At 71.2% G+C, this 56,314-nt stretch carries 50 protein-coding genes, 1 tRNA gene and 1 other RNA gene (1 of these 52 running past the window's edge); 23 read left to right on the plus strand and 29 right to left on the minus strand.

All coding sequences use genetic code 11. From position 1 onward, the window contains the following. Positions 1-592 precede the first annotated feature (592 nt). A complete protein-coding gene (locus A5481_RS13750; RefSeq protein ID WP_048433741.1) occupies positions 593-817 on the plus strand; it encodes a hypothetical protein in 225 nt (74 codons plus the stop codon). 218 nt (positions 818-1,035) lie between these two features. Here A5481_RS13750 and A5481_RS13755 read toward each other — a convergent pair whose 3' ends face one another. The 5 genes from A5481_RS13755 to A5481_RS13775 are packed head-to-tail and all read right to left on the minus strand — an operon-like array spanning position 1,036 to position 6,062. After that, the gene (locus tag A5481_RS13755) at positions 1,036-1,821 is read right to left on the minus strand and encodes a glucose 1-dehydrogenase (protein ID WP_048433742.1); all 786 of its coding nucleotides are present in this window, start codon (positions 1,819-1,821) and stop codon (positions 1,036-1,038) included. Beyond that, positions 1,818-2,663: an SDR family NAD(P)-dependent oxidoreductase gene (locus A5481_RS13760; protein ID WP_048433743.1), complete on the minus strand. Its 846-nt coding sequence runs from the start codon at positions 2,661-2,663 to the stop codon at positions 1,818-1,820. Before A5481_RS13760 ends, A5481_RS13755 begins: the two co-directional genes overlap by 4 nt. Positions 2,664-2,700: 37 nt before the next feature. Next, positions 2,701-3,036: an NIPSNAP family protein gene (locus A5481_RS13765; protein WP_048433744.1), complete on the minus strand. Its 336-nt coding sequence runs from the start codon at positions 3,034-3,036 to the stop codon at positions 2,701-2,703. Between the two features lie 30 nt (positions 3,037-3,066). Continuing rightward, entirely contained in the window at positions 3,067-4,305 is a 1,239-nt protein-coding gene (locus A5481_RS13770) for an ABC transporter substrate-binding protein (protein ID WP_048433745.1), read from the minus strand. Between the two features lie 47 nt (positions 4,306-4,352). Next, positions 4,353-6,062, minus strand: coding sequence for an FAD-dependent oxidoreductase (locus A5481_RS13775; RefSeq protein WP_048433746.1), 1,710 nt, complete (start codon positions 6,060-6,062; stop codon positions 4,353-4,355). 192 nt (positions 6,063-6,254) lie between these two features. Between A5481_RS13775 and A5481_RS13780 the strand changes: the two genes are divergently transcribed. Then, positions 6,255-7,208, plus strand: coding sequence for a helix-turn-helix domain-containing protein (locus A5481_RS13780; protein WP_210179215.1), 954 nt, complete (start codon positions 6,255-6,257; stop codon positions 7,206-7,208). Between the two features lie 150 nt (positions 7,209-7,358). Here A5481_RS13780 and A5481_RS13785 read toward each other — a convergent pair. Both A5481_RS13785 and A5481_RS13790 read right to left on the minus strand, forming a co-directional pair. Next, positions 7,359-7,433: transfer RNA gene (locus A5481_RS13785), tRNA-Gly, on the minus strand. Between the two features lie 75 nt (positions 7,434-7,508). Next, positions 7,509-10,967 carry a YhdP family protein gene (locus A5481_RS13790; protein ID WP_082173095.1) on the minus strand — a complete coding sequence of 1,153 codons (3,459 nt, stop codon included), beginning with the start codon at positions 10,965-10,967 and terminating at the stop codon, positions 7,509-7,511. Positions 10,968-11,230: 263 nt separating this feature from the next. Between A5481_RS13790 and A5481_RS13795 the strand changes: the two genes are divergently transcribed. Together A5481_RS13795 and A5481_RS35710 are read left to right on the plus strand one after the other, a co-directional pair. After that, positions 11,231-11,695, plus strand: coding sequence for a peroxiredoxin (locus A5481_RS13795; protein WP_048433748.1), 465 nt, complete (start codon positions 11,231-11,233; stop codon positions 11,693-11,695). Positions 11,696-12,005: 310 nt separating this feature from the next. Further along, positions 12,006-13,253 carry a M23 family metallopeptidase gene (locus A5481_RS35710; protein ID WP_048433749.1) on the plus strand — a complete coding sequence of 416 codons (1,248 nt, stop codon included), beginning with the start codon at positions 12,006-12,008 and terminating at the stop codon, positions 13,251-13,253. 17 nt (positions 13,254-13,270) lie between these two features. On the opposite strand, the gene A5481_RS13805 is transcribed toward A5481_RS35710, so the two are convergent. From A5481_RS13805 to A5481_RS13820, 4 genes are all read right to left on the minus strand, one after another. Then, the gene (locus tag A5481_RS13805) at positions 13,271-13,513 is read right to left on the minus strand and encodes a DUF2934 domain-containing protein (protein ID WP_048433750.1); all 243 of its coding nucleotides are present in this window, start codon (positions 13,511-13,513) and stop codon (positions 13,271-13,273) included. A gap of 164 nt (positions 13,514-13,677) precedes the next feature. After that, the gene (locus tag A5481_RS13810; RefSeq protein ID WP_048433751.1) at positions 13,678-15,306 is read right to left on the minus strand and encodes a CTP synthase; all 1,629 of its coding nucleotides are present in this window, start codon (positions 15,304-15,306) and stop codon (positions 13,678-13,680) included. Positions 15,307-15,443: 137 nt separating this feature from the next. Continuing rightward, positions 15,444-15,872, minus strand: a complete 429-nt coding sequence (gene secG, locus A5481_RS13815; protein ID WP_048433752.1) for a preprotein translocase subunit SecG — start codon at positions 15,870-15,872, stop codon at positions 15,444-15,446. Between the two features lie 438 nt (positions 15,873-16,310). Then, a complete protein-coding gene (locus tag A5481_RS13820) occupies positions 16,311-17,651 on the minus strand; it encodes a dihydroorotase (RefSeq protein WP_048433753.1) in 1,341 nt (446 codons plus the stop codon). 97 nt (positions 17,652-17,748) lie between these two features. Here A5481_RS13820 and ygfZ point away from each other — a divergent pair, with 97 nt between their 5' ends. Further along, positions 17,749-18,570, plus strand: coding sequence for a CAF17-like 4Fe-4S cluster assembly/insertion protein YgfZ (gene ygfZ / locus A5481_RS13825; protein WP_064503992.1), 822 nt, complete (start codon positions 17,749-17,751; stop codon positions 18,568-18,570). A gap of 203 nt (positions 18,571-18,773) precedes the next feature. On the opposite strand, the gene A5481_RS13830 is transcribed toward ygfZ, so the two are convergent. The 3 genes from A5481_RS13830 to fumC form a co-directional block, all read right to left on the minus strand. Further along, positions 18,774-19,049 (minus strand): ribbon-helix-helix domain-containing protein, encoded by a 276-nt coding sequence (locus A5481_RS13830; protein ID WP_064503993.1) that lies wholly within the window; start codon positions 19,047-19,049, stop codon positions 18,774-18,776. Further along, positions 19,046-19,237: a DUF4169 family protein gene (locus A5481_RS13835; protein ID WP_064503994.1), complete on the minus strand. Its 192-nt coding sequence runs from the start codon at positions 19,235-19,237 to the stop codon at positions 19,046-19,048. Before A5481_RS13835 ends, A5481_RS13830 begins: the two co-directional genes overlap by 4 nt. A gap of 78 nt (positions 19,238-19,315) precedes the next feature. Continuing rightward, positions 19,316-20,725, minus strand: coding sequence for a class II fumarate hydratase (gene fumC / locus A5481_RS13840; RefSeq protein ID WP_048434032.1), 1,410 nt, complete (start codon positions 20,723-20,725; stop codon positions 19,316-19,318). Positions 20,726-20,828: 103 nt separating this feature from the next. Here fumC and A5481_RS13845 point away from each other — a divergent pair, with 103 nt between their 5' ends. Continuing rightward, positions 20,829-22,220 carry a cytochrome P450 gene (locus A5481_RS13845; RefSeq protein WP_048434033.1) on the plus strand — a complete coding sequence of 464 codons (1,392 nt, stop codon included), beginning with the start codon at positions 20,829-20,831 and terminating at the stop codon, positions 22,218-22,220. 149 nt (positions 22,221-22,369) lie between these two features. Here A5481_RS13845 and A5481_RS13850 read toward each other — a convergent pair whose 3' ends face one another. Further along, the gene (locus A5481_RS13850) at positions 22,370-23,029 is read right to left on the minus strand and encodes an SspB family protein (protein WP_048434034.1); all 660 of its coding nucleotides are present in this window, start codon (positions 23,027-23,029) and stop codon (positions 22,370-22,372) included. A gap of 44 nt (positions 23,030-23,073) precedes the next feature. After that, positions 23,074-23,438, minus strand: a transfer-messenger RNA (tmRNA) gene (gene ssrA, locus A5481_RS13855). 42 nt (positions 23,439-23,480) lie between these two features. Between ssrA and A5481_RS13860 the strand changes: the two genes are divergently transcribed. From A5481_RS13860 to A5481_RS13890, 7 genes are all read left to right on the plus strand, one after another. After that, positions 23,481-24,260: a CPBP family intramembrane glutamic endopeptidase gene (locus A5481_RS13860; protein WP_048434035.1), complete on the plus strand. Its 780-nt coding sequence runs from the start codon at positions 23,481-23,483 to the stop codon at positions 24,258-24,260. A gap of 160 nt (positions 24,261-24,420) precedes the next feature. Next, a complete protein-coding gene (locus tag A5481_RS13865; RefSeq protein ID WP_048434036.1) occupies positions 24,421-25,215 on the plus strand; it encodes a thymidylate synthase in 795 nt (264 codons plus the stop codon). Between the two features lie 2 nt (positions 25,216-25,217). Continuing rightward, a complete protein-coding gene (locus tag A5481_RS13870; RefSeq protein ID WP_048434037.1) occupies positions 25,218-25,718 on the plus strand; it encodes a dihydrofolate reductase in 501 nt (166 codons plus the stop codon). Between the two features lie 278 nt (positions 25,719-25,996). Beyond that, positions 25,997-27,211: an FtsH protease activity modulator HflK gene (gene hflK, locus A5481_RS13875; protein ID WP_048434038.1), complete on the plus strand. Its 1,215-nt coding sequence runs from the start codon at positions 25,997-25,999 to the stop codon at positions 27,209-27,211. Next, a complete protein-coding gene (hflC, locus tag A5481_RS13880; RefSeq protein WP_048434039.1) occupies positions 27,208-28,131 on the plus strand; it encodes a protease modulator HflC in 924 nt (307 codons plus the stop codon). The genes hflK and hflC overlap by 4 nt, the downstream gene beginning before the upstream one ends. Before the next feature lie 201 nt (positions 28,132-28,332). Beyond that, positions 28,333-28,527 carry a DUF2065 family protein gene (locus tag A5481_RS13885; RefSeq protein WP_048434040.1) on the plus strand — a complete coding sequence of 65 codons (195 nt, stop codon included), beginning with the start codon at positions 28,333-28,335 and terminating at the stop codon, positions 28,525-28,527. A gap of 150 nt (positions 28,528-28,677) precedes the next feature. Then, entirely contained in the window at positions 28,678-30,192 is a 1,515-nt protein-coding gene (locus tag A5481_RS13890) for a DegQ family serine endoprotease (protein WP_048434041.1), read from the plus strand. Positions 30,193-30,872: 680 nt separating this feature from the next. Here the strand turns inward: A5481_RS13890 and tolB are convergent. The 7 genes from tolB to ruvB form a co-directional block, all read right to left on the minus strand. Beyond that, on the minus strand, positions 30,873-32,201 hold the full coding sequence (gene tolB / locus A5481_RS13895) for a Tol-Pal system beta propeller repeat protein TolB (protein WP_048434042.1): 1,329 nt from the start codon (positions 32,199-32,201) through the stop codon (positions 30,873-30,875). A 52-nt stretch (positions 32,202-32,253) separates the two neighbouring features. Further along, positions 32,254-33,765, minus strand: coding sequence for a cell envelope integrity protein TolA (gene tolA, locus A5481_RS13900; RefSeq protein WP_082984923.1), 1,512 nt, complete (start codon positions 33,763-33,765; stop codon positions 32,254-32,256). A 19-nt stretch (positions 33,766-33,784) separates the two neighbouring features. Beyond that, entirely contained in the window at positions 33,785-34,228 is a 444-nt protein-coding gene (locus tag A5481_RS13905; protein ID WP_064503996.1) for an ExbD/TolR family protein, read from the minus strand. 37 nt (positions 34,229-34,265) lie between these two features. Further along, positions 34,266-34,982 carry a protein TolQ gene (gene tolQ, locus A5481_RS13910; protein WP_048432435.1) on the minus strand — a complete coding sequence of 239 codons (717 nt, stop codon included), beginning with the start codon at positions 34,980-34,982 and terminating at the stop codon, positions 34,266-34,268. 186 nt (positions 34,983-35,168) lie between these two features. After that, positions 35,169-35,573, minus strand: a complete 405-nt coding sequence (ybgC, locus tag A5481_RS13915) for a tol-pal system-associated acyl-CoA thioesterase (protein ID WP_048432434.1) — start codon at positions 35,571-35,573, stop codon at positions 35,169-35,171. Between the two features lie 157 nt (positions 35,574-35,730). Then, positions 35,731-36,672, minus strand: a complete 942-nt coding sequence (locus A5481_RS13920; protein WP_048432433.1) for a metallophosphoesterase — start codon at positions 36,670-36,672, stop codon at positions 35,731-35,733. After that, positions 36,665-37,711, minus strand: coding sequence for a Holliday junction branch migration DNA helicase RuvB (ruvB, locus tag A5481_RS13925; RefSeq protein ID WP_048432432.1), 1,047 nt, complete (start codon positions 37,709-37,711; stop codon positions 36,665-36,667). Before ruvB ends, A5481_RS13920 begins: the two co-directional genes overlap by 8 nt. Before the next feature lie 149 nt (positions 37,712-37,860). Between ruvB and chrA the strand changes: the two genes are divergently transcribed. Then, positions 37,861-39,246 carry a chromate efflux transporter gene (gene chrA / locus A5481_RS13930; RefSeq protein WP_064503997.1) on the plus strand — a complete coding sequence of 462 codons (1,386 nt, stop codon included), beginning with the start codon at positions 37,861-37,863 and terminating at the stop codon, positions 39,244-39,246. Between the two features lie 3 nt (positions 39,247-39,249). Here chrA and A5481_RS13935 read toward each other — a convergent pair whose 3' ends face one another. Continuing rightward, on the minus strand, positions 39,250-39,903 hold the full coding sequence (locus tag A5481_RS13935; protein ID WP_048436328.1) for a glutathione S-transferase family protein: 654 nt from the start codon (positions 39,901-39,903) through the stop codon (positions 39,250-39,252). 305 nt (positions 39,904-40,208) lie between these two features. Between A5481_RS13935 and A5481_RS13940 the strand changes: the two genes are divergently transcribed. Beyond that, the gene (locus A5481_RS13940) at positions 40,209-41,438 is read left to right on the plus strand and encodes a polyhydroxyalkanoate depolymerase (RefSeq protein ID WP_048436329.1); all 1,230 of its coding nucleotides are present in this window, start codon (positions 40,209-40,211) and stop codon (positions 41,436-41,438) included. A 320-nt stretch (positions 41,439-41,758) separates the two neighbouring features. Further along, on the plus strand, positions 41,759-42,061 hold the full coding sequence (gene rpsU, locus A5481_RS13945; protein WP_048436330.1) for a 30S ribosomal protein S21: 303 nt from the start codon (positions 41,759-41,761) through the stop codon (positions 42,059-42,061). 91 nt (positions 42,062-42,152) lie between these two features. Here the strand turns inward: rpsU and A5481_RS13950 are convergent, their stop codons facing one another. Beyond that, positions 42,153-42,533 (minus strand): response regulator, encoded by a 381-nt coding sequence (locus tag A5481_RS13950; RefSeq protein ID WP_048436331.1) that lies wholly within the window; start codon positions 42,531-42,533, stop codon positions 42,153-42,155. Between the two features lie 471 nt (positions 42,534-43,004). Between A5481_RS13950 and A5481_RS13955 the strand changes: the two genes are divergently transcribed. Continuing rightward, on the plus strand, positions 43,005-43,796 hold the full coding sequence (locus A5481_RS13955) for a class II glutamine amidotransferase (RefSeq protein WP_048436332.1): 792 nt from the start codon (positions 43,005-43,007) through the stop codon (positions 43,794-43,796). Positions 43,797-44,262: 466 nt separating this feature from the next. Here the strand turns inward: A5481_RS13955 and A5481_RS13960 are convergent, their stop codons facing one another. Beyond that, on the minus strand, positions 44,263-45,942 hold the full coding sequence (locus tag A5481_RS13960; protein WP_048436333.1) for a methyl-accepting chemotaxis protein: 1,680 nt from the start codon (positions 45,940-45,942) through the stop codon (positions 44,263-44,265). 215 nt (positions 45,943-46,157) lie between these two features. Next, positions 46,158-47,648, minus strand: coding sequence for a carboxypeptidase M32 (locus A5481_RS13965; protein WP_048436334.1), 1,491 nt, complete (start codon positions 47,646-47,648; stop codon positions 46,158-46,160). 219 nt (positions 47,649-47,867) lie between these two features. Here A5481_RS13965 and A5481_RS13970 point away from each other — a divergent pair, with 219 nt between their 5' ends. Then, positions 47,868-48,545: a pyridoxamine 5'-phosphate oxidase family protein gene (locus A5481_RS13970; RefSeq protein ID WP_048436335.1), complete on the plus strand. Its 678-nt coding sequence runs from the start codon at positions 47,868-47,870 to the stop codon at positions 48,543-48,545. Positions 48,546-48,552: 7 nt separating this feature from the next. Here A5481_RS13970 and A5481_RS13975 read toward each other — a convergent pair whose 3' ends face one another. Together A5481_RS13975 and A5481_RS13980 are read right to left on the minus strand one after the other, a co-directional pair. Then, positions 48,553-49,305: an AprI/Inh family metalloprotease inhibitor gene (locus tag A5481_RS13975; protein ID WP_048436336.1), complete on the minus strand. Its 753-nt coding sequence runs from the start codon at positions 49,303-49,305 to the stop codon at positions 48,553-48,555. A gap of 19 nt (positions 49,306-49,324) precedes the next feature. Next, entirely contained in the window at positions 49,325-50,281 is a 957-nt protein-coding gene (locus A5481_RS13980; RefSeq protein ID WP_197514182.1) for a 2-hydroxyacid dehydrogenase, read from the minus strand. A 273-nt stretch (positions 50,282-50,554) separates the two neighbouring features. Here A5481_RS13980 and A5481_RS13985 point away from each other — a divergent pair, with 273 nt between their 5' ends. From A5481_RS13985 to leuC, 5 genes are all read left to right on the plus strand, one after another. Next, a complete protein-coding gene (locus A5481_RS13985; protein ID WP_048436337.1) occupies positions 50,555-51,646 on the plus strand; it encodes an ABC transporter ATP-binding protein in 1,092 nt (363 codons plus the stop codon). 119 nt (positions 51,647-51,765) lie between these two features. After that, positions 51,766-53,076 (plus strand): ABC transporter substrate-binding protein, encoded by a 1,311-nt coding sequence (locus tag A5481_RS13990; RefSeq protein ID WP_048436338.1) that lies wholly within the window; start codon positions 51,766-51,768, stop codon positions 53,074-53,076. 238 nt (positions 53,077-53,314) lie between these two features. Further along, positions 53,315-54,259 (plus strand): carbohydrate ABC transporter permease, encoded by a 945-nt coding sequence (locus tag A5481_RS13995; RefSeq protein ID WP_048436339.1) that lies wholly within the window; start codon positions 53,315-53,317, stop codon positions 54,257-54,259. An 18-nt stretch (positions 54,260-54,277) separates the two neighbouring features. Then, the gene (locus tag A5481_RS14000) at positions 54,278-55,174 is read left to right on the plus strand and encodes a carbohydrate ABC transporter permease (protein WP_048436340.1); all 897 of its coding nucleotides are present in this window, start codon (positions 54,278-54,280) and stop codon (positions 55,172-55,174) included. A gap of 438 nt (positions 55,175-55,612) precedes the next feature. Beyond that, positions 55,613-56,314, plus strand: partial view of a 3-isopropylmalate dehydratase large subunit gene (leuC, locus tag A5481_RS14005; RefSeq protein WP_064503998.1) — the start only. Its footprint extends 714 nt past the window's final position; the window shows 702 of its 1,416 coding nt (coding positions 1-702); its start codon is at positions 55,613-55,615; its stop codon lies beyond the right edge, outside the window.

Genomic DNA, 56,314 nt, shown 5'->3' on the forward strand with positions numbered 1-56,314 from the left:
ACGATGGGCCGCGAGGCCGACCGCAGGGCGACGGAACTCGTGTCGTGTACCGTGTTGCAACGCGATCGCGAAGCTCTCTAGCGAAAGTTCATGGGCGTGCCTCCCGCCGAGGGTTCGCCCCCGCGCCGGGGGCGACGGCATGCCGACGGGCCTGCACATGAATACGGCCGACCTCGTCGGAACCCGGCGGCAGAACCCGCCCGAGGCCGCCGGTCCGGCTCCGCGCCGCACGGCTCCAAGTCATACGGTGCCTTCCCTGCTCGCCTTCATCTGGCGCGAGAGCGCGCTGGCGCAGGTCGGGCTGGCGCTGCTGGCGGTCGCGGTATTCTCTTCCCCAGCTCGTCTTCGTGCCGCTGATGCAGCGGGCGATCAACCGCCGCGTCGCCGCCCGGGTCGGCCTCCTGCGCCGGATCAGCGGCGGACTGGTCGAGCGGCCGGCGGCGCTGCCGGGGCCGACCCCGGCGGAGCTGGACCGCCTGGGCGGCGTCTTCCGCCTGAACATGGGCTTCTTCGGCGTCAAGTCCTCGATGAACTTCCTGATGAACCTGTCCTACCACCTCGGCGTCGCCGGCATCCTGGCGAATGGAGGATCGTGGCGCGTGCCGCCGGCATCCCGAGCCACATCTGGAACATGGATGCCCGCGCCGGTGCGATCACCGAGGCCGAGGACGCCGGGGCCGACCTCGACCACATCCGCTTGGCCGCCGCGCATTCGCAGGCGGCCACGACCCAGCGCTACTCGCGCGGGGCGGTCGGCAAGTCGCGCCGGGTGGCCGAGCTGCGGCTGGCGCACCGGGCGCTAAGGAATGGATCCTGAAACGCGAGGGTGATTCTCGTGGCAGGCGCTGCCATCGGTGCAACCGGATCCGTATGCGTCGCTCATCCTGACGCCGGGCGATGTGACCTTGGCTCTCCGAAGGTCCTGATTTCTTCAAGCTGCCGGCGGCATCAGATCGAGCGTTCGGCGCTCTGCGATTGTTGGCTGGAGATCCGCGAGTGGCGAGAGGCCGTACCCCGTACGATGTCGGCACTTCGTCAGGCTTCCGAGGCGGGCGACGCATCGCCGGCGTCACCGTAGGCGCTCCAGCCGCCATCGACGCTCAGAACCGCGCCCGTCACGTACGAGGCCGACGGGGAGCACAGAAACCATGCCGTCTCGGCAATCTCGGCCGGGTCAGCGAGGCGGCCGAGTGGGATCCGCCGTTCCAGCCGCCCGCGGTCGATGCGGCCCGCCTCGACCAGCTTGGCCACCAGCGCGGTTCCGACATAGCCCGGCGCAATGGCGTTGACACGGATTCCTGCCCCGGCCCATTCGCAGGCCATGCTCTTCGTCATCGCGACGATGCCGGCCTTGGCCGCCCCATAGGCATTGCGCCGGGGCAAGCCGGTCAGCCCGGCGATGGAGCTCACGTTCAGGATCACGCCGCCCTGTCCCACCATGGCACGGGCCGCCTCCCGCGACGCCACGAAGGTACCGTCGAGGTGGACGCGCAGGATCCGGTCGAAGGACGCGAGATCCTGCTCCAGAGTCGGCTTGTGGCTGTCGCCGATCCCTGCGTTGTTGACCAGGATATCGAGCCCGCCCAGACGCGAGACGGTCTCCTCGACCATCGCGACGGCGGAGGTCTCGTCGGCGACGTCGGCCCATACCGCCAGATGTTGGGCTCCGAGTTCCGCTGCCCGCGCAGCGGCGCGGTCGTGGTCGAGATCGGCCAGGACGACGCGGTAGCCAGCCGCAGCGAAGCGCCGAGCCATCGCCCAGCCGATGCCGTCCGCGGCTCCCGTGATCAGGGCGACTTGTGTCCGGACGTTCCGGGTCATGATGCGCTCCTTTGCATGCTCCCGCCGAACGACGCACCGGCCTCGAAACCCGGGCGCGGGATCAGGTTCATGAGCACGCGGCCGAAGCCACCATCGACCGTGATCTCGTCGCCGGTGACGTAGGCGGCACGGTCGCTGGCGAGGTAGAGGACTGCATCTCTGATGTCCTCGGCCGCGCCGATGCGGCCGAGGGGTACCACGGCGCTGCGGCATTCGCGCACGCCGGGGGCGTCGTAGAAGGGCTGGCTCAGCGGCGTCACCACGAAGCCGGGACTGACCACGTTGCTGCGTATGCCGGCCGGTCCCCACTCGGTGGCGAGCTGGCGCGAGAGCATCACGATGCCGGCCTTGCTGACGCTGTAGGCGCCGCTGAAGCCTTGGGGATGACGCCCGGAGATCGACGCGACGTGGACGATCGCGCCGTCGCCCCGCTCCCGCATCTGTCGCCCGAAGATCTGCGCGGCCAGGAAGTAGCCGGTGAGGTTGACCGCGAGGAGCGCGTTCCACTCCGTGATCGGCAGGGTCTCGAGGGGGCCGGGCCGCATCAGCGCGGCGTTGTTGACCAGCACAGCGCAGGGCCCGAGTTCGCGCGCCTGCACGGCTGCAGCCTCGAGGCTGCCCGGGTCGGTCACGTCACAGGCCAGCGCCAGCACCTCGGCGCCGCACTGTTCGACCTCTGCGGCGATCCCCGCCATCGCCTCAGCCTCGCGGTCGAGGAGGACGAGGCGGGCACCGGCTCGGGCGAAGCCGAGCGCGACCGCCTGCCCGAGCCCGCCCCCGGCGCCGGTGACCACGCAGACGCGGCCCCGCAGGTTCAGCCAGTCGAAATCCCTGTCGCTCATGATGCAAATGCTCCGCGGGAGGATGCGTGCAGGGCGGTCAGCGCCCGGCGAGGGACAGCAGGACCGCCCTCCGGATCAGCCGGTTCTCCTGGGCGGTGATCAGGTGCGCGGAGGCCTGGAGATAGGCCGGCCAGTCCGGGTCCCGGTCCCGGGCGGCGTGACGCGCCTCGAACTGGCCCATATCGTCGAAGCCCCAGAGGTGGACAACCTGGTTGAGGGGGCCGACCGCGCTCGTGAATATTCCGAGCGGGGCGCCGAGATACTTCAGCTGGACCGGCATCGCGAGCCGGTCGAAGACGTCGAGGAACTCGGCCATGCCGCGCAGGCGGATGGTGTAGGTGCGCAGGTCGACGATCGCCGCGTCGAGAGTCATCGGGGTGTCCTCGCGGGTCTTGAGCTGAGATCAAGAGCGCACGAGCGGGCAGCCGCCATCCGCTTCGGGTCGGAAAGCCTCCTCGGCCGGCATGGTCGAGACGAGCTTGTAGACGTCGCCCGCGCCCCGGCTCTCCTCCGGCTTCTTCACCTCGAACAGGTAGGCCTGGTGGATCTTGCGCCCGTCCGCCCGGATACGGCCTGCCCCGAAGGCGTCGTCGTCGGTCGGCATCCGCTTCATCAGCTCGATCACCGCCCGCCCGTCGGCCTTGGCTTGCGCGACGCCGAGTTCCTTGACCGCCTTGAGGTAGTGGAGAACCCCCGCATAATCGCCGGCCTGGCTCATGTTGGGCAGGATGTTTCCGGGAAGCCGCGACTTGACGCGCTTCGTGAAGCCGCGGGTGCGCTCGTTCAGATCCCAGTAGAAGGTCTCGGTGAGCGAAAGGCCCTTCGCCACCGGCAGCCCCATGCCGAGCACGTCGGTGACGTAGCCGACCATCGCGGCGAGTCGCACCCCGCTGCCCTCGATACCGAATTCCTGCGCCTGCTTGAGGCAGGCGATCAGCTCGCTGCCGGAATTGGCGAAGGCGATGACGTTGGCGCCGCTGCTCTGGGCCTGGAGCAGGTAGGAGGAGAAGTCCGCGGTGCTGCCGAGAGGGTAGCGCACCGCGCCGAGCACCTTGCCGCCGGCGGCCTTGACGAAGCGGGACGCATCGGCCTCCGCCGCGTGGCCGAAGGCATAATCGGCGGTGATGAAGAACCACTTGTCGCCGCCGACCTGCACCAGGGAGGTGGCCGTCGAGTGGGCGAGGCACCAGGAATCCCACGACCAGTGCACCCAGTTGGGGCTGCAGCTCTTGCCGGTCAGGTCCGAGCTGCCGGCGGTGGTGATCAGTGCCGCCTTCTTCTTCTCCTCGATGATGCCGCGCGAGCCGAGCGCGATCGAACTGTTGCCGACGTTCTCGATCAGGTCGACGCCGCCGCGATCGAACCATTGCCGGATGATGGTCAGCCCGACATCCGGCTTGTTCTGGTGGTCGGCCGTAAGGATCTCGACCTTGATGTCGGGATTCTGCGTCATGAACTCGTCGGCAGCCTGCTGGACGCAGGCGACCGTGGTCGGCCCCGAGACGTCGCGGTAGACCCCCGACATGTCGGTGATGACGCCGATGCGGATGGTGCTGGCGCTTTGCGCCCGGCTCAAGGACGCGGGCATCATGGCGAGCCCGGCGAGGCCGGCGCGCACGAAGGTGCGGCGGTCGAGTGTCATGGCGTCTCCTCCATTCTCCGTCGTCTGGTGATGCGCGGGCGGCTCTGTCAGGCCGCTTCGTCCGCGAGGTGTCGTCCGGTGATGAAGCCGAAGGTCATGATCGGCCCGAGGGTGATGCCGGCCCCCGGATAGGCGCCGCCCATGATGCTGGCCCGGTCGTTGCCGACCGCGTAGAGGCCCGGGATCGGATGAGCGTCGGGGCGCAGCACGCGCCCGACCGTGTCGGTGCGCAGGCCGTCGAAGGTGCCGAGGTCGCCCATGACGAGCTTGAGGGCATAGAACGGCCCCTTGGCGACCGGCGCGACGTTGGGGTTGGGCCGGTGCTCCGCATCGCCGAGGAAGCGGTTGAAGGCGGTCGAGCCGCGCCCGAAGGCGGGATCCTCGCCCCGCACGGCATCGCGGTTGTAGAGGTCCACCGTCGCCACGAGCCCGTCCGGGTCGATGCCGGCCGCCCGGGCGAGGTCGGGCAGCGTCCGGCCGGTGACGAGGTAGCCGTTGCGCAGAGAGAGGCCGATCGGGACCGGAGCCGGCTTGGCGTAGCCCAGACCGTATTTGCGGATCGTCGGATGGTCGCAGATCAGCCAGGCGGCAGTCTCGCCCGCCCCTTCCCCGTCGCGGATCATCGCGGCGCCAGTGTCGTGGTAGGAGTTCGCCTCGTTGGTGAAGCGCCGCCCGTGCCGGTTCACCGCGACGATGCCAGGCTTGTAGCGGTCGACGAGGTGGGGGAAGACTCCCGTGCGCCCCCCGCCGAGGGGCACGCGCGACACCGGCATCCAGGCCGCCGCGTTGGCCATCCGGATCTCGAACGCGCCGCCGGCCGCCTCGCCGAGGCGGATGCCGTCACCCGTGTTGCCTGCCGGCGTCGGCGACAGGTGCTCGGCGCCGCGGGCGACGTGGGGATAGGCCTTGGCGATCCGCTCCTTGTCGTGCGGGAAGCCGCCGCAGGCCAAAACCACCGCGCGCCGGGCGGTGATGCAGCGCTTGCCGTCCGCATCGCGCATGACCGCCCCGGTCACCCGGCCGTCGGCGATGCTCAGGCTCTCGGCCGCGGTGCCGGTCCGGATCGGGATGCCGAGGTCGAAGGCGGTCTTGGCGAGCCGCGCCGCCAGCGCGTTGCCGCTGGTGATCTGGACGCCGCGGCGGTGGATCGCGAGGTCCTTGAGGTGCCGGGCGAGGCGGCGCGCCACGTAGGCTGCGGAGGTCAGCGAGCGGGTCGCCCGGAAAAAATGCTTCAGGTCCTCGTTCGAGGAGTTGAACATCATCCCGATGAAGGTGATCGTCTCGAGCGGCGGGCGCAGCCGGGCGATCTCGCGCCCGAGCTTGCGCGCATCGAACGGCGCCGCCGTGACCGAGCGTCCGGCCTTTGCGCCGCCCGGCGCGTCCGGATGGTAGTCGGGATAGCCCGAGAGCACGAACTTGACCTCGGTCTCGCGCTCGAAGAACTCGATCATGCGCGGGCCTTCGTCGAGGAACGCCTCGACCGCCGCCTCGTCGTAGGCGTTGCCGGCCTCGTGGCGCAGGTAGGTCCGGGCGGCCTCCCGCGTGTCGGGCAGACCGGCGCGCACCGCATGCGGGTTGCCAGGCACCCACAGCACGCCGCCCGAGAAGGCAGTGGTGCCGCCGAAGAACGGTTCCTTCTCGATCACCAGCACGTCGAGACCACGCTTCCTCGCCGTGATCGCGGCTGAGAGACCGCCGGCACCGGAGCCGACGACGAGCACGTCGCATGCGAGATCGCTGGCTGCCTGGGGCGCCATGGCTTCATCCTCTCTCGGGTGCGGCGGAGCCGGGATGTGCGGGACCGGCGGCTCGACCGTCCGGATCCGTCGTCATCGGGCGTTTCGCGCCGTCGTTCCTCCCGCCTCTCGCAAGATCGGACGCCTGCGAGGACCATGGCGCAGAGGCTAGCGGAAGGCCTGCACGGCACAATGGACAGAAGCCGCGTTCGATTGCACTTTTCCCGCGCGGGCCGCAGCATGCCCGGGAGAGGGCGGATGGCGCAGACCAGACGGGAATCCGGACCGGCCGCGCCAGTCGAGCGCTTTCTCCTCTACGGGGAGCCGGTCCAGAGCGTCGAGGCACGCTTCCTTCATGTCGAGCGGATTCACCTACGCAGCGGCCGGCACCACTGGACCATCGCGCCCCACGCCCATTCGGACTTGCACCAAATCCTGCTCGTCACGCAGGGCGGCGGCGTGATGCGCGCCGAGGCCGAGCACTTCCCGATCACTCCGCCAGCCCTGCTGGTCGTTCCTTCGGGCGCGATCCACGCCTTCGACTTCGTGGCCGGGACCGACGGATGGGTCGTCACCGTGGCGGACTCGATGGCAGCGGACGTTGCCCGGGGCGAGGCGACCATCGACCGCCTCCTGCGCCGGGCGGCCTGCATCGGCCGCCTGGAGGCCGAAGCCGTGGTCGGGCTCACCGGAGCCTTTACCGATCTATCGCGGGAATTCCTGTGGTCAGCCCCGGCCCGGATGCTCGCCATCGAGGCCGGGCTGATCCGGATCCTCGTGGCGGCGGCGCGCATGGTGGTTGCGCAGGGCCAGGAGGACGCGCCGAGATCGGCCGAGGCCGCGCTGATCGCCCGCTTCCAGCACCACGTCGAGCAGGAGTTTCGCACGGTCCAGACCGTGTCCGAATACGCCCAGCGGCTCGCCGTGACCGAGGACCGGCTGCTCGCAGCCTGCCAGCGTCGGTTCGGCCAGCCGCCCAAGGCGCTGATCCAGCGCCGTGTCCTGGTCGAAGCACAGCGCTGGCTCATCTACACGACGTTGCCGCTCGCCGAGATCAGCCACGCGCTCGGCTTCCGGGATCCGGCGTACTTCTCGCGGGTGTTCAAGAAGAAGACCGGCGAGACGCCGCAGCAGTTTCGCTCGTCGCGAACGGCGCCCGGATCATGATGAAGCAGGGGCTGCGATGCGGCGCTGACACGACTAGCGTTGAGGAACGGATCCTGAACAGCGATGGGGAACGGTGGGGAACGCCATGGGGGACACGGGAACACGGGGACCGCTCGGCCCGACAAAACGTGCTCAGTTCCAAAGATTTAGTGGAGCGGGCGATCGGGATCGAACCGACGACATTCAGCTTGGGAAGCTGACGTTCTACCACTGAACTACGCCCGCGACGGGGTTCGTCATACGGGCTCGCCCGGGCGCTGTCCACCCCCGAAATGCCGCGCTCGCGGCGCGGGCGGCGGGTCAGCGGTCCATGCGTGCGGACGGGGGGGCGTTGGGGTCGCCGCCGCCGGCGCCGAACAGCTTGCGCAGGAAGCCCGGGGCGATCGCCGAGAGCGGGTTGACGCTGATGTTGGGGGCGCTCATCGCGCCGGCGACCCGGAAGTTGATGCCGAACAGGCCCTCGTTGTGACCGCCGCCCAGCAGCGGGCCGAAGATCGGCACCTGCGAGACCACGTTGTTGAGGCCGTAGAGCGGCACGAAGGTGCCCGAGACGTCGGTGCGGTCCTTGCCGGTGTCGATCCAGCCGCCGAGCGTGAAGCCCATCGCCGGGCCGGAGATCGCGGCCTCCGCGAAGGCGATGCGGGTGCCGTTGCGCTGGAAGGCGGCGCGCAGGCGGTCGAAGCCGACGTCGTTGGCATCGCTGCGCCGGTCCTCGGTCTCGCCCTGGGCCAGGATCCGCCCGAGGGCCGGCTCGTTGCGTAAGGCGAAGGAGCGGACCTGCACCAGGCCCGATTGCGGCCCGTCGTTCATCGTCATCTGCAGCGACAGGAACCCGCCCTGCATGCGCTTGTAGATGTCGAGGAAGCGCAGGGCCGCCCCGGCATCGCTGGTCTCGGCGTTGAGCACGGGCGGGGTCGAGCGGTCGGGCTTGGCCACCTCCAGGCTGACCCCGGCGGAGCGCAGGCGGCCCTGGATCCGGGCCTGGCGCAGGTCGTCGCCGCGCAGGGACAGCTTGAGGGTGGCGTTGGTCAGCGCCTCCTCGTTGAAGCCGGTCAGGATCGCGAAGCTCAGGTCGGCCTCGACGTCGCGCGGGGTGGCGTCCTTGCCGCCCTTGCGCGGCGGCGCGGTGAGCGCGCGCAGGAACGGCCGCGCGTCGGCGACGCCGCCCTTGGCGCTGACCCGGTAGCCGTTGGCGCCCGAGCGCTCGACCCGGGCGCGGATGTCGTCGCCGGGGGAGAGCTTGAGGCTGGTGAGGTCGGCCGATTCGAAGCCGCCCTCGGCGTTGAGCACGGCGCTGCCGCGCAGCTGCACCGGCCCGGAATCGAGCGCGATGTCGCGCAGGTCGCTGCCCTGGCCGGTCTCGGTGAGGGAGAGCGTGAGGCGGCCGGGCTTGCCGGCGGGCTTGGTCCAGCCCGGCAGGAGGCCGTCGACGCTCGCCCGGGCGAGATCGGCCTCGACCCGGATCGGGGCCTTGCCCGGCCGGCCGACCGGCACGACGAAGCGGGCGCTCACCGGCCCGGCGAGGGCCGGCGCCGTCGGCAGGCCCTTCCGGGCGCGCGCCGCGTCGTCGAGGGTCATGGTCACCAGGGCCTCGCCCGGCGCGCCGGCCTTCGCCTGGTGCAGGTCGACGGTGAGCGGCGCCCCGGCGAGCCGCCCGTCGCCCTTCAGGCTGAAGCCGCTGCGGTCGTAGGCGACCGCGAAGCGGCCGTTCTCGAGCTTCTCCTTGCCGACCAGGCGGTCGGCCGCGATGTCGGTGAGGCTGCCGCTCAAGGTCACCGGCAGGTCGGCGATGTCGGGCACCGCCTCGAGGGAGAGGGGGAAGTCGATGCGCAGGTCGGCCTGGCCCCGCAGGGTGGCCGGATCGAGCTCGGTGCCCGAGAGCGAGCGGAACAGCTTGGTCTGGAGCAGGGAGGCGAGCGCGTCGGCGCCGCCGGTGAGCCGCAGCCCGATCTGCGCCGTGACGTCGTGCGGCACCGCGTCCTTGATGACGAAGGAACCGTCCTGGAGGGTGAGCGCCCGCCCGTCCGGCATCCGGATCTCGGCATTCGCCCCGCGGATCGTCGTGTTGCGCCCGGTGACGAGCCCGGAGACCCGGGCGCGGGAGAGCGGCGGCGCGTCGGGGGAGATCTGCAGCGCCCCGTCGCCGATCGCGAAGGCGATCCGGACCGCCTGGTCGGGCACCGGCTCGCCGCGCGCGGCCGCGGCGAACTCGGCCATGCTCATGTCGACCACGATGTCGAGGCTGTCGAGCCGGCCGGCCCGCAGGTTGTCGACGAGGTAGGTGCGGATCGGCGGCGCGACGTTCTCCGGCCACAGCCGCAGGGCGGCGCGGCCGTCGGTGCGCTCGGCGGTGATGCGCAGGGTCAGGCCGCCCTCGTCGGCCCGCGTGCCGAGCGTGCCGCTGATCGTGCCGCGTACCGCATCGCCCGCGAGCGCGAGGCGGTCGATCTGCACGCCGTCGTCGCGGCCCGAGAGACGGGCGTCGATCGTCGCGATCCTGACCGGCGCGTCGCCGGGGGCGGCCCCGCGCAGCACCGCGTCCTTGCCCGCGAGCGTCGCGGTCCAGCCGGCGCCGGGGCCGTCGGGCCCCGCCACCCACTCGCCGGCGAGGCGCACGCGGTTGCCCGCGCCGCGGTAATCGAGGGACGCGACCGTGAGCGCCCGGCGGGTCTCGTCCCACGCGGCGTCGACCGTCACCGCCTCGATCGTCACCGGGTTGAAATCCTTCTCCTCGATCAGGAGGTTGCCCTCGCTGGTGGCGAGGTGGAGTTTCATCCCGTCGAGGCGCGCGCCGTGCATCGCCACCTGGGCCCGGCCGGAGAGCTTCAGGTCGGTGGTCAGCGGCAGGCGCGACTGGCCGGTGAGCAGCAGCAGGTCCGGGGCCGGCAGGTCGTCGAGGGTGAGCACGCCGTGGCGGGCGCCGTCGGGCCCCTGCTCGACGTCGCCGCCGAAGCGCCAGGGCCCGTGCGGGCCGACGATCCGCATCTCGAACACCCGGGCGGGCCGGGTCGCGTCGCGGGCGAACAACCCGTCGACCCGGGGGAAGACCACGCGCTCGGCGCCGGATTCGTCGAGCAGGGTCAGGCGGGCATTGGTCAGGCGGGCCCGGTCGAGGCTGCCGATCACCCCCGACGGATCGAGCACCACGCCGAGGATCGACGCCACCGTGGCGGAGACCGGCGAGACGGTGCCGCGGGCGGCCGCCACCGCCGGCGGGGTGTGGGGCTTGGCGTCGGCGGGGTCGGCCGAGGCCGCGAAGGCGATCGAGCCGTCGTGGTGCAGGAGGGCGCGCAGCTGCAGGTCGCGGAACTCGACCGAGCGGGCCTGGACCGACAGGCCGAGGAGCGACCACAGGTCGATGGCGACCACCGCGAGGGGCGCCCGCACCACGAGGTCGCCCTCCGGGTTGCGGATGTCGAGCCCGCTGGTGCGCAAGGCCAGCGCGCCGTCGCGGTCGATCTCGATGGCGCTGTCGTGCAGGTCCACGCTCCAGCCCGGGCCGAGGCGCTCGGCGATGCCCGCCGCCACCCGCGGCTCGAGCCAGGCGAAGCTCACCGGGCCGCTCGCCAGGCGCAGGTAGGCGAGGCCGAGCCCGACGGCGAGGAGCAGGACGGCCGCGAGCTTGAGCCACAGCACGCCGCGCAGGCAGGTCCGCAGCAGCGACCGGGGGGCGGCCTTGATCCGCGCGGCGCACGGCTCCGGTCCCTCGAGCGCGCGGCCCGGCAGGGTTCCTTGCGCCCGCTCGATGCCGGGATCCATGACGGGATCCAGGCCTGGTGTCGCTCGGTCCGTCGTCACGCGCGCGTCGCCACTCCGGGCGCCCGGCCGGGCGCCGCCTTCGGGGCCTTCCCCGGGCGTGGCGGTCACGCTCCGGAGCTCGCGGCCCCCGCCGATGATTGCCCGATCCGGTGACCGGAGGGTAACGTCCTGCCGCTAAGCGATCGGGCGGTGCGCCCAGGGCCCCTTCCCTACCGGGGTCCTCCCCCAGAGGCACACCATCAATCGGCCGAAAGGAAGGCACGATGGCGCTGAACCCGGGCGACCCCGCCCCCGACTTCTCCCTGCCGGCGACCGGCGGCGAGACCCTGAGCCTCGCCGGCCTCGAGGGCCGCAAGGCCGTGCTGTATTTCTACCCGAAGGACGATACCAGCGGCTGCACGCTGGAGGCCCAGGCCTTCAACGGGCTCGCGCAGGCCTTCGCAGAGGCCGACACCGCCGTGATCGGCGTCTCGCCCGACCCGATGAAGAGCCACGACAAGTTCCGGGAGAAGTACGGCCTCGCCTTCCCGCTGGCCTCCGACGAGACCAAGGCGATGCTCGAGGCCTACGGCGTCTGGGTCGAGAAGAGCATGTACGGCCGCAAGTACATGGGCGTCGAGCGCACCACGGTCCTGATCGATCGCGACGGGACGATCGCGAAGGTCTGGCCGAAGGTGAAGGTACCGGGCCACGCCGAGGCGGTGCTGGAGGCGGCGCGGGCGCTGTAGTTCGTCCCCTCGCCAGATCCGTCCCTGGCCAGATCCGTCCCCTCGCCAGATCCGTCCCCTCGCCCGGCGCCGTCGGCCCGGCCGATCCGCCGGCTCCCTTCGTCGTTCCGGGACCCGTCGCAGACGGGACCCGGCATGACGCAGTGGATGGGACGTGCCGCCGCGCCGGTCGACCGGGCTGACCATGGACGCCGTCGGCGCGCCGGCGCGGGATCGCGAGCCTCGTCCTGAGGCACCCGCGTCACATCCGCCCTTGAAACATCCTTAACCTTAACCGGCGACGGTCCGATCAGGTTACCGGACCGTCCCGATGCGCCCCTCCCGTCTCTCGTCCTTCGCCGCCTCGCTCCTGCCGCCCGCGCGCCCGTCCGGCGGGCCGGACCGGATATGGGTGGTGCGGCGCAGGACCCTGGCGATCGCGGCCGCCGCCTTCGGGGCACTGTCGCTCTGGGCCAGCGCGGCGACCTGGTTCATCGTCTTCCGCGACGAGGCGCTCGCCCGGTTCATGGAGCGCCAGGGCGCGATGCAATACGCCTACGAGGAGCGCATCAGCGCCCTGCGGGCCCGGCTCGACCGGGTGGCGACACAGAAGCTCCTGGAACAGGACGGCGTCGAGACCCGCCTCGCCGACCTCGCCGGTCGCCAGGTCGCACTCGAGAGCCGCCAGGCGATGCTCGCGGGCCTCGCCGAGATGGCCGGCGGCGCGACGGGCGAGGACGGGCAGCCACTCTCCGGCGCCTGGACGGCCCGCGAGGCCAGGACCCCGCCGGTCGCGCCCGCGCCGCCGGTACCGACGCCCGAATCCCTGGGATTGCGCACCGAGGCCGATGCGCCCGCCCTGTCCCCCTCTCTCTCCCCCTCGATGACGACCCGGATGGCGATGCTGGAGCACAGCCTCGACGGGTTCGAGGCGCGCCAGAGCCTCGCGGTCGGGCGCCTCGCCGCCGGCGGCCGCAGCGAGGCGGCGCGCCTGCGCGGGGTGATGGCCGAGACCGGCCTCGACGCGCGACGCTTCGCCGCCGCCCGCTCCGGCGGGATCGGCGGCCCGCTCGTGCCGGCCGGATCGGGCCCGTTCGAGACCGCCGTGCTGCAGGCGCAGCGCGACCTCGGCGAGCGCGACTCCTTGCGGCGGATCGTCGGCGCGATGCCGCTGCGGCGGCCGATCGCTGTCGATGGTGGGCTGTCGAGCACCTTCGGCTACCGGGCCGATCCGTTCACCCGCGGCCTCGCGCTGCATACCGGCATCGACCTGCGCTCGGAATACGGCGCTCCGGCGCGGGCGACCGCCGCCGGGACGGTGACGCAGGCCGATTACGCGGGCGGCTACGGCAACATGGTCGAGATCGATCACGGCCACGGCCTGGCGACGCGCTACGCCCATCTCTCGGCGATCACGGTGACGCCCGGCCAGGTGGTGGCGGCGGGCCAGATGGTCGGCCGGGTCGGCTCGACCGGCCGCTCGACCGGCACCCACCTGCATTACGAGACCCGCATCGACGGCGAGCCGGTCGATCCGCAGCGCTTCCTGCGGGCGGGCGCCCGTCTGGCGGCGCGCTGAGCGCCCCCGCCCGTCCGCTAACCCTCGGCCGTGCCGGCCGACGTGTCGACCAACGTCCTGACCGAAGCCTTGCCCGGCGCCGGGGTCGCCGCCGGTGCCTCGGGCAGCGCCTCCGCCGCGTCGCGCCGGCTGTCCTGCTCGGCCCGCAGCTCGCGCTCGGCGAGCAGCCAGAACTGGATCTCGTAGCCGTCCGGACGGTGGTTGCGTTCCCAGATGTCGTAGGCGCGGGCCCGGATCGCCGCCAGGGGTATCTCACGCATCACGAACCATGCCTCTTCCCACGCCCCCGCGCCGTGCCGGACCGGCACGATGGGGTTCCTATACCGTGGGTCGGTATCGCTGTCGCGACGGAACGGCGGCCTTCGCCGCCGTCCGGGTCGATTTTCGTAACCTATGTTGGTCCGGGCGCACCCGGACGCGCGGATCAGACCAGGCGGCTCTGCTCGATCGCCGCGGCGACGAAGCTCTGGAACAGCGGGTGCGGCTCGAACGGCCGCGACTTCAGCTCCGGGTGGAACTGCACGCCGATGAACCAGGGATGGCCGACCACCTCGACGGTCTCGGGAAGCAAGCCATCCGGCGACAGGCCGGCGAAGCGCATGCCGTTCGCCTCCAGCCGCTCGCGATAGGCCATGTTGACCTCGTAGCGGTGGCGGTGGCGCTCGGCGATGCGGGTGCCGCCGTAGATCCTGGCGATCTGCGAATCCGGCTCCAGGGCCGCCGTGTAGGAGCCGAGCCGCATCGTGCCGCCGAGGTCGCCCTCGGCGATGCGGCGCTCGAGCTCGTTGCCGCGCATCCACTCGGTCAGGAGGCCGACCACCGGCTCCGGCGTCGGACCGAACTCGGTCGAGTTGGCGTCCGCGATGCCGGCGAGCGAGCGGGCCGCCTCGACCACCGCCATCTGCATGCCGAAGCAGATGCCGAAATACGGGATCTTGCGCTCGCGGGCGTAACGGGCGGCGCGGATCTTTCCTTCCGCCCCGCGCTGGCCGAAGCCGCCCGGCACCAGGATGCCGTTGAGGCCCTCCAGGAACGGAGCCGGGTCCTCGCGCTCGAACACCTCGGACTCGATCCATTCCAGGTTGACCTTGACCCGGTTGGCGATGCCGCCGTGGGTCAGCGCCTCGATCAGCGACTTGTAGGCGTCCTTGAGGCCCGTGTACTTGCCGACGATGGCGATCGAGACCTCGCCCTCCGGGCTCTTGATCCGGCCGACGATGTCGCGCCAGCGGTCGAGCTTCGGCTCCGGGCCGGTCTCGAGGCCGAAATGCGCCAGCACCTCGCGGTCCAGGCCCTCCTCCTTGTAGGAGAGCGGCACCTCGTAGATCGTGCCGACGTCCCGCGCCTCGATCACCGCCGTCTCGCGCACGTTGCAGAACTGCGCCAGCTTGCGGCGCTCCTCGCGCGGGATCGCGCGGTCGCAGCGGCAGAGCAGGATGTCGGGCTGGATGCCGATCGAGCGGAGCTCCGCCACCGAGTGCTGGGTCGGCTTGGTCTTCAATTCGCCGGCCGACGGGATGTAGGGCAGGAGCGTCAGGTGGACGTAGGCGCAGGTGCCCCGCGGCAGCTCCTGGCCGAGCTGCCGGATCGCCTCGAAGAACGGCAGGCCCTCGATGTCGCCGACGGTGCCGCCGATCTCGACCAGCACGAAGTCGTAGGCGTCGTTGCCGTCGAGGACGAATTCCTTGATGGCGTTGGTGACGTGCGGGATCACCTGGATGGTGGCGCCGAGATAGTCGCCCCGGCGCTCCTTGGTGATGATGTCGAGGTAGATCCGCCCCGTCGTGATGTTGTCGGCCCGCGTCGCCGGCACGCCGGTGAAGCGCTCGTAGTGGCCGAGATCGAGATCGGTCTCGGCGCCGTCGTCGGTGACGAAGACCTCGCCGTGCTGCGTCGGGCTCATCGTGCCCGGATCGACGTTGAGGTAGGGGTCCAGCTTGCGCAGGCGGACCTTGTAGCCGCGGGCCTGGAGCAGGGCCGCGAGGGCGGCGGAAGCGAGACCCTTGCCGAGCGAGGAGACCACGCCGCCGGTGATGAAAACATACCGCGTCATGGGACTCGCTCCATACACAGGCGTGGCCGGGTTGCCAAACGCCGCCAGCTCAACGGGGTCATGTCCGGGCGGCAGGGCCGGCCGGATTCACAGGATTTTTCGGAAAGCGAGGGGCGGCGCGCAGGCGCCGCCGGTCGTCAGCGCGATTGCGGCGCCGCGGGAGCGGCCGGGGCGGCGGGCGCCGCCGGAGCGGGCGCCGCGGGAGTCTGGGTCGCAGGCGTCTGGCCCGCGGGCGCGTCGCCCTGCTGCTGGCGCAGCTGGTCGAGGACGTTGCCGGCCGGCGCGGTCTGGCCCGCCGGGGCCTTGGTGCCGGCGCCGTCGAAGATCGAGCGCGGGCCCGCGCCCCGGTGCGACATGATGGCCAGGACCATGCTGGTGGCGAAGAACAGCGCCGCCAGGATCGCGGTGGCGCGGGTCAGCGCGTTGGCCTGGCCGCGGCCGGTCATGAAGCCCTGCGTGCCGCCCCCGCCGCCGAGGCCGAGGCCGCCCTCGGAGCGCTGCAGCAGCACCACGCCGATCAGGGCGAGGACGATGATCAGGTGGACGACGATCAGAACGGTCTGCATCGGGCTTCCGGGCCGGTCCTCATCGGACCGCCAACGTGGCAACGGCCGGCACGCGGGGCGCGTCCGGACCTCCAATTCCGGGCGCTCCTATACGAGAAGCGCGCCGGAGCCAAGGGTGATGGGTGGAATGAAGACAGAGAAGACGCGGCCGGGCGCGCGGTACACCCCCCTCCTCTGCGAGGGAGGGCTGTCCGAGGAAAAGAAGGGCGCGTCTCCCCTCTCCCGTGTGGGAGAGGGGCCGGGGGTGAGGGTGGCTCGGCTTCCGCAATGACCCTGAACCGTCGAGCTGCCAGCATCACGCTCTGCGCTTTACACGGAAGCGCGCCACCCTCACCCCTACCCCTCTCCCACACGGGAGAGGGGATCCCGCGCTTGATTTTCAAAGGAATTTTCCCCGGACAGCCCTGCGCAGAGGGGGGAGGGTTCGGCCGTGTCGCCTCACCCCCGCGCCGGGAACCCCTCCTCGAACCGCACCGCCTCGCCCCGCGACGGCTCGGTGAGGGCGCCTTCCCACATCACCGCCTGCCCACGGACCACGGTGCCGACAGGCCAGCCCGTGACCTCGCGGCCGTCATGGGGGGTCCAGCCGCATTTCGAGGCGATCCAGGCATTGGTGATGGTCTCGCGGCGCTTGAGATCGACCACGGTCACGTCGGCGTCGTAGCCCACCGCCAGCCGCCCCTTGCGGGCGATGCCGAAGATGCGCTTCGGGCCGGCGCTGGTCAGGTCGACGAAGCGTTGCAGCGAGAGCCGGCCCGCCGCGACGTGGTCGAGCATCACCGGCACCAGGGTCTGCACGCCGGTCATGCCGGAGGGCGAATCGGGATAGGCCTTCCGCTTCTCCTCCAGCGTGTGCGGCGCGTGGTCGGAGCCGAGCACGTCGGCGACGCCCTGCGACAGGCCCCACCACAGCCCGTCGCGGTGGTCGGCGCCCCGCACCGGCGGGTTCATCTGCACCAGGGTGCCGAGGCGGGCATAGGCCTCATCGCCGTCGAGCGTCAGGTGATGGGGCGTCAGCTCGCAGGTGGCGACGTCCTTGTGCTGGCTGAGGTAGCGCATCTCCTCCTTGGTCGAGATGTGCAGGATGTGGATGCGCGCCCCCGTCTCGCGGGCGATGCGCACCAGACGCTCGGTCGCCTTCAGCGCCGCCTCCGGCGAGCGCCAGACCGGGTGCGACGACGGATCGCCCGGCACCCGCAGGCCCTTGCGGTCGCGCAGCATCGCCTCGTCCTCGGCGTGGAAGGCCGAGCGGCGGCGGGTGCGCTTGAGGATCTCGGTGATGCCGGCATCGTCCTCGACGAGGAGCGAGCCGGTGGAGGAGCCGATGAACACCTTGATGCCGGCCGCGCCCGGCAGGCGCTCGAGCTCAGCGACGTCCCGGGCGTTCTCGTGCGTGCCGCCGACCCAGAAGGCGAAGTCGCAGTGCATCCGGTGATGGGCGCGCTTCAGCTTGTCGTCGAGGGCGTCCGGATCGGTCGTCTGCGGCACGGTGTTGGGCATCTCGAACACCGTGGTGACGCCGCCCATCACGGCGGCGCGGGAGCCTGTCTCCAGGTCCTCCTTGTGGTCGAGGCCCGGCTCGCGGAAATGGACCTGGCTGTCGATCACGCCGGGCAGGAGATGGAGGCCGCGGCAATCGAGGGTGCGGCCGGCGTCAGCCCGCGACAGGTCGCCGATCGCGGCGACGCGCCCGGCCGTCACGCCGATATCGGCCAGTCCCTCGCCGTCGTGGTTGACCACGGTGCCGCCGCGCAGGAGGAGGTCGAAGCTCTGGCTCATCGTCGGGGTTCCCCTCGTCCACCCGCGCACCGCGATTGAGGGCCGGGCGCAGGCGGCTTATGTCACACCCGCCCGCGGTTCAAGCAAAGGACCCCCGATGCCGCTTGCCCTCCTGCCGGACCGTGCCGTCGTGGCGGTCTCCGGCCCCGATGCGCCGAGCTTCCTCCAGGGTCTCGTGACCTGCGACGTCGAGACCTTGCCCGAGGGCGAGGCCCGGCTCGGCGCGCTCCTCGCCCCGCAGGGCAAGGTCCTGTTCGATTTCCTGGTGAGCCGCGCACCCGACGGCTACCGCCTCGACACCGCCCGCGACCGGGTGCCCGATCTCGTCAAGCGCCTGACGCTCTACCGCCTGCGCGCCAAGGTGACGATCGAGCCCCTTCCGCTGGCGGTGGCGGCGGGCTGGGGGATCGAGGCGCCCGCCCCGGCCCTGCGCGACGCCCGGCTGCCGGCCCTCGGCTGGCGCCTCCACGCGCCCGACATCCCGCAGGCGGATGCCGATGCGAGCGCCTACGCGGCCCACCGCATCGGCCTCGGCGTGCCGGAGGGCGGGACCGACTTCCCCTTCGGCGATGCCTTCCCCCACGAGGCGTTGATGGACCAGCTCGGCGGGGTCGACTTCAGGAAGGGCTGCTACGTCGGCCAGGAGGTGGTGTCGCGGATGCAGCATCGCGGCACCGCCCGCACCCGCATCGTGCCGGTGGTCTACCGCGACGGCGAGGCGGGCCCGGCGGGCGAGCCGGTGACGGCCGGCGAGCGCAGCCTCGGCCAGACCGGCGGCGGGACCGGGTCGCGCGGGCTGGCGATGCTGCGCATCGACCGCCTCGGCGAGGCGCTGGCGGCGGGGGAGGCCGTGATGGCCGGCGGGCGGGCGGTGGAGGTCGAGAAGCCGGGCTTCGCGACCTTCGCGTGGCCGGCGTGATCAAGAACGAGTTCACCGCGACGGAACCGGCACTCTCATCGTCATCCTGGCGCTCGCCGAAGGCGAGGACCCGGGATCCATAACCGGTCACGCTCCAAACCGGCCACGCTCCAGGACGATGCGACCCACGTCCCAGCTCATCCTGCATCGTCGGCGGCTGTAGATCCCGGGCCCCGGGATGACGTGGAGGTTTCCGATGCCGGTCAGTCTATCGAGGAGTGGTCCGCCATCATGGGCTCCTCCCCCGGCCACACCGCCCGCAGCACGAACACCCGGATCGCCGACGACAGGTTCTGCCCGCCGCGCTCGGCGTCGATCTGCCCGACCAGACCCTGGATCGAGACGCCGCGGGCGGAAGCGAGCCGGCGCAACGCCTCCCAGAACGCCGCCTCGAGGGAGACGCTGGTGCGGTGGCCGGCGATGACGAGCGAGCGCTTGAGCAATCCGCCGTCCGGCAGCGCGCCGGGCGGCAGGCTCATGCCTCGGGGTCGGGGGTCTTCAGCCGGTGGCCCTCGTGCCGGGCGGCCTCCAGGCTCTTGCGGGCCTCCTCCCGGGTCTTCGCCGCTTTCGGCCGGCCGAAGACGACGCGGTTCTCGGTCGCCTGCGCCTCCTTGGCGGCGCGCTCGCGGGCTTTGCGGACCTGCTTCAGGTTGATGATCTCGGCCATGACCCGATTCTCCGCGCCCCCGCGATGGTGGAAACGCCCCGCGCCGCCAAAAGCTGCGCGGGGCGCGTCAGCTTGGAGTTATTCGGCGCTCGGCGCCAGCATGTCCTCCGGCCGCACCACCGCGTCGAACTGTGCCTCGGTGACGTAGCCGAGGCGCAGCGCCTCCTGCTTCAGCGTGGTGCCGTTCTTGTGCGCGGTCTTGGCGATCTCGGCGGCCTTGTCGTAGCCGATCGAGGGCGCGAGCGCCGTGACGAGCATCAGCGAGCGGCTCATCAGGTCGGCGATGCGGTCGCGGTTCGGCTTGATGCCGACGACGCAGTTGTCGGCGAAGCTCACCGCGGCGTCGGCGAGGAGCCGCACCGATTGCAGCACCGCGTTGGCGATCACCGGCTTGTAGACGTTGAGCTCGAGGTGGCCCTGGCTGCCGGCCATCGACACGGTGGTGCCGTTGCCGACCACCTGGCAGCACACCATCGTCAGCGCCTCGGCCTGGGTCGGGTTGACCTTGCCGGGCATGATCGAGGAGCCGGGCTCGTTCTCGGGCAGCGAGATCTCGCCGAGACCCGAGCGCGGGCCCGAGCCCATCAGCCGGATGTCGTTGGCGATCTTGAACAGGCCGCTCGCCAGCGCGTTGAGGGCGCCTTGCGTGAACACCAGCGCGTCGTGGGTCGCCAGCGCCTCGAACTTGTTGTCGGCCGAGGTGAAGGGCAGGCCGGTCAGCTCCGCCACCTTGGCGGCGAACTTGTCCGCGAATGCGGGATGCGCGTTGAGGCCGGTGCCGACCGCCGTGCCGCCCTGCGCCAGCGCCAGCACGCCGGGAAGCGTCGCGCCGACGCGGGCGCCGCCGAGCGCCACCTGCGCGGCGTAGCCGGAGAATTCCTGGCCGAGCGTGACCGGGGTCGCGTCCTGCAGGTGGGTGCGGCCGATCTTGACGATCTCGGCGAATTCCTTGGCCTTCGCGTCGAGGGCACCGTGCAGGTGCTGCAGCGCCGGCATCAGCCGGTCGTTGATCTCGCGGGCCACCGCGATGTGCATCGCGGTCGGGAAGACGTCGTTCGAGGACTGGCCGCGGTTGACGTGGTCGTTCGGATGGACCGGCGACTTGCCGCCGCGCTGGCCGCCGAGACGCTCGTTGGCGAGGCTGCCGATGACCTCGTTGGCGTTCATGTTCGACTGGGTGCCCGAGCCGGTCTGCCAGACCACCAGCGGGAACTCGTCGTCGTGCTTGCCCTCGACCACCTCGGCGGCCGAGGCCGCGATGGCTTGCGCGAGCTTCGGATCCAGCACGCCGAGATCCTGGTTCACCAGGGACGCGGCCTGCTTGACGAGGCCGAGCGCGTGGACGAGCGGCGCCGGCATCCGCTCGGTGCCGATGCGGAAGTTCTGGATCGAGCGCTGGGTCTGGGCGCCCCAGTAGCGGTGCGCCGGAACGTCGATCGGCCCGAACGTGTCGGATTCCGTGCGGGTGGCTGTCTCGGTCGGCGACATCATGGCCTCTTTGGCGGTGCGAAACGGCGCCTACTTAAGCCAAGAGCGGCGATTGTGCGATGCCCTGACAGACGTCGAATCGCCGGCCTTTCAAGGAGTCCGGATGCTTGCGCCCGCGGCGGCCCCGGCCGCCCCCTTCCGCCCTGCCGTGCCCCGCCCGCGCACCGAGCCGATGGGGCTGTTCGCCTTCCTGCGCGCCGCCCGCGCCAACCCGCTGACCACCTGGTACGAGGAGCACTTCGAGCAGCCGATCGTCACCGGCGAGGGCGCGCTCGGCCGCGTCACGGTGGTGAGCGAGCCGGCCGCGATCCGCCACGTGCTCGTCGACAATGCCGGCAACTACCGCAAGGACGACCTGCAGCGCCGGGTGCTGGCCCCGGGCCTCGGCAACGGCCTGCTCACCGCCGAGGGCGACGAGTGGCGCCTGCAACGGCGGACCCTCGCGCCGATCTTCTCGCCCCGCCACGTCGCCGGCTTCGAGGCGGCGATGGCGGACGCGGCCGCCCGCCTCGCCCGCCGGCTCAAGAAGCGGGACGGCCAGAGCGTCGACGCAGCCCTGGAGATGACCCGCGTCACCCTCGACGTGCTCGAGCGCACGATCTTCACCCATGGGCTGGCCCGCGAGCCCGACGCGCTCGGCCGCGCCATCACCCGCTACTTCGAGGCGCTCGGGCCGATCGATCCCCTCGACGTGTTCGGCATGCCGGACTGGCTGCCGCGGATCGGCCGGATCAAGGCACGGCCGGCCCTGCGGTTCTTCGCCGAGGTGGTCGACGAGCTGATCGAGCGCCGCCGGGCGCTGGTCACGGCGGGAGCGGCCGCGCCGCACGACCTCCTGACCCTGCTGCTCAAGGCGCAGGACCCCGAGACCGGCCGCGGCCTGTCGGACCTGGAGGTGCGGGCCAACATCGTCACCTTCATCGGCGCCGGCCACGAGACCACCGCCAACGCGCTCACCTGGACGCTCTACTGCCTGTCGCAGGACGAGGCGGCGCGGGAGGCCGTCGAGGCGGAGGTCGACGCCGCCTTCGCGGCGAGCCCGACTCCGGGCCTCGACGCCCTGCCGCACGCCAAGGCGGCCCTGGAGGAGGCGATGCGCCTGTTTCCGCCGGTGCCGTTCATGAGCCGGCAGGCTCTGGCCGAGGACCGGATCGGCCGGATCAAGATCCCGCGCGGCTCGCTGGTGACGGTCGCTCCGTACGTGCTGCACCGCCACCGCCGGCTCTGGGACGAGCCCGACGCCTTCCTGCCCGAGCGTTTCCTGCCGGAGAACCGCGCCCGGATCGACCGCTACGCCTACCTGCCCTTCGGCGCCGGCCCGCGGGTCTGCATCGGCGCGAGCTTCTCGGTGATGGAGGCGACGCTGGTGCTGGCCCACGTGCTCCACGCCGTTCGCCTCGACCGGTCGCCGGAGGCAGGACCCGTGGTGCCGCTGCACCGGGTGACGCTCCGGCCGCAGGACGGCTTGCGGATGCGGGTGACGGCGCGGGGGTGAAGGATCTGACGGGAAGGGGACGGCCTTGCCGTCGACAGACCTTCCCAAGCCGTCCCGCCCAAGCCATCCCGGGGCTCGCCGCAGGCGAGGACCCGGGATGCGAGGAGGGTACAAAGCTTGATTCGGCAGCCAGCAGGATGCTGCTGCGCTCAGCTCTTCTTGCGGAAGGCGTCCAGGCTGACCACCGAGGCGCCCTCCTGCGGGGCGTCGGTGCGCTCGGCGGCCTCGTCGGGCTTCGCGTCGCCGTCGGCCTCGTCCTTGCCCGAGGCGTCCTTGGCGGCATCCTTGGCCTGCGGCTTGGACTCGGCCTTGGCGGCCGGCACGATCTTCGGCAGGGTGCCGCCGATCGCCGGGACCTTCGGCAGGGCCTCGCTCGGCTCGGAGCCAGCGCCGCGGATCGCCCGCAGGGGGGTCGTGCCAGCGGGGGCCGCCTCCTCGGTGGATGCGCTGCCGTCGTTGAGCTCGAACTTGAGGCCGAACTGCACCGAGGGGTCGAAGAAGCCGGTCACCGCCTCGAACGGCACGAGCAGCCGCTCCGGCACGCCTGAGAAGGACAGCCCAACCTCGAAGGTGTGCTCGGTGACGCCGAGATCCCAGAACTGGTGCTGCAGGACGATCGTCATGTCCTGCGGGTACTTCTCCCGCAGGCGCTGCGAGATCCGCACGCCGGGATAGTCGGTCCGGAACGAGACGTAGAAATGGTGCTCGCCGGCCAGGCCGTCGCGCGCCGCATCGCCCAGCACCTTGCGCACGACGTTGCGCAGGGCATCCTGCACCAGGAGATCGTAGCGAATCAGATCGTCTGCCATCAACCGTTGCCTGGCGCCGCATCGCTCGCGGGAAGGGAATTTCGAGTGGAGGCTTCTGTTGCCAGGTGCCTCCGAACCCCGCCTATGCAGTGCTACCCGCTAGGACTTCGTTTGGTATTGGGGACCGCTTACGCGGCCACCGCCACCGGAGCAAAGTTGTCGTTGGCAACTATTGCATTGGCCCGATAACGGCGGAACCATGCCGAGCGAAAGCTCAACCTTTACGCCCTCGTCGATCCTATTTCGCCCCCGCCGAAGCCCGAACCGAACGGGCCGTTCCGGGCTTGGGTGGAGGCGCCGGGTACCGCCCCCGGGTCCGATAGGTTTATTCCGAAGAACGTTTATCGCCATAGCCGGCCTCGCGACCGGCAAGGGGAATATAGAGGGTCCCGTGCCGCTTTTGAAGCCCGCCGCGCGCCATTCTGTGTCCGTTTCGCGAACCGTTGCGCCGATGCCCGCGTCCGGGCCTCCCGCGCCACCCTCACGCCCCTCGTTCTGGCTCGGCGTCGCGGGCGCGATCCTGCGGGCGCTGCTGCTTCAGGTCGCCGCGTTCGGGCTGGCCTTCGGGGTGGTCGCGGCCGTCGGCCGCCTGCCGGCGCCGCCTCACGGGCTGCTGCCGTTCCCGTCGCTCACCGGCGGCGAGCGGGCGCTGCTCGCCCTGACCGTGCTGCCGCACGCGGCCCTGGCGCTCCTCGTCGCCGCCGCCGGAATCCGGCCGGGCACGCCCCGCGAGGAAAAGATGCCCCGCGAGGAGGGGACGCCCCGCGAGGACAGGACGCCCCGAGGATCCGCCCTGCCCCGCCGCGCCGTGTGGCTGATCCTGCTCTGGCCGCCGCTCCAGGTCGCGGGCACCGCCGGGCTCCTGCTCCTGGCCGGCCAGATGCCGGCCCGGACCTGGCGGCTGTCGCCGTTCCTCACCGGCGGCGTGTTCTGGACGTGGATCCTGTGGCTGGTGGCCCTGGCGCCCCTCGCCGAGGAGATGCTGTTTCGCGGCGACCTGTTCGGGCGCCTGCGCCGGCTCCTCCCGCCTGGCGCCACGGTCGCCGTCAGTGCGGCGGTGTTCGCGCTCTGCCACGCCGAGGGCGGGCTGCTGCAACCGGTCTCGGTGCTGCCCCTCGGGGTGGCGCTCGGGGTGATGCGGCTGTGGACCGGCAGCCTGTGGCCCTGCATCGCGCTGCACGCCGCGAGCAACGGCGCCGTGGTGCTGGCACGGGTGTGGAGTACCGGCTGATTCCACCGGCGGGGCGCTGCGAATCCGGGCAGGGGCGCGTTATCGTGCCGGGCACCACGGCCGGGCGGGGAGCCGCTTCCCTCCCCCGGCCCGAGCCACTGGAAGCCCGCCGGGCGCCGCGCGGCGCCCCGGGCCGTTTCTCACGCGGAGGATGTCCGCCATGCGCCCCTACCACGCCCTCCTCCAGCGCATCCTCGACGACGGCGTCGAGAAGCACGACCGCACCGGCACCGGCACCCTCTCGGTGTTCGGCCATCAGATGCGGTTCGACCTCGGCGAGGGCTTCCCCCTCGTGACGACGAAGCGGCTGCACCTGAAGTCGATCATCCACGAGTTGCTGTGGTTCCTCGCCGGGGACACCAACGTCGCCTACCTGCAGGCCAACGGCGTCACGATCTGGGACGAGTGGGCCGACGAGCACGGCGACCTCGGCCCGGTCTACGGCCGGCAATGGCGATCCTGGGCCAAGCCCGACGGCGGCAGCGTCGACCAGATCGCCTGGGTGCTCGACGAGATCCGCCGCAACCCCGATTCGCGCCGCCTCGTCGTCTCGGCCTGGAACCCGGCCGACCTCGACCGCATGGCGCTCGCCCCCTGCCACTGCCTGTTCCAGTTCTACGTCGCCGACGGCCGGCTCTCGCTCCAGCTCTACCAGCGCTCGGCCGACGTGTTCCTGGGCGTGCCGTTCAACATCGCCTCCTACGCGCTCCTCACCCACATGATGGCGCAGGTGCTCGACCTCGTCCCCGGCGACTTCGTCCACACGCTCGGCGACGCGCACCTCTATTCCAACCACGTCGCCCAGGCCCGCGAACAGCTCGCCCGCGACATCCGCCCGCTCCCGCGCCTGCGCCTCGACCCGTCCGTGCGCTCGCTGTTCGAGTTCCGCTACGACGACATCGCCATCGAGGGCTACGACCCGCATCCGGCGATCCGGGCGCCGGTGGCGGTGTAGGGATGGCTCCCCCCCTCGTCACCCTGATCGTCGCCGCGGCGCGGAACGGCGTCATCGGCCGCGACAACGCGCTGATCTGGCGCCTGCGCAGCGACCTGCGGCGCTTCCGCGCCCTCACCATGGGCAAGCCGGTGGTGATGGGCCGCAAGACCTGGGACTCGATCGGCCGGCCGCTGCCGGGGCGGCGGGTGATCGTCATGACCCGCGACCCGGCCTGGGCGGCGCCCGGCATCGAGCGGGCGGCGGGCTGGGACGACGCCCTGCGGCTCGCCGGCAACGCGGAGGAGGTCATGGTGGCCGGCGGCGCCGAGATCTACGCGCTCACCCTGCCGCATGCCGGCCGGATCCACCTCACCGAGGTCGCGGCGGCGCCCGACGGCGACGCGCGCTTTCCCGCGATCCCGGCGGAGTTCCGCGAGGTCGCCGCCGAAGCCCATCCGGCCGGCCCCGAGGACGAGCACGCATTCCGGTTCGTGACCCTCGAGCGCCGGGCCGGCGCGTGACGCGCGCGCCGCGTCCGTGCGGGAAGCCCGCGCGGCAGGCCCGCGCGGCAAGCCCGCACGACACGTCCGAGACGGCCGATCCATCTCAGGTTCCCGGGTGCGGCGATGGAACTCCCGGCCCCGGGCGGAAACCTTGAGAATTGGACCCTGGGCGGAGGTTGCTTTCGTGTGGGGCTCGGCCGATATCGCAAGGGAGCGAATGCCAGAGCAGTGCGAGTGCCGCGCGGGACGCGAGAGACAGCGCGGGGCGTGCCGGCCGGGAAAGGACGTGGGCGAGCATGCCTTGGAGCAATCAGAGCGGCGGCGGCGGCAGCGGCGGCAACGGGGGCGGTCCCTGGGGCAACCGCGGCGGCAATAGCGGTGGTCCCTGGGGCGGTGGCTCCGGCGGTGGCGGTGGCGGTGGCGGTCCCTGGGGCGGCGGCGGCTCGGGCGGCGGCAACCAGCCGCCGGACCTCGAGGACCTGCTGCGCCGCAGCCAGGACCGGCTGAAGAACCTGATGCCGGGCGGCTCGGTCGGCGCCAAGGGCGCGGTCCTGGCGGTGCTGGCGGTGCTGGTGCTGTGGCTGATGACCGGCTGGTACACGGTGCTGCCGAGCCAGGTCGGCATCAACACGGTGTTCGGGCGCTATACCGGCCAGTCCGGCGAGGGTCTGCGCTGGAACTTCCCCTACCCGATCGGCGCGGTGGTGAAGCCGAATGTCGGCGAGTCCCGCAGCATCCAGGTCGGCTACCGCTCGGGCGTCGGCGCCCAGCGCTCCCGGGACGTGCCCGAGGAGAGCCTGATGCTCACCGGCGACGACAACATCGTCGACATCGACTTCGACGTGCAGTGGCGCGTGAACCCGGCCAAGGCCGAGGACTTCGTGTTCAACCTGCAGAACCCCGAGGGCACCATCAAGTCGGTCGCCGAGAGCGCGATGCGCGAGGTCGTGGGCCGTCGCCAGATCCAGGCGATCCTCACCACCGAGCAGTCGAGCGTGGCGCAGGAGGTGCAGCAGATCATCCAGAAGGCGCTCGATTCCTACGGCGCCGGCGTGCTGATCAACGTGGTGCAGCTCCAGGGCGTGAGCCCGCCGGCCGAGGTGCGCCAGGCCTTCGTCGACGTGAACGCGGCCCAGCAGGACGCCGCCCGCGCCCGCAACGAGGCCGAGACCTATGCCAGCCGCGTCGTCCCCGAGGCCCGCGGCCGCTCCTCGCAGATCCAGCAGCAGGCCGAGGCCTTCAAGTCGCAGGCCACCGCCGAGGCGACCGGCCAGGCCGCGCGCTTCCGCGAGGTCTACGAATCCTACAAGCTGTCGCCCGCGGTCTCCCGCGAGCGGATGTTCCTCGACACCATGGAGAAGGTGCTGGGCGGCGTGAACAAGGTGATCATCGACCAGGGCGGCGCGGCGGGCGCCGGTGCGGCCGCCGCCGGCGTGCTGCCGGTCCTGCCGCTGCAGGACTTCGCCAATGCCGCCCGTCCGGGCACCCCGGTCCAGGGGAGCGCCCGATGAACGGCAACGCGCTTCGCACCGGCCTCGTCGTCCTCGGCGTCCTCGTCCTGGTGCTGATCTACGCCTCGGCCTTCACCGTCGGCCAGACCCAGCAGGCGCTGGTGCTGCAGTTCGGCCGCGTCCGCACCGTGCTGAACCAGGCCGGCACCGACAAGCCCGGCCTGTACTTCAAGCTGCCGTTCTTCGAGAGCGTCGTGCTGTTCGAGAAGCGGCTGCTCGACCTCGACCTGCCGGTGCAGACCGTGCTCTCGGCCGACCGCCAGAACCTCGAGGTCGACGCCTTCGCCCGCTACAAGATCAGCGACCCGCTGCGCTTCTACCAGGCGGTCAACAACATCCAGGTCGCCAACCAGCGCCTGTCGAGCTTCACCAACGCGGCGATGCGCAACGTGCTCGCCAGCGCCTCGCGGGACGCCATCGTGCGCACCCAGCGCGAGGGGCTGATGAACCGCATCCAGGAGGACGTGAACCGGCAGGCGAAGAATCTCGGCATCGAGATCGTCGACCTGCGCCTGACCCGGGTCGACCTGCCAGCAGCCAACTCGCAGGCGGTCTACCAGCGCATGCGCACCGAGCGTGAGCGCGAGGCGGCGGACCTGCGCGCCAACGGCAACCAGGTGGCGGCCACCATCAAGGCCAAGGCCGACCGCGACGTCACGGTGCTCCTCGCCGAGGCGAACCAGAAGGCCGACCAGCTCCGCGGCCAGGGCGAGGCGGACCGCAACCGCATCCTCGCCGACGCCTTCGGGCAGGACCCGGACTTCTTCGCCTTCTACCGGTCGATGCAGGCCTACGAGAAGGGCCTGAGCGGATCCGACACCCGGCTGGTGATCAGCCCCGGCTCGGAGTTCTTCCGCTACTTCAACGACCCGCAGGGCCGGGCGCGCCCGGCCGCTGCCGCCCCGGCGGCGGGACAGTAGCCTCGCCGCGCCCCGCCTCCGCGGGGCCGGCCCGACGACCCGACGAGACCTTGCGCGCCCCGCCGCGGGCCGGGCCGGCCCGGCCCGGCGGGGCGCATTGTTGTGACGGCGGATGCGACGATCCGGCCGGTGCCGCGGAGACGACACGATGCGACCGCAGGGGGGAACAGGAATGGCGGCAATGACCGCCCGCTCGCGGCCGTGAAGGACCTCGTCGCCGCCCTCGGCCTCGCGCTGGCCATCGAGGGCCTGCTCTGCGCCGCCTTCCCGGGGGCGATGCGCCGGGCGATGCAGGAGGCCGCCCAGAGCCCGATGGAGCGGATGCGCCTCGTCGGCCTGCTCTCGGCCGCGGCGGGCGTCGTCGTGGTCGGCGTCGTGCGCCTGCTCCTCGGCTGAACGGCCCCGGGACTTGAACCGGTCCGTCGGGAGACGATCTTAGGGGGGCTCGCTCCCCGGAGGGAGCTTGCCCGGGCGCCGCGGAGCCTCTCGCCTCCGTCGCGCCCGACCGCGTTGTTCACGACGACCCTGCCGTACGAGGTTCACACGATGGCCGCTTCCTCGCGCCGTAACCCCGCCTTCGCGAGACGGCGCCTGCCCGCCCTCGCGGGGGCCCTGCTCGCCCTCTCCGTCGGCACCGCGGCCCTCCCCGACGTCGCCTTCGCCAAGGGTCCCGCCTCGCTCGCCGACCTCGCCGACCAGGTCACGGACGCGGTGGTGAACATCTCGGCCTCGACCACCGTCGAGGCGCGCGGCCGCACCATGCCGCAGCTGCCGCCGGGCACCCCGTTCGAGGACCTGTTCGAGGAATTCTTCAACCGCCGCGGCCAGGGCGGCGGCGGCGGGGCCGAGAGCCAGCCGCGGGCGCCGCGCCGCTCGAACTCGCTCGGCTCGGGCTTCATCATCGATTCGTCGGGCATCGTGGTCACCAACAACCACGTCATCGGCGACGCCAACGACATCCAGGTGATCCTGCACGACGGCCGCAAGCTGAAGGCCGAGATCATCGGCAAGGATTCGAAGATCGACCTCGCGGTGCTGCGGGTGAAGCCCGATCCGGACCGGCCGCTGAAGTCGGTGCCGCTCGGCGATTCCGACAAGATGCGGCCGGGCGACTGGGTGATCGCGATCGGCAACCCGTTCGGCCTCGGCGGCTCGGTCTCGGCCGGCATCGTCTCGGCCCGGGGCCGCAACATCGAGTCCGGCCCCTACGACAATTACATCCAGACCGACGCGGCCATCAACAAGGGCAATTCCGGCGGTCCGCTGTTCAACATGGACGGCGAGGTGATCGGCATCAACACCGCGATCCTGTCGCCGACCGGCGGCTCGGTCGGCATCGGCTTCGCCGTCCCCACCGCCACCGCCGGCCCGGTGATCGACCAGCTGCGCCAGTTCGGCGAGGTGCGGCGCGGCTGGCTCGGCGTGCGGATCCAGAACGTCGACGACACCACGGCGGAGGCGCTCGGCCTCAAGGGCGGCGCCCGTGGCGCGCTGATCGCCGGCGTCGACGAGAAGGGCCCGGCCAAGACCGCCGGCCTCGAGGTCGGCGACGTGATCACCAAGTTCAACGGCGCCGAGGTCAAGAGCTCGAGCGACCTGCCCCGCATCGTCGCCTCGACCCCGGTCGGCAAGGTCGTCGACGTGACCACCGTCCGCAAGGGCCAGGAGCAGACCAAGCAGGTCACGCTCGGCCGCCTCGAGGACAGCGACAAGCCGCAGCAGCAGGCGGCCCTCAACCGGCCGCAGCCGGAGGCCGACGTCACCCGCCAGGCGCTCGGCCTCAACCTCTCGGGCCTGTCCGACGAGTCGCGCAAGCGCTTCGGGGTGAAGGAGAGCGTCAAGGGCGTGCTCGTCACCCGGGTCGACCCGAACTCCAACGCCGCCGACAAGCGCATCCAGCCCGGCGACGTGATCGTCGAGGTCGGCCAGGAGGCGGTGAACGCCCCCGCCGACGTCACCCGCCGCATCGACCAGATCAAGAAGGACGGCCGCAAGTCCGCCCTGCTGCTCGTCGCCAACAAGGACGGCGAGGTGCGGTTCGTGGCGCTGAGCCTGGAATAACGGCACGGGCGCGGCGGGCTTTTCGTGGCCCGCCGCGCGCTGTTCTTCTGACCTGCTCGATTGATTCCACACCTGCCAAGTCAATCCCGGGGCGGCGGGACAGAATTCGGGATCCATAAACGCCGACGGTGCATGACGAGGGCATTGTCCGACGACGTGGACGCCGGCGCACCGCAGACAAAGCGGCACAATCAAGGACTTGGAGCGGCGCCCAATTGCGCCGCCACTGTATACGGCACACGATTCCGTGCGGGTGTGGCAGCGACGGCGGAGAGCATGAACCCTCCCCCCCTCTGCGGGGGAGGGTGGACCCTGCGTCAGCAGGGGCCGGGAGAGGGGCAGCGCGACATTGATCCAGGGAGCGCCCTTCAACACGGTCGCGACCTCTCCGGAAGCGTCGTCCCCTCTCCCGCCCGGCTCCGCCGGGCACCCTCCCCCGCAGAGGGGGGAGGGTTGAGGCGCAGCGGCCGTCGCTCCCAAACCGTGCAACCTGCTGTGTCTTGTGACGTGTCGCAACGTCATGGGCGCTGCTCTCGGCGGAATACTGTCCGCCTTTTCTGCGCGTCGACGTTTATGGATCCGGGTTCTCGTCTGCGGCGAACCCCGGAATAGCGTAGCAGAATACCTGGATTTTCAATGCGAATGGGGCCCGGCCCGTTCACCGGGCCGGACTCCTGTCTTCACTTCTGCGGGTCGATCAGCGGCGACCAGGTCGGGTCGGAGGCGTAGGACGGGGTCGGGACGGGCTGCTCGACCTTGCCGGTGATGTCGACCATGTAGAGCTTGCCGCCGGCCTGGCCGCCGGGATCGCGGAAGAACATCACGTACTGGCCGTTCGGCGCCCAGGTCGGGCCTTCGTTGTGGAAGCCCTCCGTCAGCACCCGCTCGCCCGAGCCGTCGGGTTTCATGATGCAGATCGAGAATGAGCCCTTCCGCTGGCGCGTGAAGGCGATGTAGTCGCCCCGCGGCGACCAGGCCGGCTGCGAGGCCGAGCCGTCGCCGAAGGAGAGGCGGCGCGGGTTCGAGCCGTCGGCGCCCATGACGTAGATCTGCTGCTGGCCGCCGCGGTCGGATTCGAACACGATCTCGCGCCCGTCCGGCGAGAAGGACGGCGAGGTGTCGATGGCGTTGGCGTTGGTGATCCGGGTCTGGGCCTTGGAGCCGAGATCCATCACGTAGATGCTGGCATTGCCGCCGTCCTGGTCGCTCATCACCAGGCGGCGCCCGTCCGGCGAGAAGCGCGGGCTGGTGCTCATCTCGGCGTTGGTCGGGATCACTTGGCGGGCGCCGGTCGAGAGGTTGATCACCTGCACCCGCGGCTGCTGGCCGGTGACCTGCGACATGTAGGTGATGTCCTGGGTCGAGGGCGAGTAGCGCGGCGCCACCACGGAGGCCTCGCCGCTGGTGAGGTAGCGCACGTTGGCGCCGTCCTGGTCCATGATCGCGAGGCGCTTGCGGCGGTGCTCCTTCGAGCCCGACTCGTCGACGAAGGCGACGCGGGTGTCGAAGAAGCCGCCGATGCCGGTGATCTTGGTGTAGACCGCGTCGGAGATCAGGTGGCCCATGCGGCGCGCATTGGCGCCGTCGCCCGCATATTGCTGGCCGATCATCTGCTGGCCCGACAGCACGTCCCAGAGCCGGAACTCGGCCTTGAGCCGGCCCGACCCGTCGCGGATCACCCGGCCGGTGACGAGGCCCTGCACGCCGGTATCCTTCCAGGCGGAAAAATTCGGCGCGGCGTCGAAGTTCGGGGTCTCGGGGAAGCGCGCCTTCTCCATCGGCGTGAAGTAGCCGGACCGCTTCAGGTTGTTGGTCACGATGCCCGACAGCGTCGGGCCGAGGCTCGGATCGCCCGAGAAGTCGGCGACGGCGATCGGCATCGGCTGGAAGGCGCCGCCGGGGCCGATGCGCAGGTTGAGCTGCGCCTGCGCGGGCGAGGCGAAGCCGGCGGCGAGGCACAGCCACAGGAGCGCGGCGAGCGCGTGACGCAATCGCGAGTGGGAATGCATGGAGGGGTCGTCCATCGTGGGTGAGGCAGGCGGCCGGCGGGACTGGCTGACGTCAGGCCCGCGGCAGCTCGAACTCCGCGTTGATGATCCGCCAGTCGTTGTAGAACGGGGCGAACTGGGCCGGGATGCGGAAGGGCGCGCAGCGCCGCACCGCGCGCACGGCGGCCTCGGCGATCGAGCGGTCGACCGCGCTGCCGCCGGCGCGCAGGATGCGCGGCTCGGTGGTGAGCGAACCGTCGGGGTTCAGGCGGATGTCGAGCTGCGGCAGCACGATGCCCTGCGCGGCGCCTGGGGGCGCCGAGTAGCAGCGCTCGATCTGCTGCTGCAGCAGGCCGACCAGGGCGTCGCGCTGGCTCGGGTTGAGGCGCTGGGACGACCCCGCGGCCGTGCCGAGGGCGGCGGTGCGCTGCACCTCGCGGCCGGTGGCGCCGGTGGATTGCGACGGCCCGTGCGCCGCGAGCATGTCGCGGATCGAGCCCGAATTGAACTTGGCGGCGAGCTCGGCCTGGTGCCGGGCCTTTGCCTCCGCGGCCGCTTTCGCCTTGGCCTCGGCCACCGCCTTGGCCTTCGCGGCGGCCTCGGCCTTCGCCTTGGCGTCCGCGGCGGCTTGGGCCTTGGCGGCGGCTTGGGCCTTGGCCTCGGCGTCCGCCTTGGCCTGAGCTTTCGCTTCGGCTTCCGCTTCGGCACGGGCCTTGGCGTCCGCCTTCGCCTTGGCCTCGGCGACCGCCTTGGCCTTCGCCTCCGCTTCGGCCTTGGCTTCCTGAGCCTTGGCCTCCGCTTCCGCCTTGGCCTCCGCCTTCGCTTTCGCCTCCGCCTCGGCGCGGGCCTTGGCCTCGGCTCGCGCCTTCGCGGCCGCCTTCTCGGCGGCGGCCTTCTCGGCCGCAGCCTTGGCCTCGGCCAGTTCCTCGCGCCGGATCGCCTCCGCTTCGGCCTTCTCGGCGGCGGCCTTTTCGGCGGCCGCCTTGGCGGCGATGGCGGCCTTCTCGGAAGCAGCCTTCTCGGAAGCAGCCTTGGCGGCGGCCTTCGCGGCCTCCTTGGCCGCCTCCTTCGCGGCTTCCTTGGCCTCGCGCTCGGCCTCCGCCTTCGCCTCGGCGCGGGCCTCGGCCTCCGCCTTGGCCTTCGCGGCGGCGGCCTTCTCGGCATCGGCCTTGGCAGTGTCGGCCTTGGCGGTGTCGGGGCGGGCCGGCGGCATCGGGGCGGGTTCGGGCTGCTCGAGGGCCGGGCGCAGCGGCGGCACCGGCATCTCCTCGGCGTTGGCGACCTTGATGTCGGGCGGGCGCGTCGGCGGGGTCGGCACGTTGGCCTTGGCCTCGCCGGGGTCGTTGTCCTGCTGCTTCTCCGCCACCCGGTCGGCCCGCGGGCTCTTGGCCGGGGCCTCGCCGTCGCGCTGGCCCTTGGTCAGTTCCGAGAACTGGTTCTCGGTGATGACCTCGACCGGGACGCCCTCCTCGGATTGCGGCAGCACGTGCGAGGCGGCGGCGAAGAGCGCCAGCCCGACCAGCACGACGTGCACGCCGGCCGAGACCCAGACGCCCGGCTCGGACCTGTCGAAGGGAAGAACCACGGAAACGATCCCCGCCGTGCTAGCGCTGATCGGGCTCGGTCACGAGGGCGACCTTCTTGAAGCCGCCGCCCGTGACGATCGCCATCACCTGGGCGACGCGGCCGTAATCGACCCGCTTGTCGCCGCGCACGAAGACCCGCTCCTCGAACCCGTCCTTGGCGGCGGACGAGAGCTTGGCGACGATGGTGTCGTCGGTCAGCTCGTCCTCGCCGAGGAAGACCTGGCCGGTCTGGCGGATCGAGAGGGTGATCGGCTTCGAATCCTGATTGAGCGGCGCGGCCTTGGTCTGCGGCAGGTCGAGGGGCACGCCGACCGTCATCATCGGCGCGGCGACCATGAAGATGATCAGGAGCACCAGCACGACGTCGATGAACGGCGTCATGTTGATCTCGTTGATCGCGCCGCCCCGCCGGCCGCGCCGACGGCGTCCGCCGCCCTGTGCCGCTCCGGAGGCCATGCCCATCTGGCTCAATCCTTCTTGAAATCGAGGGTCGCGGGAATCAGGCCGCCAGCGCCATGCGCTCGTCGATCTGGCGCGACAGGATGGCCGAGAACTCGTCGGCGAAGCCCTCGAGGCGTCCCTGGGCCTTGGCCACCGAGGCCTGGAGCTTGTTGTAGGCGAGCACCGCGGGGATCGCCGCGAACAGGCCGATCGCGGTGGCGAACAGCGCCTCGGCGATGCCGGGCGCGACGACCGCGAGGCTGGTGTTCTTCGAGGCGGCGATCGACGTGAAGGCCGTCATGATGCCGAACACCGTGCCGAACAGGCCGATATACGGGCCGGCCGAGCCGATCGAGGCGAGGAACAGCAGGCGCGAATCCAGCCGCTCGACCTCGCGCTGGATCGTGACGTCGAGCACCTTGTCGATGCGCTGGCCGAGGCTGCGGATCGAGCGGCCCGACCCCTCGTAGGAGCGGCGCCACTCGCGCATCGCGGCGACGAACAGGGCGGCGAGCCCGGTGGCCGGCTTCTCGTTGTAGGCGCGGTAGAGCTCCTCCAGCGGCCGGCCGGACCAGAACTCCTCCTCGAAGGCGTCCATCTCCGCCTTGGTGCGGCGAAACAGCAGCGTCTTGTCGATGATGATCGACCAGCACCAGATCGAGGAGCCGAGCAGGCCCAGCATCACCACCTTCACGACGAAATGGGCCTGCCAGAACAGGCCGAACATCGTGATCTCGGCCACGGGCATCGCCTGGGCGGCGTCGGCGGGATTCATGCGGCTTTCCTCGCGTCCCGGGCCGCTGAACGGCCCTCGGGCACTCCAACCGGGATCGGGGCTTGTCGTATGGTGGTTCGATCGCGCCCGAATCTGTCGAAAGTATGGGCCAGCGCCCCGCGAGGGATCGTTCGCCCGCCGTGAGTTAAGCCCCCGGCAGGGTTAAGGAATGGTGAGCGCGACGGTTCAGCGTCGGGTGAGGGTCCGGCGCAGGGCCTCCGGCAGGCGTACCGCCCGGCCGTCGCGCACGCAGGCCACCACGACGTCGGCCCGCACCAGGGTCTCGTCGCCGCGGCGCACCTCCTGGTCGAGATGCATCGAGGCGCCGCGCAGCTCGCGGGTGGCGGTGAGCACGGTCAGCGCGTCGTCCATGCGGGCGGGCTTGAGGTAGTCGAGGCTCATCCGCCGCACCACGAAGACGAGCCCGTCCGCCTCCCGGTGCAGGTCGGACTGGTCGCCGGCGAGGCCGCGCAGCAATTCCGTGCGCCCCCGCTCCATGAAGCGCAGGTAGCTCGCATGGTAGACGAAGCCGGAGAAATCCGTGTCCTCGTAGTAGACGCGCAAGGCAAGGGCGTGGGCGTCCGGGGGCATGGGTTCGGTCACGTAGAATTCCGTTTTGATCTCGTTCTGGTCGCGCCTGGAAGCGTCTCAGATGAACCGAGGCCGACAAGTCGCGCGCTTCCCCTCTCCCGTGTGGGAGAGGGGATCCCGCGCTTTTTACTTCAAACGCGATCGGTGGAAAAATGTATCAAGCGACCGCACCCGCCCCCAGCTCCACCACCACGATCTCCGGCGGCACCCCGAGGCGGATCGGCGCGATGCTGAGGCCCAGGCCCCCGGAGATCACGAGGTCGCTCGCCTCGCGGACATGGCCGTAGACGTAGCGGCGGCCCGAGGGCACCACCGGCGACCAGCCGAGCAGCCGCACCTGCCCGCCATGGGTATGGCCCGACAGGGTCAGCGCCACCCGGGCCGGCACCCGGGCGAAGATGTCGGGCTCGTGCGCCAGGAGGATCATCGGCGCGCCGTCCGGCACCGCCGCCAGGGTCTTGGGCAGGTCGTGGAGGCCGACCCGCTTGTGGCCGTAGCGCCGGCGGCCCGGCAGGAGCGCGAGCTGGTCCTCGAGCCCGGCGAGCCAGACCGGGCCGGCCTTCGTTGCGAGCGGCACCGCCTCGTTCGACAGGACCCGGATGCCGTGTCGCGTCAGCGCCGTCCCGGCGATGGTCGGCCCGGCGCCGCGCTTCTGGGCGTCCTTGTCCTCCCACCAATCGTGGTTGCCGAGCACCGCGTGGACGCCGAGCGGCGCCGTGAGCCGCCCGAGGACCGGCGCCCACTCGGCGGCCGGCACGTACCGGGTGACGTAGCGCTGGCCGGCCACGAAATCGCCGACCAGCACCACGAGATCGGCCTGCAGGGCGTTGGCGGCGTCGACGAGGCCGGCGATGCGCTCGACGCTCATCCAGGGCTCGCAGGCATGGATGTCGGTCAGCACCGCGATGCGAAGCCGCAGGCCCGCCGGCCACGGCGCGGCGGGGTTCGGCGCGATCGCGTAACGGGTCACGACCTGCCGGAACGGCTCGATCCCGGTGGCGTAGGCGCCGGTGCTCGCGCCCGACAGCACGACGGCCCCGACCCCCTGGAGCACCCGGCGGCGGGTGAAGAGGCGGTAGCCCCTCCCCTCCTCACGCATCCTCGTCCCCGGTGAACAGGCCGAACTGGACGGTGGGATCGCGGTTCGGCTCCGGCAGGCCGAGATGGCGGAAGGCGTGGGCGGTGAGCACCCGGCCGCGCGGCGTGCGCTGCACGAAGCCCTTCTGAATCAGGTAGGGCTCGATGATCTCCTCGATCGCGTCGCGCGGCTCGGAGAGCGCCGCCGCGATCGTCTCGACCCCGACCGGTCCGCCGTTGAACGAGTGGGCGATGATGTTGAGGTACTTCCGGTCCATCGTGTCGAGGCCGGCGGGATCGACGTCGAGGAGCCGCAGCGCCCGGTCGGCGATCGCCCGGGTGATGGTGGGCGCGTCCTCCACGATGGCGAAGTCGCGCACCCGGCGCAGGAGCCGCCCGGCGATGCGCGGCGTGCCGCGGGCGCGCTTGGCGATCTCGTTGGCCCCGTCCGGCGCCATGCCGATGCCGAGCACCCGGGCGCCGCGGCCGACGATCAGCTCGAGCTCGTCGATGTCGTAGAACTCGAGGCGGACCGGGATGCCGAAGCGGTCGCGCAAGGGGGTGGTGAGGAGCCCGGCCCGGGTGGTGGCGGCGACGAGGGTGAATTTCGGCAGCTCGATCTTCACCGAGCGGGCGGCCGGCCCCTCGCCGATGATGAGATCCAGCTGATAATCCTCCATCGCCGGATAGAGGATCTCCTCCACCGCCGGGTTGAGGCGGTGGATCTCGTCGATGAACAGGACGTCGCGCTCCTCGAGATTCGTGAGCTGCGCGGCGAGGTCCCCGGCCTTGGCGATCACCGGGCCGGAGGTCGAGCGGAAGTTCACCCCGAGCTCGCGGGCGACGATCTGGGCGAGCGTGGTCTTGCCGAGGCCCGGAGGCCCGACGAACAGCACGTGGTCGAGGGCCTGGCCGGTCTTCTTGGCGGCGTCGATGAACACCTGGAGGTTGGCGCGGGCCGCCTTCTGGCCGGTGAAGTCGGCGAGGCTGAGCGGCCGGATCGAGGCGTCGGTGTCGTCCTCGCGGCGCTCGGGGGTGAGGAGGGCTTTGGACTTGCTCAAGCGGGACCTGCAGGCGGGACTTGACGGCGTGAGTCTGTCGGCGGCGCGAGGCCGGCGGCGCCCGCTCCCCGGATGTAATCGCTGGGTTCTGTCGCACAACGCGACCGATCGCGCTACGCTGCGGCGCCCCCAGCCGGAGACCCCGCCCCGTGACGAGTCCCGAGCCAGCGACGCTTGGAACGGCGCCGCCCCGGCCCGTTACCCTGGCCGAGGCCCTGCCGGTCTGGCTGCGAATCGCGGCCCTGTCCTTCGGCGGCCCCGCCGGGCAGATCGCCGTGATGCACCGGGTGCTGGTCGAGGAGCGGCGCTGGATCTCCGAGAACCGCTTCCTGCACGCGCTCAACTTCTGCACCCTGCTGCCCGGGCCGGAGGCGCAGCAGCTCGCAACTTACGTCGGCTGGCTGATGCACGGGCCCCGCGGCGGCCTTCTCGCCGGCGGGCTGTTCGTGCTGCCGGGGCTCCTCGCCATCATGGCCCTGAGCTTCGTCTACGTGCTCTACGGGCAGGCCGGCCCGGTCGCCGGGCTGTTCTTCGGCCTCAAGGCCGCGGTGCTCGCCATCGTGATCGAGGCGGTGCAGCGCATCGGCCGGCGCGCCCTGCGCGGCCGGGTGATGACCGGGCTCGCGTCTGCCGCTTTCGTGGGCATCTTCGCCCTCGACGTGCCGTTCCCGCTCATCGTCGTGGCGGCGGGCCTCGTCGGCTTCCTCGGCGGCCGGGCCGGACATCCGGATTTCCGCCCCGGCGGCGGCCACGCGGCGGGCGCGGCCGGCGGCGCCTACCTGTTCGGCGACGACGCGCTGCCGCGCGAGCGGGCCGCCCCCCGCGACACCCTCGCGACCCTCGCCGTCTGGGCGGCGATCTGGCTCGTGCCGGTCGCCGCGCTGCTCGCGATCCTCGGGCCCGACGACGTGTTCTCGCGGATCGCGGTGTTCTTCTCCAAGATGGCGCTGGTGACCTTCGGGGGCGCCTACGCGGCGCTCGCCTACGTGGCGCAGGCGGCGGTGGAGCAGTACGGCTGGATGCGGCCCGGCGAGATGCTCGACGGGCTCGGCATGGCCGAGACCACGCCCGGGCCGCTCATCATGGTGACGCAGTTCGTCGGCTTCCTGGCCGCCTTCCGGGCGCCCGGGGCGCTGCCGCCGCTCGTCGCGGGCACGCTCGGCGGGCTCCTCACCACCTGGGTCACCTTCGCGCCCTGCTTCCTGTGGATCTTCGTCGGCGCCCCGTACGTCGAGCGGCTGCGCGGCGATCCTGCGCTCGCCGGCGCCCTCTCGGCGATCACCGCGGCGGTGGTCGGGGTGATCCTCAACCTGGCGGTCTGGTTCGCGCTCCACACCCTGTTCCGGGAGTTGCGCCCGGTGGCCGTCGGGCCGGTGAGGCTCGACGTGCCGGTCCTCGCCAGCGTCGATCCCTACGCGCTGGCCCTGGCGCTGGCCGCGGCCGTCGCGGTGTTCCGCTTCCGGGCGGGGATGATCCCGGTGCTCGGGGCCTGCGCGGCGGCGGGGGTGGGCTTGCGGCTGGCGGGGCTGATCTGACCCTCAGAACTCCATGTCCAGTTCCTCGATCTCCTCCGGCTCGTCCTGCGCCGCGGCGATCCAGTCCCGCATCAGGTCCCAGTCCATGATCCGGTCGCGATAGGCGGCGCAGTCGGACGGCAGGGCGACGCCGTAGGTGACGAAGCGGGTGCAGACCGGCGCGTACATCGCGTCCGCCACCACCGGCCGGGCGCCGAACAGGAACGGCCCCCCGTGGACCCGCAACGCCTCCTGCCAGATCTCGACCACCCGGGCGATGTCGGCCTGGGCCCCGCCCCAGGGCGTGAAGTCGGCGTAGCGGGCGCGCAGGTTCATCGGCAGGGCCGAGCGCAGGTTGAAGAAGCCGCCATGCATCTCGCCGGAGATCGAGCGCGACCAGGAGCGGGTGGCGAGGTCGTCCGGCAGGAGCCCGGCCTCGGGGCGGATCTCCGTCAGGTACTGGGCGATGGCGAGCACGTCCCAGACCCGCACCGCGCCGTGGGTGAGGCGCGGCACCAGGAACGACGGCGAGAGGTGCAGCAGCTCGGCCCGGCTCGCCGGATCGCCGGACAGCACCTCGACGTCGAGGTCGAGCCCGGCCATGCGGCAGAGCAGCCAGCCCCGCAGCGACCAGGACGAGTAGTTGCGGCTTGAGATCGTCAGCGTCGCCTCGGCCATCCCGCCCTCCCCGGGCCGGCAGCACGCCGCCCGTCTGTCCTTGGGTTTCGCGAGGAGCGATCCAAGACTCGTGCCGGTCTCGTACCGATCTCTTGCCGGTCTCTCGCCGGTCGCGACCGGCGCGGGCGCAATCCTCGCGCAAGTCACGCGAGGTCTGATCCAGTTGGCACGAGGGTCGCATCTCGCCGGGACGGATGGCTGCCGCCGCGTTCCGCCGAAAGTCCGGTCGCGGAAGGGCGAAGTCGTCCCTTACGCTTGCCGGCGGGCCGCCCCTCGCGCGTGTCCGTGAGGGAGTGCCCGGGCCGATGCTCTACGATGCCTTCGAGGTCCAGTCGGACATCGCGACCGCCACCCGCGCCTGGGGCCGGATGCTGCATGACGGCACGACGCCCTGGACGCGGGCCGGCTACGGCGCGCCGGCGACCTGGATCTCGGCCGCGGCCCGGATGATGATGCGGGCCGGCCTCACCCATGCCCGGCCCTCCTACGGGATCGAGGCGGTGCGGATCGGCAACCGCGAGGTGCCGGTGACGGAGGAGCCGGTGCTCGCGACGCCCTTCGGCACCCTGCTGCGCTTCCGCAAGGACCTCGTCACCGCGCAGCCGCGGGTGCTGGTGGTGGCTCCCCTGTCGGGCCATTTCGGCACGCTCCTGCGCGGCACGGTGCGGACCCTGCTCGCCGACCACGACGTCTACATCACCGACTGGCACAACGCCCGCGACGTGCCGCTGAGCGCCGGCCGGTTCGGCTTCGACGACTACGTCGCCCACCTGGTGCAGTTCCTGGAGACGATCGGCGAGGGTGCGCACATCGTGGCGGTGTGCCAGCCCGCGGTGCAGGCGCTGGCCGCCGCGGCCGTGATGGCCGAGAGCGGCAACGCGGCGCATCCGGCGAGCATGACCCTGATGGCCGGCCCGGTCGATACCCGGATCAACCCGACCAAGGTCAACGAGCTCGCCACCTCGCGACCGATCGAGTGGTTCGAGCGCAACCTGATCGCCACCGTGCCGCGCCGGCACGCCGGGGCCGGCCGCCGGGTCTATCCGGGCTTCATGCAGGTCGGGGCCTTCATGTCGATGAACGCCGCGCGCCACATGCACGGCCATCTCGACCTCTACTGGCACCTCGCCGACGGGGAGGCCGCCACGGAGTCCCGGGCGAAGGCGGCGCAGATCGAGAGCTTCTACGACGAGTACTTCGCGGTGCTCGACCTCGCGGCGGAATTCTACCTCGAGACGGTCAAGACCGTGTTCCAGGACGCGACGCTGGCGCAGAACCGGCTGACCTTCCGGGGCAATCCTATCGACACCCGGGCGATCCGCAAAACGGCGCTGATGACCGTCGAGGGCGAGCGCGACGACATCTGCTCGGTGGGCCAGACGGTGGCGGCGCACGACCTCTGCACCGGCCTCAAGCCCTTCCGCAAGCGCCACCACCTCCAGCCCGGCGTCGGCCATTACGGCGTGTTCTCCGGCCGCAAGTGGGAGGGGCAGACCTACCCGCTGGTGCGCAGCTTCATCCAGGCCAACGCTTGAAGCGCCGGAGGCCGTCGCCACGTCGCGACGGCGCAGCACGCGCGGCCCGTTCCCGGCCGCGAGCCGCTCAAATTTCGGTCAGGCGGGCACTCCCCGGTTGGAAGTCCTGGCGGAGTGGTGTAAGGCCGCGATCAGGCGCATACCGTGCGCCGACAGCTTGCGCCGGGCCCCGGTGCAACCGCGATGCGACCTAAGCCCCTCCCGGTCCTTCCAGGTCCGGGCCGTGGGGCGCATTTCGGTTTTCCGGGCAGGCAGCCATCCGGGCGCGTTCCGCGCAAGGTCGGCCACGATTCTGGATTTAGACAAGAGGACATACACCCTTGCAGGTACTCGTTCGGGACAACAACGTCGATCAGGCTCTCCGCGTCCTCAAGAAGAAGATGCAGCGCGAGGGCATCTTCCGCGAGATGAAGCAGCGCAAGGCCTACGAGAAGCCGTCGGTGCGCAAGGCCCGCGAGAAGGCGGAGGCCGTGCGCCGCGCCCGCAAGCAGGCCCGCAAGACTGCGATCCGCGAGGGCCTGATCGCCGCGCCGAAGCCGAAGCCCCGCGTCGGCGGCCCCCGCCGTCCGGGCATGGCCCCGTCGGCTCCCGCTCCGGCCGCCGCTCCGGCCACCAGCGCATAAGCCATTCGGCTGCGCCCCGCCGTTCCGGCGGGGCACGTCCTGGATCGTCGAGCCCGACGCCGCGAGGCGTGCGGGCTCTTCGCGTCGGCCGTCAGGCCGCCGCGCAGGCCGCCCGCTCGGCCTCGACCAGCACGTCGAGGGGCCGCCAGGGCTTCTGCATGTAGACCGCGTGGTCCGGCACCGCCTGCGCCGCACCCGGGCGCGAGGTCACCACAAGGCGCACGTCGGGCCAGTCCCGCTCCACCGTGCGGGCGAGGGTGGCGCCGTCGATCTCGCCGGAGAGCTGCATCTCCGTGAACAGCAGCGCGACCTCGGAGCCGTGCTCGCGCATCACCGCGAGCGCATCGGCCGCGCTGTCGCAGGCGATGACCGCGAGGTCGGTCTCCTCCAGGATCGCCGCGGCGAAGTCCCGAACGGATTCATCGTCCTCCACCACGACGGCGATCGGGTTGGTGGGTGCTGCTCTGCCCATGAGGCCTCCTGTACGTCTTCAACGTGTCTTGTCGTGTGGTTGTCCCGGGTCCTCGTAAGTGCTCGGGAGGATGTCTTGGCCGACCGCCAGCCGAATCGCGTCGCGCGCCCCGGAAGCGGGGGCGGACGGAACCGACGGGGCGGGAAGCGGGCCCGGCGAGGGACGCCAGCCGGGAGAACGCGGAAGCAAGCCGGCTACGCGAACACGCCTGCGTGAGCATCAACGACTCAATGCTGACATTGATCCCCGCCATAGGTCCATCTTGCCGCGGCGATCGATGCGTCTCACGCATGGCGGGTCGTTGCGCGACGTGATTGCACGTTCGGTGCGCATGCTGCAGCGCGTCGCGCCTGCTGCGGCGCATTAACGAGCTGTTCACCAACCTGGGCAGAATGTTACTTTTCGATGACGGCGGCGGACGAGGCACGGCCCGGGGCGGGACCGGCACCCGCCGCGGGAGGTGAAGAGCCGATGTGCCGCTTCCTCGCCTACCACGGCGATCCGGTCTATCTCGACGAGCTGGTCTGCGCGCCGACCCACTCGCTGGTGCATCAGTCGCTGCACGCGGCGGAAGCCCAGACCGAGACCAACGGCGACGGGTTCGGCATCGGCTGGTACGGCGACCGGCCGGAGCCGGGCCTCTACCGCGACGTGCGGCCGGCCTGGTCCGACGAGAACCTGCGCAGCCTGTCCCGGCAGATCCGCGCCCGGACCTTCTTCGCGCATGTCCGCGCCTCGACCGGTACCGCGACGACCCGGGCGAACTGCCATCCCTTCTCCCACGGCCGTCACCTGTTCATGCATAACGGCCAGATCGGCGGCTATGCCCGCATCCGCCGGCGGCTCGAGGCGATGATCCCGGACGGGCTCTACGAGGCGCGCCAGGGCACCACCGATTCGGAGGCCCTGTTCCTCCTCGCCCTGGCGCACGGGCTCGAGCGCGATCCCGTCGGCGCCATGGCGGCGAGCGTCTCGGCCGCCCGCGGCCTGATGCGCGAGGCCGGCATCGACGAGCCGCTGCGCTTCACCGCCGTGCTCACCGACGGCGAGAGCCTCACCGCCTATCGCTGGGCCTGCGACGGCCGGCCGCCGAGCCTGTACTGGCGCGAGACCGGCACCGGCCTCGCGGTGGTCTCCGAACCGATCGACGGCCTGCGCGCCGGCTGGGCCGAGGTGCCGAAGGGCGGGACGCTCCTGGCGCGCCCGGGCCAGCCGGTGCGGGTGGTCGGGCCGGACCGGGAGGACCGGCGGGCGGCGGCCTGAGAGCCACGCCTTTCAAGGTCTTGGACACTTGGAATTGCTGCTGAGATCGGTTGGATCGGGGCCGAGCTCGATGATGCATCCGGGGGCCCGGAATGCTCCGGACACCCGGATGCCTATCGAGAGACGATGGCGTCGTCGACATCAGGCGGGTGCCGGATAGTTCGCAGCAGACACCACCTTGGAAGGCACGCCTCCGCGAGCCCGTGCCGTTCCGGGGGCGTGACCGGGCTGATCGAGGTGCCGATGGTGCGCTGCACCGACCCGGTGCGGGCCGACGTGCTCCCGCGCCTGGGTGAGGCCGGGGGCGGGAACGCCCTCGACTACGTCGTGTTCCCGCGGCGGCTATCCCGCGATGCATCGACGACCGGCAGGTCTACGGCTATCTCGCGCCGCCCGGCGACGATCCGGTTCCGGACGCCGATCGCGTGCGGCGGGCGCGCCGGCTGCTCGGCCTCGACGGCGGGCCTCACGCCGCCCGCACCTCGCCCAGGAACGCCGTGACCGATTCGGCGAGCAACGCCGAGTTCTGCGCCAGCAGCCCGGCCACCGCCCGGACCTGGTCCGACTGCGCCGCGCTCGCCAGGGAGGCGGCGCGGACCTGGTCGATGCTGGCCGCGACGCTGCGGGCCTCGGCGCCGGCCCGGTCGATGTTGCGGCCGATGCCGGCGCTCGTCGCCTCCTGGTCCCGCGTCGCGCCGCGGATCTCCTCCGCGAGCCGGCTCGTCTCGGCGACCGCGTCGATGATCGCGCCGATCTCCTCGGCGGTGTGCCGGGTCGCGCCCTGGATCGCCGCGATCCGGGCGGCGATCCGGTCGGTCGCGGCCGCGGTCTGCCCGGCGAGCGCCTTGACCTCGGCCGCCACCACCGCGAAGCCGCGCCCCGCCGCCCCGGCCCGGGCCGCCTCGATCGCGGCGTTCAGCGCCAGCAGGTTGGTCTGCTCGGCGATGGTGCGGATCAGGCCGGCGGCCTCGCCGATCTCGCCCGAGGCGCCGACCAGCCGCTCGACCGTGGCGGCGGTGGCGCGGCTGCGGGAGAGCGTCGCGTTCGCCATCTCGCTGGCCCGGCCGACCCGGCCGCCGACGCCGGCGGCCGAATCCGCGAAGTGCCGGAACGCGCCCTCCACCGCCCCGACGGCCTGCGCGGCGACGCCGGAGGCACCGGTGACGGCCTCCGATTGCTGCTCGACCTCGTGGGCGGCCCGCGACAGCACGTCGGCGGTCATCTCCATCTCGCGGGTCGAGGCGTTCAGCGCCTCGGCCGCCTGCGAGGCCCGGGCCTCGAAGGCCCGGCAGGCCGTCTCCAGCCGCTCGGCCCGCCGCGACTCGACCGCCGCGCGGGCCCGCTCCGCGTCTTGCGCCGCCCCCTGCTCGCGCAGGGCGCCCTGGAACACCGCGATCGACCCGGCCATCTCGCCGATCTCGTCGCGCCTTCGGGTGAACGGCACCGCGACCGCGAGGTCGCCGGCGGTGAGCGCCTGCATCGTGCGGCGCAAGGCCTGGAGCGGGCGCTGGACCTGGGTCAGGCTCACCCAGACGGCGCCGGCGACGGCGAGCACCAGCCCGAGGGCCGGCACCGCGACGAGCGCCACCGCCTCGACCCGGCGCGCCTGCCGCATGCCCTCGCGCTGCTCCTGCAGCCGCTCCAGAACCGCGTCGCCGAGCGTCAGGATCCGCGTCACCATCCGCTCGCGGCTCTTGATCGTCGCCTCGTCGGCGGCCTGGATCTGCGCCGCCTTGGGCGAGATCGTCTGGCCGAGCTCCGCCGTGTCGCGCTGGTAGGCCAGGAATTCCTGCAGGGTGAGCGAGAGCGTCCGCGCCTCGCCTTCGTCGAGATAGGGCTGGAGCGCGGTGAAGAAGGCCGGGCGCTCGGCCTCGACCGCCGCGAGCGCCGCGCGCAGGGCCCCGGATTTCTGCTTGGCCTCGGCGACGTCCTCGGCCGCCACCAGGGTCTGCACCGTGACCACCACGTGCTCGATGCCCTGCGCCAGGGTGCGGGTGTGGAGCGCCGCCTCCCACGCCGCCTCGACGGCGCCGGCCCGGGCCTGCTCGTTCTGCGAGAGGGAGATCGCGAAGGCGGCGATGCCGGCAGCGACCAGGATCGGCAGCCCGACGACGATGCCGAGCTTCTTGCCCAACGTGAAGCGCATGAACGCACCGAGAAATGATCCGACGGCGCGCCCATAGCCTGGCAAAACCTTCCGTACTGTTAAACTTAGCCGCCGAAGAAATACTATGAAGATTTTGTGTCAGTTCAAACGAGATGTACTAAATTATATTCAAATACGATCGGTCCATCCCACGCCTTCACCGCGCGTGTCAAGCGCAGCGAAGATCGGGTCCGTCGCGGCGGAAAGGACGCCGCTCACGCCTCCAGGTAGCGCCGGCGCAGATGGCCGAGGAAGATGTCGGCCGAGAGCGGCCGGCCGGTCGCGGCCTCCAGGATCTCCCGCGTGCCGCAGGCGCTGCCCTTCGCGTGCACGTTCGCCCGCAGCCAGCCGACGAGGGGCGCGAAGTCGCCTCGCGCGAGGCCGGGGCGCAGGTCCGGCTCGGCCCGGCAGGCGGCGTCGAACAGCTGGGCCGCCGCCATCGCGCCCAGGGTGTAGGTCGGGAAGTAGCCCCAGGCGCCGCCGGGCCAGTGGATGTCCTGCAGGCACCCGTGGGCGTCGTCCGGCACGGTGAGGCCGAGGAGCCGGCGCAGGCCGTCGTCGAAGGCGCCGGGCAGGTCGTCGATCTCCATCTCGCCCCGGATCAGCGCCCGCTCGAGCCGGTAGCGCAGCAGGATGTGGGCCGGATAGGTGCACTCGTCGGCATCGACCCGGATGAAGCCGGGGGCGACCGTCGTGTAGGTGCGGTAGAGGGCGTCGGCCTCCCAGGCCGGGCCGGTGCCGCCGAAGGCCTCGCGGACCAGCGGTGCCAGCCAGGCGACGAACTCGCGGCTGCGGCCGGCCTGCATCTCCAGGGTGAGCGACTGGCTCTCGTGCAGGGTCATGCCGCGGGCGGCGCCCACGGGCTGGCGGCGCCAGGCGGCGGGGCGGCCCTGCTCGTAGAGGGCGTGGCCGGTCTCGTGCAGCACGCCCATCAGGGCGCGGGCGAAGTCCTGCTCGTCGTACCGGGTGGTGATGCGCACGTCGTCGGTGGCGCCGCCGCAGAACGGGTGCAGGCTGACGTCGAGCCGGCCCCGCGCGAAGTCGAACCCCGCCGCCCGCATCAGCGCGAGCCCGACCTGGCGCTGGGTCTCGACCGGGAACGGCCCTTGCGCCGCCGGCGCCGGCCCCGCCGCCTCCTGGCGCGCCTGCGCTTGCGCGATCAGCCCCGGCAGCTCGGCTTCGAGCACCGAAAAGAGCGGGTCGATCGCGTCCTGGCGCAGGCCAGGATCGTAGCTGTCGAGGAGGGCGTCGTAGGGGGAGAGGCCCAAGGCCTCGCCTTTCGCCCGGCCGATCTCGCGCTGGAGACGCAAGACCTCGGCGAGGTCGGGGCGCAGCAGGGCGAAGTCGGCGGTGCGGCGGGCCTCGCGCCAGGTCATCTCGGCCCGCGACACCGCCCGCGAATTCGCCTCGACGAGGTCGCGCGGCACCGCCGCCGCGTGGGTGTGGGCCCGGCGCATCTCGGCGAGGTTCGCTTGGCTCCAGGCGTCGAGGCCCCCCGCCTCCTCCGCCCCGGCGAGCCGGTCGGCGGTGGCGGGATCGACGAGGAGGTCGTGGGCGAGCCCGCGCAACACCGCGATCTGGTCGCCCCGCCCCTCCGCCGCCCCGTCCGGCATCAGGGTCTGGGCGTCCCATCCGAGGATGCCGGAGGCGTCCTCGAGGGCGCCGATGCGGGCGAAGGTGGCTTCGAGGGCGCGGTAGGCCTGCATGGGGGATCCGGTGGTTGTGGTGGGAATGGTGGTGCGTTGTCGAACGGCCGTGCCGAGGCTGGCAAGGTCCGGCCGCGAATGTCGTCGCGACGGACGGGAAACTCACCGAGAGCGCAGCGCCATCAGCTCGCGCTCGCCGCCCCCGCTCGTCCCATGGTCTACGTTCTCCTGACTCCCCTGACCCGCATACCCTCCCCCCAACGACGAAGGGAGGAAGCGATGAGCGTGTTCTTCGGCGCCACGCACCGGCAGTTGCAGGACGAGCACGGCACGCGCCGGCTGGCGGACCGGCTGGAGGCGAACGCCCACGCGGCGTTCGAGCCGCAGGAGCGCGCCTTCATCGAGGGCGTGGCGCTGTTCTTCCTGAGCACCGTCGACCCGCACGGGCAGCCGACCGTCTCGTACAAGGGCGGGGCGCCCGGCTTCGTGCGGGTGACGGGCCCGAGCACGCTGGTCTTCCCGAACTACGACGGCAACGGCATGTTCATGACCCTCGGCAACATCGCGGCGAGCGAGCGGGTCGGCCTGCTCTTCATCGATTTCGAGCGGCCCCACCGCCTGCGGGTGCACGGCACCGCGGCCCTGACCCGGGACGAAGCCCTGCTCGCGCTCTATCCCGGCGCCGATTGCGTCGTGCAGGTCACCGCGGCGCAGATCTTCGTCAATTGCGGCCGCTACATCCACCGCAGCGCCGGAGCCTCCCCCTCGCCGCACGTCCCGGACCACCGGGGGCGCCAGCCCTTCCCGGCCTGGAAGCGGCTCGACCTGTTCGCGGGCGCGCTGCCAGAGGCGGATGCGCGACGGGTCGAGACGGTCGGCGGCACGATCCCGCTCGACGACTATCCGGGCGAGGCCGACCCGGCCCCGGACCTGATGCCGGATGGCCCGGGCCGCTGAGGGCGGACTACTCCACCCGCCGCAGCACGAAGGTCGTGCCGATCTCGGGGTCGCGGCGCCAGCGCCCCTCCCCCACCGGGATCAGCTCGACGCTGTGGCCGCGCCGGGCGACGAGGACGAGGCGCCCGGCCTCGTAGTGCCAGGCGGTGGGATCGAACAGGGCGAGGCCGGGATCGCGGCAGTTCTCCTGCACCTGGGCGCTCTCGGCCCGCAGCATCACCCGGCAGACGTCCTTCTCGACGAAGCGGTCGAGGGCGTAGAGCCCGGTGACGGACGCGGCGGTGGCGGGCGCGATCGCGGGGCCGTCGCGCAAGGCCTCGCGCGGGGTCGGCAGCGTCGAGAGGGCGGCGTGCGTCACCAGCGGCGCTTCGGGAGCCGGGGGCCGGACGCCGCCCTGGGCCAGGCTGTAGCGCTCGCCGCCGAGCGACTCCGCGTTGCGCGGCCCCTCGCCCTCGACGCCCGCGAAGGCCAGCACCGGCTGGCCCTCCCGGTCGAGGAGCTGGATCAGCTCGCCGTCCTGGCGCCAGCCGGCGAGGCCGTTGACCACGGGAAGCGCGCGGCGGCAGCCGGCGGGGAAGCGCAGGGCCTGGCCGACCGGGCCGGCCTCCGCCGACAGCATCAGGCCGCAGCGGCGGAAGCTGCCGTCGAGGGCGAGTTCCCACGGCCCCGCCGCGTCGCGGGGCGGGGCCGCCTCCTGCGCCGCCGCGCATCCCGTCCAGGCAAGCAGACCGAGGGCGGGAAGGAGGCGGCGCAGGCGCATGGACGTGGCTCTCGGGTGTCTAAGCCTTCCAGGGTGTCTCGGCCACGGGGGTCACCGGACCGTTGCCCTGGAACCAGGAGGTCAGGTTATCAACGACGAGTTGGCCCATCGCGTTGCGCGTGTGGACCGACGCCGAGCCGACATGTGGCAGCAGAACCGCATGCTCCTGGGCGATCAGGGCGTCGGGCACCTTCGGCTCCTCGGCGAAGACGTCGAGGCCGGCGCTCTGGATCGTGCCGTCGGCCAAGGCCGCGGCCAGCGCATCCTCATCGACCAACGTGCCGCGGGCGACGTTGACGAGCACGCCCTGCGGGCCCAGCGCCTCCAGCACCTCGCGGCCGACGATGTTCTTCGTCTCGGGGCCGCCCGGCGCCACCACCATCAGCACGTCGCAGGCCTTCGCCATCTCCAGCAAGGACGGGAAGTACTCGTAGGGAACGTCCGCCTGCTTCGTCCGGCCGTGATAGGCGATCGGCAGGCCGAAGGCGACGAGGCGGTGGGCGATCGCCCGGCCGATGCGCCCGAGGCCGAGGATGCCGACCTTGCGCCCGCGCAGGGTGCCGGTGAGCGGATAGGGTTTCTCCAGCCACTTGCCCTGGCGCAGGTAGCGGTCGACCTGCGGGATCTGCCGCACGGTGGCGAGCAGCAGGCCGACGGCCAGGTCCGCGACCTCGTCGGTCAGCACGTCCGGAGTATTGGTCACGATGACGCCGCGCCGGCCGCACGCCGCCGCGTCGATCGTGTCGTAGCCGACGCCGAAATTGGCGACGATCTCGAGCTTCGGCAGCCGGTCGAGCAGCGCGTCGTTCACGTGGACATGGCTCACCGCCATCCCGCGGATCTTCGGCCCGACCTCGTCGAGGAAGCGCTCCTTGTCTTCGACCTTGTCGCCGCGGTGGACGGTGAAATGCCGCTCCAGGCTCTCGGTCACGAGCGGCGACATCGGCCGCATGATCAGCACATCTGTGGACTTCAAGCCTGTCTCCCGGTCGTTTCTCGCGCATCCGACGATGGGCGCATGGCGAGGGCGCTTGATCTTGCGCCCCGCGCGCCCGATGATGGCCGCCAACACGAGAGGCGGCAAGACAGGCCGCCCCGTTCGACGGGTCGAGGAAACACCCAATGAGCGCCAGACGCCCCCTTCAGGGCCTAGCTGTCGTGTGTTCGTCGTCTGCCTGTGGCAGCGCTGCCGTTTCGGTCCGCGCGCCGCGCGCGACCCTATTCTCATAGACACGACCACGAGGAGCCGATGGCCGGGCTGGAAATCAGGAACGTGCGCAAGTCGTTCGGGGCCACCCCGATCCTGCACGGCGTCTCGATCGACATTCAGGACGGGGAGTTCGTCATCCTGGTCGGCCCGTCGGGCTGCGGGAAATCGACCCTGCTGCGCATGATCGCCGGGCTCGAGAACATCACGGCGGGCGAGATCCGGATCGGGTCGCGCGTCGTCAACGCGGTGCCGCCCAAGGAGCGCGACATCGCCATGGTGTTCCAGAACTACGCGCTCTACCCGCACATGACGGTGAAGGACAACATGGCCTTCTCGTTGAAACTGCGGAAGGCCGCCAAGGAGGAGATCGAGAGCCGGGTCGGCCGCGCCGCGGGGATCCTCGGCCTGGAAAAGCTCCTCGACCGCTACCCGCGCCAGCTCTCGGGCGGCCAGCGCCAGCGCGTCGCGATGGGCCGGGCGATCGTGCGCGACCCGCAGGTGTTCCTCTTCGACGAGCCGCTCTCCAACCTCGACGCCAAGCTGCGCGTGGCGATGCGGGCCGAGATCAAGGAGTTGCACCAGCGCCTTCGCACCACCACGGTCTACGTCACCCACGACCAGATCGAGGCCATGACCATGGCCGACAAGATCGTGGTGATGCATGACGGCGTGGTCGAGCAGGTCGGCGCGCCGCTCGAGCTCTACGACCGGCCCGACAACATCTTCGTCGCCGGCTTCATCGGCTCGCCGTCGATGAACTTCCTCAAGGGCAAGGTGGCGGGCGGGACGTTCCGCACCGACAGCGGCCTGACCCTGCCGCTGCCGACCCGCGGCGCGCGGCCCGCCGACGGGATGCCGGCAGTCTACGGCCTGCGGCCCGAGCACGTGCGGCTGGCCGAGGGCGGCGTGCCGGTGGAGGTCGCGGTGGTCGAGCCGACCGGCTCCGAGACCATGGTGCTGGTGCGCCCGCCGGGCGGCGGCGCGAAGGACATCGCCAACGAGGTCGCCCGCGACATCGCCTGCGTGTTCCGCGACCGCATCGGCGCCGGCCCGGGCGAGCGGATCAGCATCACGGCCGATCCCGCCCTCGTCCACCTGTTCGACGCCGAGAACGGCCGCCGGCTGAACTGAGCGAACACGAGAGCAAAGCCTCGCGGCCAGACTTCCGGCCGGCGGCGGGACGCCATCCCGCCGCCGGCCGGCCCCAACGATAACAAATCACGATCCATCACCCTGGGAGAGACGCCACGATGTCAGCTTTCGATCGTCGCCAGATCCTCAAGGGGGGCGCCGCGCTCGGCCTCGCCTCCGCCGCGGGCCTCGAGGGCTTCGCCCGCGCCTGGGCGCAGGAGAACCAGTGGAAGCCGGAAGCCGGCGCCTCGCTCAAGCTGCTGCGCTGGAAGCGCTTCATCCCGTCCGAGGACGAGGCCTTCATGCGCCTCGTCGACGCCTTCACCAAGGCGACCGGCGTGCCGGTCACGGTGACGAGCGAATCCTTCGACGACATCCAGCCCAAGGCATCGGTCGCGGCCAATACCGGCCAGGGCCCGGACATGGTCTGGGGCCTCTACTCGTTCCCGGCCCTGTTCCCGTCGAAGTGCATGGAGGTCGGCGACGTCGCCGACTACCTCGGCAAGAAGTACGGCGGCTGGCTGCCCGCCGCCGAGGCCTACGGCAAGGTCAAGGGAAAATGGATCGCCATCCCGATGGCGTTCAACGGCGGGTACATCAACTATCGCATCTCGGCCATGAACAAGGCCGGATTCCAGAAGTTCCCGGAGGATCATGCCGGCTTCCTGGAACTGTGCCGGGCGATGAAGAAGAACAACACGCCGGCCGGCTTCGCGCTGGGCCACGCCACCGGCGACGCCAATTCGTGGATCCACTGGGCGCTGTGGTCGCACGACGCCTACCTGGTCGACGCCAACGAGAAGATCATCATCAACTCGCCGGAGACCGCCAAGGCGCTCGAATACGTCAAGGCACTCTACGACACCTTCGTGCCCGGCACGGCGTCGTGGAACGATTCGTCGAACAACAAGGCGTTCCTGGCCGGCGACCTCTACCTCACCGGCAACGGCATCTCGGTCTACGCCGCGGCCAAGAACGAGAAGAAGGACATCGCGGCCGACATGGACCACGGCCTGTGGCCGGTGGGCAAGTCCGGCAAGCCGACCGAGTTCCAGCTCGCCTTCCCGATCCTGGCCTACACCTACACCAAGGCGCCGAACGCCTGTAAGGCCTTCATGGCCTTCGCGCTGGAAGCCCAGAACTACAATTCCTGGCTCGAGGCGTCGCAGGGTTACCTCTGCCACCCGCTCCAGGCCTACGCCAACAACCCGATCTGGACCGCCGACCCGAAGAACAAGGTGTTCGGCGAGGCCTCGAGCCGGACGCTGGCCGCCGGCGGGCTCGCCCCGGTGAGCGAGAAGGTGGCCGCCGTGCTCGCCGACTTCGTCGTCGTCGACATGTTCGCCTCCTACTGCACCGGCCGCGAGGACCTGAAGACCTCGATCAGGACGGCCGAGCGCCAGGCGCAGCGGATCTTCCGGTCGGCCTAGCGCCTCTGTCTACGGATTGAGCACGTCCCCCTCTCCCGTGTGGGAGAGGGGCCAGGGGTGAGGGTGTGGCGCTTCCGCGAGAGGCGCAAACCTTGGTGCCGACGGCGGAACGTTCCGAGCTTCACGCGGAACCGTAGCACCCTCACCCCCGCCCCCTCTCCCACACGGGAGAGGGGAGAGTGCGCCTCCCGAGAGGGGCAGCCCCGAATCCAAGAAATACACCCGGAGGAGGCTCCCCGTGGCCGACATCGCCCTCGCCCGCCCCGCCGCGGCGGCGCCCACGACCGGCTCGGCCTGGAGCCGATTGCGGACGAGCCGCGGCTGGCTGGGGTTCTGGTTCATGCTGCCGGCAGCCGCGATCCTGCTGCTGTTCCTCGCCTACCCGCTCGCCAAGGGCGTCTGGCTCTCGCTCACCGACACCCGGATCGGGCGCGGCGGCAGCTTCGTCGGGATCGAGAACTACGAGTGGCTGTGGGACGACAACGTCTTCTGGCTCTCGGTGTTCAACACGCTGGTCTATACCGGCTTCGCCTCGGTGGCGAAGTTCGGCATCGGCCTCTACCTGGCGCTGCTCCTCAACAAGCGGCTGCCGTTCAAGGCGCTGATCCGCTCGATCGTGCTGATCCCGTTCGTCGTCCCGACCGTGCTGTCGGCGCTGGCGTTCTGGTGGATCTTCGACAGCCAGTTCTCGATCATCTCGTGGTCGCTGCGCCATCTCGGCCTGCTCGACCACAACATCGACTTCCTCGGCGATCCGACGATGGCGCGGATCTGCGTGACCTTCGCCAACATCTGGCGCGGCGTGCCGTTCATCGCCATCACGCTGCTCGCCGGCCTCCAGACCGTGTCGCCCTCGCTCTACGAGGCGGCGACGATCGACGGCGCGACGCCGTGGCAGAACTTCCGCCACATCACCCTGCCGCTCCTCACCCCGATCATCGCCGTGGTGATGACCTTCTCGGTGCTGTTCACCTTCACCGACTTCCAGCTGATCTGGGCGATGACCCGCGGCGGCCCGGTGAACACGACCCACCTGATGGCGACCCTGTCCTACCAGCGCGGCATCCTGTCGGGGAATCTCGGCGAGGGCGCGGCCATCGCCACCGCGATGGTGCCGTTCCTGATCTTCGCCATCGGGATCTCGTGGTTCGGCCTCCAGAACCGCAAGTGGCAGACCGGCTGAGAGAAGGATCGAAGACCCATGGCCGCCACGACCACGACCGCCGACACCACTCCCGACAACAGCGAAGGCATGGCCTATCTCGACACGCTGCCGAGGCGCGTCGTCACGGTCTACCTGCCGCTCTTCGTCATCCTGGTGGTGCTGCTCTTCCCGTTCTACTGGATGGCGCTGACTGCCATCAAACCGGACGAGCAGCTCATCGACATGGAGACCTACAACCCGTTCTGGGTGGTGTCGCCGACGCTCAAGCACATCGCGAAGCTGTTGTTCCAGACCAACTATCCGCTGTGGCTCTGGAACACGATGATGATCTCGGTGGCCGCCACCGTGCTGTCGCTGTTCGCCAGCGTGCTGGCGGCCTACGCGATCGTGCGGATCCGCTACCGGGGCGCGGTCGCGGTCGGCGCGGCGATCTTCCTCGCCTACCTGGTGCCGCCCTCGATCCTGTTCATCCCGCTCGCCACCATCATCCAGGCCTACGGGCTCTACGATTCGCCCTTCGCCCTGGTGCTGGTCTACCCCACCATCCTGATCCCGTTCTCGACCTGGCTCCTGATGGGGTACTTCAAGACCATTCCCTACGAGCTGGAGGAATGCGCGCTCATCGACGGGGCGAGCCGCTGGCAGATCCTCGTCAAGATCATCCTGCCGCTGGCGGTGCCGGGGCTGATCTCGGCCGGCATCTTCTCGCTGACCCTGTGCTGGAACGAGTTCATCTACGCCCTCACCTTCCTGTCTTCGACCCAGAACAAGACCGTGCCGGTGGCGGTGGTGAGCGAGTTCGTCGACGGCGACATCTATCGCTGGGGCTCGCTGATGGCAGGCGCCCTGGTCGGCTCGCTGCCGCTGGTGATCCTGTACTCGTTCTTCGTCGAGCACTACGTCTCGGCGATGACCGGGGCGGTGAAGGAATGATATAGTTTCGGCTTGATCCGCGCGAATGAAAGTAAAGCGCGCCTCCCCTCTCCCGTGTGGGAGAGGAGCCGGGGGTGAGGGTGACACGCTTCCGTGTGAAACACTGAGCGTCGAGCTGCGCACACGACGGTCTCAGCTTTAAACTGAAGCGTGTCACCCTCACCCCTATCCCTCTCCCACACGGGAGAGGGGATCCCGCGACTAAATTGTCGAGACAAAGAGCAGGCTGAAGGCGATTCACGGCGCCTGCACCCAGACAGCCGCGATTCCCGAACGCCGCCCACTCTGTTCCGGCACGCCTTGCGATCCCTGCATCCCCTTGCGGCGCATTGGGGTCTACCCGTCGGCGGACGGGACGGTTACATGACGGGTCCGCCGGGCGCGCACGCCATGCGTCCGGCCCTACCGTCAGGTCTTCGTGACAAGGCAAAAACCCCGATGACTGCCCCTCGCACCCTCTACGACAAGATCTGGGACGACCACGTCGTCGATCGTCAGCCGGACGGCACCTGCCTCCTCTACATCGACCGTCACCTCGTCCACGAGGTGACCTCTCCCCAGGCCTTCGAGGGGCTTCGTCTCGCCGGGCGCCGGGTGCGCCACCCGGAGAAGACGCTGGCGGTCGTCGACCACAACGTCCAGACCTCGGACCGCAGCTTCGGCATCGAGGATCCCGAGAGCCGCACGCAGATCGACACGCTGGCCGACAACGTCCGCGAGTTCGGCATCGAGTACTACGACGCCCTGGATAAGCGCCAGGGCATCGTCCACATCATCGGGCCAGAGCAGGGCTTCACCCTGCCGGGCCAGACGATCGTCTGCGGCGATTCCCACACCTCGACCCACGGCGCCTTCGGGGCCCTCGCCCACGGCATCGGCACGTCCGAGGTCGAGCACGTGCTCGCCACCCAGACGCTGATCCAGAAGAAGGCGAAGAACATGCGCGCCGTCGTCGACGGGCGCCTGCCCGCCGGCGTCGGCGCCAAGGACATCATCCTGGCGATCATCGGCGAGATCGGCACCGCCGGCGGCACCGGCCACGTGCTGGAATATGCCGGCGAGGCGATCCGCGGCCTCTCGATGGAGGGGCGGATGACGATCTGCAACATGTCGATCGAGGGCGGCGCCCGCGCCGGCATG

The sequence above is a fragment of the Methylobacterium platani genome (assembly GCF_001653715.1).
Taxonomy (GTDB): Bacteria; Pseudomonadota; Alphaproteobacteria; order Rhizobiales; family Beijerinckiaceae; genus Methylobacterium; species Methylobacterium platani.

Bases quoted from the DNA above. Each gene is read 5' to 3' on its own strand.
- A5481_RS13865 (WP_048434036.1), top strand. From the start codon at position 24,421: ATGCGCCCCTACCACGCCCTCCTCCAGCGCATCCTCGACGACGGCGTC.
- A5481_RS13860 (WP_048434035.1), top strand. From the start codon at position 23,481: ATGCCCGCGTCCGGGCCTCCCGCGCCACCCTCACGCCCCTCGTTCTGG.
- tolQ (WP_048432435.1), bottom strand. From the start codon at position 34,982: ATGAATCCCGCCGACGCCGCCCAGGCGATGCCCGTGGCCGAGATCACG.
- A5481_RS13955 (WP_048436332.1), top strand. From the start codon at position 43,005: ATGTGCCGCTTCCTCGCCTACCACGGCGATCCGGTCTATCTCGACGAG.
- A5481_RS13805 (WP_048433750.1), bottom strand. From the start codon at position 13,513: ATGCGTGAGATACCCCTGGCGGCGATCCGGGCCCGCGCCTACGACATC.
- A5481_RS13830 (WP_064503993.1), bottom strand. From the start codon at position 19,049: ATGAGCCTGCCGCCCGGCGCGCTGCCGGACGGCGGATTGCTCAAGCGC.
- ybgC (WP_048432434.1), bottom strand. From the start codon at position 35,573: ATGCCCCCGGACGCCCACGCCCTTGCCTTGCGCGTCTACTACGAGGAC.
- A5481_RS13920 (WP_048432433.1), bottom strand. From the start codon at position 36,672: ATGCGTGAGGAGGGGAGGGGCTACCGCCTCTTCACCCGCCGCCGGGTG.
- A5481_RS13905 (WP_064503996.1), bottom strand. From the start codon at position 34,228: ATGGGCATGGCCTCCGGAGCGGCACAGGGCGGCGGACGCCGTCGGCGC.
- A5481_RS13850 (WP_048434034.1), bottom strand. From the start codon at position 23,029: ATGGCAGACGATCTGATTCGCTACGATCTCCTGGTGCAGGATGCCCTG.
- A5481_RS13950 (WP_048436331.1), bottom strand. From the start codon at position 42,533: ATGGGCAGAGCAGCACCCACCAACCCGATCGCCGTCGTGGTGGAGGAC.
- A5481_RS13970 (WP_048436335.1), top strand. From the start codon at position 47,868: ATGAGCGTGTTCTTCGGCGCCACGCACCGGCAGTTGCAGGACGAGCAC.
- A5481_RS13990 (WP_048436338.1), top strand. From the start codon at position 51,766: ATGTCAGCTTTCGATCGTCGCCAGATCCTCAAGGGGGGCGCCGCGCTC.
- secG (WP_048433752.1), bottom strand. From the start codon at position 15,872: ATGCAGACCGTTCTGATCGTCGTCCACCTGATCATCGTCCTCGCCCTG.
- A5481_RS13960 (WP_048436333.1), bottom strand. From the start codon at position 45,942: ATGCGCTTCACGTTGGGCAAGAAGCTCGGCATCGTCGTCGGGCTGCCG.
- A5481_RS13760 (WP_048433743.1), bottom strand. From the start codon at position 2,663: ATGAGCGACAGGGATTTCGACTGGCTGAACCTGCGGGGCCGCGTCTGC.
- hflC (WP_048434039.1), top strand. From the start codon at position 27,208: ATGAACGGCAACGCGCTTCGCACCGGCCTCGTCGTCCTCGGCGTCCTC.
- ygfZ (WP_064503992.1), top strand. From the start codon at position 17,749: ATGCCGCTTGCCCTCCTGCCGGACCGTGCCGTCGTGGCGGTCTCCGGC.
- A5481_RS13790 (WP_082173095.1), bottom strand. From the start codon at position 10,967: ATGGATCCCGGCATCGAGCGGGCGCAAGGAACCCTGCCGGGCCGCGCG.
- A5481_RS13870 (WP_048434037.1), top strand. From the start codon at position 25,218: ATGGCTCCCCCCCTCGTCACCCTGATCGTCGCCGCGGCGCGGAACGGC.
- A5481_RS13765 (WP_048433744.1), bottom strand. From the start codon at position 3,036: ATGACTCTCGACGCGGCGATCGTCGACCTGCGCACCTACACCATCCGC.
- A5481_RS13965 (WP_048436334.1), bottom strand. From the start codon at position 47,648: ATGCAGGCCTACCGCGCCCTCGAAGCCACCTTCGCCCGCATCGGCGCC.
- A5481_RS13985 (WP_048436337.1), top strand. From the start codon at position 50,555: ATGGCCGGGCTGGAAATCAGGAACGTGCGCAAGTCGTTCGGGGCCACC.
- fumC (WP_048434032.1), bottom strand. From the start codon at position 20,725: ATGTCGCCGACCGAGACAGCCACCCGCACGGAATCCGACACGTTCGGG.
- A5481_RS13975 (WP_048436336.1), bottom strand. From the start codon at position 49,305: ATGCGCCTGCGCCGCCTCCTTCCCGCCCTCGGTCTGCTTGCCTGGACG.
- A5481_RS13845 (WP_048434033.1), top strand. From the start codon at position 20,829: ATGCTTGCGCCCGCGGCGGCCCCGGCCGCCCCCTTCCGCCCTGCCGTG.
- A5481_RS13820 (WP_048433753.1), bottom strand. From the start codon at position 17,651: ATGAGCCAGAGCTTCGACCTCCTCCTGCGCGGCGGCACCGTGGTCAAC.
- A5481_RS35710 (WP_048433749.1), top strand. From the start codon at position 12,006: ATGCGCCCCTCCCGTCTCTCGTCCTTCGCCGCCTCGCTCCTGCCGCCC.
- A5481_RS13935 (WP_048436328.1), bottom strand. From the start codon at position 39,903: ATGGCCGAGGCGACGCTGACGATCTCAAGCCGCAACTACTCGTCCTGG.
- hflK (WP_048434038.1), top strand. From the start codon at position 25,997: ATGCCTTGGAGCAATCAGAGCGGCGGCGGCGGCAGCGGCGGCAACGGG.
- A5481_RS13795 (WP_048433748.1), top strand. From the start codon at position 11,231: ATGGCGCTGAACCCGGGCGACCCCGCCCCCGACTTCTCCCTGCCGGCG.
- A5481_RS13810 (WP_048433751.1), bottom strand. From the start codon at position 15,306: ATGACGCGGTATGTTTTCATCACCGGCGGCGTGGTCTCCTCGCTCGGC.
- A5481_RS13770 (WP_048433745.1), bottom strand. From the start codon at position 4,305: ATGACACTCGACCGCCGCACCTTCGTGCGCGCCGGCCTCGCCGGGCTC.
- A5481_RS13775 (WP_048433746.1), bottom strand. From the start codon at position 6,062: ATGGCGCCCCAGGCAGCCAGCGATCTCGCATGCGACGTGCTCGTCGTC.
- A5481_RS13755 (WP_048433742.1), bottom strand. From the start codon at position 1,821: ATGACCCGGAACGTCCGGACACAAGTCGCCCTGATCACGGGAGCCGCG.
- A5481_RS14000 (WP_048436340.1), top strand. From the start codon at position 54,278: ATGGCCGCCACGACCACGACCGCCGACACCACTCCCGACAACAGCGAA.
- A5481_RS13890 (WP_048434041.1), top strand. From the start codon at position 28,678: ATGGCCGCTTCCTCGCGCCGTAACCCCGCCTTCGCGAGACGGCGCCTG.
- A5481_RS13835 (WP_064503994.1), bottom strand. From the start codon at position 19,237: ATGGCCGAGATCATCAACCTGAAGCAGGTCCGCAAAGCCCGCGAGCGC.
- tolB (WP_048434042.1), bottom strand. From the start codon at position 32,201: ATGCATTCCCACTCGCGATTGCGTCACGCGCTCGCCGCGCTCCTGTGG.
- A5481_RS13940 (WP_048436329.1), top strand. From the start codon at position 40,209: ATGCTCTACGATGCCTTCGAGGTCCAGTCGGACATCGCGACCGCCACC.